Origin of the sequence: Paenarthrobacter sp. Z7-10, assembly GCF_026932795.1 — a bacterium.
Taxonomy (GTDB): Bacteria; Actinomycetota; Actinomycetes; order Actinomycetales; family Micrococcaceae; genus Arthrobacter_M.
The window spans coordinates 1-57,671 of the sequence record NZ_JADPVH010000009.1 but is presented as its reverse complement, the minus strand read 5'-3'; the positions used below and the strand labels follow the sequence as shown (position 1 = coordinate 57,671).

51 protein-coding genes, 1 tRNA gene and 1 pseudogene (1 of these 53 running past the window's edge) are annotated in these 57,671 nt (G+C 64.7%); 40 read left to right on the top strand and 13 right to left on the bottom strand.

Annotation, left to right across the window (positions count from 1 at the left end; genetic code table 11):
• The 10 genes and pseudogenes from IV498_RS04495 to IV498_RS04450 all read left to right on the top strand — a co-directional run.
• A protein-coding gene (locus tag IV498_RS04495; RefSeq protein ID WP_269045366.1) for a mannitol dehydrogenase family protein crosses the window boundary here: on the top strand, positions 1 to 1,514 show its 3' portion. It extends 100 nt beyond the left edge of the window; the window shows 1,514 of its 1,614 coding nt (coding positions 101-1,614); its start codon lies beyond the left edge, outside the window; the stop codon is at positions 1,512 to 1,514.
• Positions 1,515 to 1,993: 479 nt separating this feature from the next.
• Positions 1,994 to 2,413: an MFS transporter gene (locus tag IV498_RS04490; RefSeq protein ID WP_269045365.1), complete on the top strand. Its 420-nt coding sequence runs from the start codon at positions 1,994 to 1,996 to the stop codon at positions 2,411 to 2,413.
• On the top strand, positions 2,310 to 3,482 hold the full coding sequence (locus IV498_RS04485) for a glycoside-pentoside-hexuronide (GPH):cation symporter (protein WP_269045364.1): 1,173 nt from the start codon (positions 2,310 to 2,312) through the stop codon (positions 3,480 to 3,482). Before IV498_RS04490 ends, IV498_RS04485 begins: the two co-directional genes overlap by 104 nt.
• A 51-nt stretch (positions 3,483 to 3,533) precedes the next feature.
• Positions 3,534 to 4,763 (top strand): D-mannonate dehydratase ManD, encoded by a 1,230-nt coding sequence (gene manD, locus IV498_RS04480; protein WP_269045363.1) that lies wholly within the window; start codon positions 3,534 to 3,536, stop codon positions 4,761 to 4,763.
• 11 nt (positions 4,764 to 4,774) lie between these two features.
• Positions 4,775 to 7,090, top strand: coding sequence for a gluconokinase, GntK/IdnK-type (locus IV498_RS04475; protein WP_269045387.1), 2,316 nt, complete (start codon positions 4,775 to 4,777; stop codon positions 7,088 to 7,090).
• Between the two features lie 297 nt (positions 7,091 to 7,387).
• A pseudogene (locus IV498_RS04470) lies at positions 7,388 to 8,707 on the top strand (hemolysin family protein); the annotation flags it as partial.
• A 287-nt stretch (positions 8,708 to 8,994) separates the two neighbouring features.
• On the top strand, positions 8,995 to 10,065 hold the full coding sequence (locus tag IV498_RS04465) for a hemolysin family protein (protein ID WP_269045362.1): 1,071 nt from the start codon (positions 8,995 to 8,997) through the stop codon (positions 10,063 to 10,065).
• 101 nt (positions 10,066 to 10,166) lie between these two features.
• On the top strand, positions 10,167 to 11,132 hold the full coding sequence (locus IV498_RS04460) for a metal ABC transporter solute-binding protein, Zn/Mn family (protein ID WP_269045361.1): 966 nt from the start codon (positions 10,167 to 10,169) through the stop codon (positions 11,130 to 11,132).
• Between the two features lie 36 nt (positions 11,133 to 11,168).
• Entirely contained in the window at positions 11,169 to 11,972 is an 804-nt protein-coding gene (locus IV498_RS04455; protein WP_269045360.1) for a metal ABC transporter ATP-binding protein, read from the top strand.
• A complete protein-coding gene (locus IV498_RS04450; protein ID WP_269045359.1) occupies positions 11,969 to 12,997 on the top strand; it encodes a metal ABC transporter permease in 1,029 nt (342 codons plus the stop codon). Before IV498_RS04455 ends, IV498_RS04450 begins: the two co-directional genes overlap by 4 nt.
• Here the strand turns inward: IV498_RS04450 and IV498_RS04445 are convergent.
• A complete protein-coding gene (locus IV498_RS04445) occupies positions 12,955 to 13,404 on the bottom strand; it encodes a Fur family transcriptional regulator (protein WP_269045358.1) in 450 nt (149 codons plus the stop codon). The genes IV498_RS04450 and IV498_RS04445 overlap by 43 nt on opposite strands.
• A gap of 155 nt (positions 13,405 to 13,559) precedes the next feature.
• On the opposite strand from IV498_RS04445, the gene IV498_RS04440 reads away from it, so the two are divergent.
• On the top strand, positions 13,560 to 14,216 hold the full coding sequence (locus IV498_RS04440) for an MBL fold metallo-hydrolase (RefSeq protein WP_269045357.1): 657 nt from the start codon (positions 13,560 to 13,562) through the stop codon (positions 14,214 to 14,216).
• A 55-nt stretch (positions 14,217 to 14,271) separates the two neighbouring features.
• On the opposite strand, the gene IV498_RS04435 is transcribed toward IV498_RS04440, so the two are convergent.
• Positions 14,272 to 15,357, bottom strand: coding sequence for a PLP-dependent cysteine synthase family protein (locus tag IV498_RS04435; RefSeq protein ID WP_269045356.1), 1,086 nt, complete (start codon positions 15,355 to 15,357; stop codon positions 14,272 to 14,274).
• A gap of 47 nt (positions 15,358 to 15,404) precedes the next feature.
• Between IV498_RS04435 and IV498_RS04430 the strand changes: the two genes are divergently transcribed.
• The 3 genes from IV498_RS04430 to IV498_RS04420 all read left to right on the top strand — a co-directional run bounded on the left by IV498_RS04430 (position 15,405) and on the right by IV498_RS04420 (position 17,931).
• The gene (locus tag IV498_RS04430; protein ID WP_269045355.1) at positions 15,405 to 16,403 is read left to right on the top strand and encodes a magnesium transporter CorA family protein; all 999 of its coding nucleotides are present in this window, start codon (positions 15,405 to 15,407) and stop codon (positions 16,401 to 16,403) included.
• Positions 16,404 to 16,485: 82 nt separating this feature from the next.
• Positions 16,486 to 17,445, top strand: coding sequence for a sulfurtransferase (locus tag IV498_RS04425; RefSeq protein WP_269045354.1), 960 nt, complete (start codon positions 16,486 to 16,488; stop codon positions 17,443 to 17,445).
• 57 nt (positions 17,446 to 17,502) lie between these two features.
• Positions 17,503 to 17,931: an HIT family protein gene (locus tag IV498_RS04420; protein WP_269045353.1), complete on the top strand. Its 429-nt coding sequence runs from the start codon at positions 17,503 to 17,505 to the stop codon at positions 17,929 to 17,931.
• 10 nt (positions 17,932 to 17,941) lie between these two features.
• On the opposite strand, the gene IV498_RS04415 is transcribed toward IV498_RS04420, so the two are convergent.
• Together IV498_RS04415 and hrpA are read right to left on the bottom strand one after the other, a co-directional pair.
• A complete protein-coding gene (locus tag IV498_RS04415; protein WP_269045352.1) occupies positions 17,942 to 18,568 on the bottom strand; it encodes a GNAT family N-acetyltransferase in 627 nt (208 codons plus the stop codon).
• Positions 18,565 to 22,647 (bottom strand): ATP-dependent RNA helicase HrpA, encoded by a 4,083-nt coding sequence (hrpA, locus tag IV498_RS04410; protein WP_269045351.1) that lies wholly within the window; start codon positions 22,645 to 22,647, stop codon positions 18,565 to 18,567. The genes IV498_RS04415 and hrpA overlap by 4 nt, the downstream gene beginning before the upstream one ends.
• A 176-nt stretch (positions 22,648 to 22,823) precedes the next feature.
• On the opposite strand from hrpA, the gene IV498_RS04405 reads away from it, so the two are divergent.
• Complete coding sequence (locus IV498_RS04405; RefSeq protein ID WP_269045349.1) at positions 22,824 to 23,096, top strand: hypothetical protein; 273 nt, start codon at positions 22,824 to 22,826, stop codon at positions 23,094 to 23,096.
• Between the two features lie 219 nt (positions 23,097 to 23,315).
• Here the strand turns inward: IV498_RS04405 and IV498_RS04400 are convergent.
• Positions 23,316 to 23,391, bottom strand: a tRNA-Arg gene (locus IV498_RS04400).
• Positions 23,392 to 23,483: 92 nt separating this feature from the next.
• Positions 23,484 to 24,968 carry a ferredoxin--NADP reductase gene (locus IV498_RS04395; RefSeq protein WP_269045348.1) on the bottom strand — a complete coding sequence of 495 codons (1,485 nt, stop codon included), beginning with the start codon at positions 24,966 to 24,968 and terminating at the stop codon, positions 23,484 to 23,486.
• Between the two features lie 154 nt (positions 24,969 to 25,122).
• Between IV498_RS04395 and IV498_RS04390 the strand changes: the two genes are divergently transcribed.
• The 10 genes from IV498_RS04390 to IV498_RS04345 all read left to right on the top strand — a co-directional run bounded on the left by IV498_RS04390 (position 25,123) and on the right by IV498_RS04345 (position 38,735).
• Positions 25,123 to 26,412: a CynX/NimT family MFS transporter gene (locus IV498_RS04390; RefSeq protein WP_269045347.1), complete on the top strand. Its 1,290-nt coding sequence runs from the start codon at positions 25,123 to 25,125 to the stop codon at positions 26,410 to 26,412.
• A gap of 57 nt (positions 26,413 to 26,469) precedes the next feature.
• Complete coding sequence (gene argS, locus IV498_RS04385) at positions 26,470 to 28,128, top strand: arginine--tRNA ligase (RefSeq protein ID WP_269045346.1); 1,659 nt, start codon at positions 26,470 to 26,472, stop codon at positions 28,126 to 28,128.
• 2 nt (positions 28,129 to 28,130) lie between these two features.
• Entirely contained in the window at positions 28,131 to 29,579 is a 1,449-nt protein-coding gene (gene lysA, locus IV498_RS04380) for a diaminopimelate decarboxylase (protein WP_269045345.1), read from the top strand.
• Between the two features lie 37 nt (positions 29,580 to 29,616).
• Positions 29,617 to 31,038: a homoserine dehydrogenase gene (locus IV498_RS04375; protein WP_269045386.1), complete on the top strand. Its 1,422-nt coding sequence runs from the start codon at positions 29,617 to 29,619 to the stop codon at positions 31,036 to 31,038.
• The gene (gene thrC / locus IV498_RS04370) at positions 31,038 to 32,150 is read left to right on the top strand and encodes a threonine synthase (protein WP_269045343.1); all 1,113 of its coding nucleotides are present in this window, start codon (positions 31,038 to 31,040) and stop codon (positions 32,148 to 32,150) included. The genes IV498_RS04375 and thrC overlap by 1 nt, the downstream gene beginning before the upstream one ends.
• Positions 32,143 to 33,120: a homoserine kinase gene (gene thrB, locus IV498_RS04365; protein WP_269045342.1), complete on the top strand. Its 978-nt coding sequence runs from the start codon at positions 32,143 to 32,145 to the stop codon at positions 33,118 to 33,120. Before thrC ends, thrB begins: the two co-directional genes overlap by 8 nt.
• A 361-nt stretch (positions 33,121 to 33,481) precedes the next feature.
• The gene (gene rho / locus IV498_RS04360) at positions 33,482 to 35,713 is read left to right on the top strand and encodes a transcription termination factor Rho (protein WP_269045385.1); all 2,232 of its coding nucleotides are present in this window, start codon (positions 33,482 to 33,484) and stop codon (positions 35,711 to 35,713) included.
• A gap of 84 nt (positions 35,714 to 35,797) precedes the next feature.
• A complete protein-coding gene (prfA, locus tag IV498_RS04355) occupies positions 35,798 to 36,871 on the top strand; it encodes a peptide chain release factor 1 (RefSeq protein WP_269045340.1) in 1,074 nt (357 codons plus the stop codon).
• Between the two features lie 42 nt (positions 36,872 to 36,913).
• A complete protein-coding gene (prmC, locus tag IV498_RS04350; protein WP_269045339.1) occupies positions 36,914 to 37,792 on the top strand; it encodes a peptide chain release factor N(5)-glutamine methyltransferase in 879 nt (292 codons plus the stop codon).
• A 4-nt stretch (positions 37,793 to 37,796) separates the two neighbouring features.
• A complete protein-coding gene (locus tag IV498_RS04345) occupies positions 37,797 to 38,735 on the top strand; it encodes an L-threonylcarbamoyladenylate synthase (protein WP_269045338.1) in 939 nt (312 codons plus the stop codon).
• On the opposite strand, the gene IV498_RS04340 is transcribed toward IV498_RS04345, so the two are convergent.
• From IV498_RS04340 to IV498_RS04330, 3 genes are read right to left on the bottom strand one after another with little or no spacing between them, the layout of a single operon-like run.
• Positions 38,629 to 39,561, bottom strand: a complete 933-nt coding sequence (locus IV498_RS04340) for an NAD-dependent epimerase/dehydratase family protein (RefSeq protein ID WP_269045337.1) — start codon at positions 39,559 to 39,561, stop codon at positions 38,629 to 38,631. The two genes, IV498_RS04345 and IV498_RS04340, sit on opposite strands and share 107 nt — an antisense overlap.
• Before the next feature lie 35 nt (positions 39,562 to 39,596).
• Positions 39,597 to 40,562: a glycosyltransferase gene (locus tag IV498_RS04335; RefSeq protein WP_269045336.1), complete on the bottom strand. Its 966-nt coding sequence runs from the start codon at positions 40,560 to 40,562 to the stop codon at positions 39,597 to 39,599.
• 1 nt (position 40,563) lies between these two features.
• Positions 40,564 to 41,463, bottom strand: coding sequence for a glycosyltransferase (locus IV498_RS04330; RefSeq protein WP_269045335.1), 900 nt, complete (start codon positions 41,461 to 41,463; stop codon positions 40,564 to 40,566).
• A gap of 198 nt (positions 41,464 to 41,661) precedes the next feature.
• Here IV498_RS04330 and IV498_RS04325 point away from each other — a divergent pair, with 198 nt between their 5' ends.
• The 13 genes from IV498_RS04325 to IV498_RS04265 all read left to right on the top strand — a co-directional run bounded on the left by IV498_RS04325 (position 41,662) and on the right by IV498_RS04265 (position 53,115).
• Positions 41,662 to 43,524 carry a polysaccharide biosynthesis protein gene (locus tag IV498_RS04325; RefSeq protein ID WP_269045334.1) on the top strand — a complete coding sequence of 621 codons (1,863 nt, stop codon included), beginning with the start codon at positions 41,662 to 41,664 and terminating at the stop codon, positions 43,522 to 43,524.
• The gene (locus tag IV498_RS04320) at positions 43,524 to 44,798 is read left to right on the top strand and encodes an MraY family glycosyltransferase (protein WP_269045332.1); all 1,275 of its coding nucleotides are present in this window, start codon (positions 43,524 to 43,526) and stop codon (positions 44,796 to 44,798) included. Before IV498_RS04325 ends, IV498_RS04320 begins: the two co-directional genes overlap by 1 nt.
• Positions 44,765 to 45,166 carry a hypothetical protein gene (locus IV498_RS04315; protein ID WP_330059156.1) on the top strand — a complete coding sequence of 134 codons (402 nt, stop codon included), beginning with the start codon at positions 44,765 to 44,767 and terminating at the stop codon, positions 45,164 to 45,166. The genes IV498_RS04320 and IV498_RS04315 overlap by 34 nt, the downstream gene beginning before the upstream one ends.
• Positions 45,156 to 45,500, top strand: a complete 345-nt coding sequence (locus IV498_RS04310) for an AtpZ/AtpI family protein (RefSeq protein ID WP_269045331.1) — start codon at positions 45,156 to 45,158, stop codon at positions 45,498 to 45,500. Before IV498_RS04315 ends, IV498_RS04310 begins: the two co-directional genes overlap by 11 nt.
• 97 nt (positions 45,501 to 45,597) lie before the next feature.
• Complete coding sequence (atpB, locus tag IV498_RS04305) at positions 45,598 to 46,392, top strand: F0F1 ATP synthase subunit A (RefSeq protein WP_269045330.1); 795 nt, start codon at positions 45,598 to 45,600, stop codon at positions 46,390 to 46,392.
• Between the two features lie 71 nt (positions 46,393 to 46,463).
• The gene (gene atpE, locus IV498_RS04300; protein WP_269045329.1) at positions 46,464 to 46,682 is read left to right on the top strand and encodes an ATP synthase F0 subunit C; all 219 of its coding nucleotides are present in this window, start codon (positions 46,464 to 46,466) and stop codon (positions 46,680 to 46,682) included.
• 43 nt (positions 46,683 to 46,725) lie between these two features.
• Complete coding sequence (locus IV498_RS04295; protein ID WP_269045328.1) at positions 46,726 to 47,289, top strand: F0F1 ATP synthase subunit B; 564 nt, start codon at positions 46,726 to 46,728, stop codon at positions 47,287 to 47,289.
• The gene (locus IV498_RS04290; RefSeq protein WP_269045327.1) at positions 47,289 to 48,128 is read left to right on the top strand and encodes a F0F1 ATP synthase subunit delta; all 840 of its coding nucleotides are present in this window, start codon (positions 47,289 to 47,291) and stop codon (positions 48,126 to 48,128) included. The genes IV498_RS04295 and IV498_RS04290 overlap by 1 nt, the downstream gene beginning before the upstream one ends.
• Before the next feature lie 111 nt (positions 48,129 to 48,239).
• Positions 48,240 to 49,877: a F0F1 ATP synthase subunit alpha gene (gene atpA / locus IV498_RS04285; RefSeq protein ID WP_269045326.1), complete on the top strand. Its 1,638-nt coding sequence runs from the start codon at positions 48,240 to 48,242 to the stop codon at positions 49,875 to 49,877.
• Between the two features lie 74 nt (positions 49,878 to 49,951).
• Positions 49,952 to 50,842 (top strand): F0F1 ATP synthase subunit gamma, encoded by an 891-nt coding sequence (locus IV498_RS04280; protein ID WP_269045325.1) that lies wholly within the window; start codon positions 49,952 to 49,954, stop codon positions 50,840 to 50,842.
• A 72-nt stretch (positions 50,843 to 50,914) separates the two neighbouring features.
• Complete coding sequence (gene atpD, locus IV498_RS04275) at positions 50,915 to 52,369, top strand: F0F1 ATP synthase subunit beta (protein ID WP_269045324.1); 1,455 nt, start codon at positions 50,915 to 50,917, stop codon at positions 52,367 to 52,369.
• A gap of 1 nt (position 52,370) precedes the next feature.
• Positions 52,371 to 52,673: a F0F1 ATP synthase subunit epsilon gene (locus IV498_RS04270; protein ID WP_269045323.1), complete on the top strand. Its 303-nt coding sequence runs from the start codon at positions 52,371 to 52,373 to the stop codon at positions 52,671 to 52,673.
• Positions 52,674 to 52,683: 10 nt separating this feature from the next.
• Positions 52,684 to 53,115, top strand: a complete 432-nt coding sequence (locus IV498_RS04265; RefSeq protein WP_269045322.1) for a DUF2550 domain-containing protein — start codon at positions 52,684 to 52,686, stop codon at positions 53,113 to 53,115.
• A 5-nt stretch (positions 53,116 to 53,120) separates the two neighbouring features.
• Here the strand turns inward: IV498_RS04265 and IV498_RS04260 are convergent, their stop codons facing one another.
• From IV498_RS04260 to nucS, 3 genes are all read right to left on the bottom strand, one after another.
• Complete coding sequence (locus IV498_RS04260) at positions 53,121 to 53,324, bottom strand: cold-shock protein (protein ID WP_269045321.1); 204 nt, start codon at positions 53,322 to 53,324, stop codon at positions 53,121 to 53,123.
• 194 nt (positions 53,325 to 53,518) lie between these two features.
• The gene (locus IV498_RS04255) at positions 53,519 to 54,757 is read right to left on the bottom strand and encodes an N-acetylglucosamine-6-phosphate deacetylase (RefSeq protein WP_269045320.1); all 1,239 of its coding nucleotides are present in this window, start codon (positions 54,755 to 54,757) and stop codon (positions 53,519 to 53,521) included.
• A 64-nt stretch (positions 54,758 to 54,821) separates the two neighbouring features.
• Positions 54,822 to 55,517: an endonuclease NucS gene (gene nucS / locus IV498_RS04250; RefSeq protein WP_269045319.1), complete on the bottom strand. Its 696-nt coding sequence runs from the start codon at positions 55,515 to 55,517 to the stop codon at positions 54,822 to 54,824.
• A 130-nt stretch (positions 55,518 to 55,647) separates the two neighbouring features.
• Between nucS and IV498_RS04245 the strand changes: the two genes are divergently transcribed.
• Together IV498_RS04245 and IV498_RS04240 are read left to right on the top strand one after the other, a co-directional pair.
• Entirely contained in the window at positions 55,648 to 55,974 is a 327-nt protein-coding gene (locus IV498_RS04245) for an ATP/GTP-binding protein (protein ID WP_269045318.1), read from the top strand.
• 46 nt (positions 55,975 to 56,020) lie between these two features.
• The gene (locus tag IV498_RS04240; RefSeq protein ID WP_269045317.1) at positions 56,021 to 56,815 is read left to right on the top strand and encodes an alpha/beta hydrolase; all 795 of its coding nucleotides are present in this window, start codon (positions 56,021 to 56,023) and stop codon (positions 56,813 to 56,815) included.
• A 55-nt stretch (positions 56,816 to 56,870) separates the two neighbouring features.
• Here IV498_RS04240 and IV498_RS04235 read toward each other — a convergent pair.
• On the bottom strand, positions 56,871 to 57,671 hold an 801-nt coding region (locus tag IV498_RS04235), incomplete at its 5' end, for an AI-2E family transporter (RefSeq protein WP_269045316.1).

The following is a 57,671-nucleotide window of genomic DNA, read 5'->3' as shown; positions in this document are numbered from 1 at the left end:
AGGCCTGGTACACCCAGCGCGCGGACCCTTCCGGGCAATGGGGTATTGCCGCCTTTACCGGAAGGCGTCCTGACGCCGCCGTGGCGCTGGCTGACCAAGACGGGCTTTACACCCTCATCGAAAGGGCTGACGACGGCGACACCTTCGAAGTCATCGCCAGCATTGTTCAGGCCCACGACGGCGCCGACGTCACCCGGCTGGCGGAGCTGGTCGCCGCACCCAGCACGGCGCTGGTGACTCTCACCATCACGGAAGCCGCCTACAATCTCGATGCACAGGGCTCGCTGGACATGGCAAATCCCGCAGTGAGGACGGATATTGAGCGTCTCGGCGTCGCATTTGCCTCTGTGGCAGAAGCCGGCCACGGTCAAAGGGTCGACGGAAGCGCGGACGGCGGTGCGGAATTCGGGCCGGGAGCCGGGCCTGAAAACGGACCGGAAAACGGTGCGGAATTCGGGCCGGGAAACAGACCCGGAGACGGAGCGGAAGGCGGGTTGGGACGCGGACCGGGAGACGGAGCGGAAGGCGGGTTGGGACGCGGACCGGGAGACGGAGCGGAAGGCGGGCCGACGACGGCGGCCGGCCGGCTGGTGTTCGCGCTGGCCGCCCGGCGGCGCTCCGAAGCAGGTCCTATTGCGGTTGTCTCCTGCGATAACCTGGCCAATAACCGTACCGCGGTCGAGGCAGCCATTCATGGTCTGGCCTTAGCGGTGGACCCGGCGCTGGCCCGTTGGATCCAGGAAAACGTGTCATTTGTGGGCACCTCCGTGGATCGGATCACCCCGCGAACAACGGCCGAAGAGATCCGCCTGGTTGCGGCGGAGACCGGCTTTCAGGACAGCTCGCCTGTGGTGACGGAGCCGTTTTCCAATTGGGTGCTGAGCGGAGAGTTCCCGGCCGGCCGGCCGGACTGGGGTGCCGCCGGAGCGGTCTTTGTGGACGATATTGAACCTTTCGAAAACCGCAAACTCTGGCTCCTCAATGGGGCGCACTCGCTCCTGGCGTACGCCGGTAGCCTGCGCGGCCACGAGACAGTGGCGCAGGCGCTGGCAGACGTTGAATGCCGGGCGTGGGTGACCGAGTTCTGGGACGAGGCAGAGGCGAATCTGCCCGACGCCGGCTTGGATATCCCGGCGTACCGCGAAGCATTGCTGAGGCGGTTCAGCAATGGCAGAATCGCGCACTATCTGGCGCAGATTGGCATGGACGGATCCAGCAAGCTGCGGATGCGTGCCATCCCGGTCCTGAAGGCGGAGCTGGCAGCGGGCAGATCGGGGACCGGGGCCGCCAGAATGATCGGTTCCTGGCTGGCCTATCTTCGGGCAAGGCACGCCACGGGTGGCCAGATTCAGGACGCTGCCGCAGGGCAGCTTGTCCAGGCCCTGAATCTGCCGGCCGGGCGGGACGCCCGTGCCCTGCTTGGGCTGCTGGATCCCGAACTGGCCGCTGACCAAAGAGTGCTGGACCTCGTGGAGTCGATGGCGGTTGGCATCAGTGCCGCGACGGCACAGTAAGACGGCACAGTAAGACGGCACAGTAAGACGGCACAGTAAGACGGCACAGTAAGACGGCACAGTAAGACGGCACAGTAAGACGGCACAGTAAGACGGCACAGTAAGACGGCACAGTAAGACGGCACAGTAAGACGGCACAGTATACAGATAGTTGGAGCGGATTTCGACCGTGACGGTCGACGCGGATTCCCTTTCGTTGACTGGGTGGAACGGTCCTGCTCGTTGACTGATTGGAACGGTTCTGCGCATTGATGGACATGAGGGGTGGGACAGATCACCGTTCTGCCCATCCATCGACCGCTTCACTGGGCAGATTGAGCAAGAAAGCGATTACATGCGTTTGGCAATCGGTTGCCAATTGTTTCCTTATCTGTTCTACTTAAGTACGTCAGCTCACATGCAGTGTCCGGAAGCAGCCACCGCACACGATGAACCAGCAGAACCTGCTCGATGATGAGCAACGGGTAAAGGAGCCCACCATGAGGACACTAAACGATTCCCGGCAGGCCATGAATGAGACGCTCAAGCCGCTGTCCAAGGTCAGTATCGTCGGCTATGGAGCGGGGGACGCAGCCAACAACTTGGCCTTCACCACGGCGACCATGTTCCTGCTGCTGTACTACACGGACGTGGCCGGGATCAGCGCCGCAGCAGCGGGCACGTTGCTGCTGGTGGTGCGGATCTTCGACGCGTTCTCCGACCTCTTCGCCGGCCGCATGGTGGACAAAACCTACAGCCGGAAATTCGGTAAATTCCGTCCCTTCAATAATGTTCGGCTCGGTTCCTCTGCTGCTGTTGAGCGCGGCCAGCTTTTCCATTCCGCAGATAGGCCAGACGGGTATGCTGCTCTGGGCCTACGTCAGCTACACGTTGCTGGGGCTGGCGTACAGCATGGTTAATATTCCCTACGGTTCGCTGGCCGGAGCCATGACACAGGTCTCCTCCGAGCGGGCCAAGCTGGCCGGTGCGCGCACCATCGGCGCCGTGACCGTCGGATCCCTTCTGGGGATCTTCATTGCACCACGGATGGTGCACGGGGTTGACCTTCAACCGCTGTTCACCACCATGACGCTCATCTTCGTGGTGATCGGCGCCGCGCTGTACCTGTTCACCGCGCTCTCCACCAGGGAACGGGTGGTCCGCGAGGTGCCCAAGGTCAGTTTCAAACAGAGCCTGGCCACGCTCAAGGGCAACAAGCCGCTACTGATGCTCTGTGTGAGCTCCTTCTTGTTCCTGACCGGGCAACTCGCCGTTGGCACAGTCCAGATTTACTACTTCCGCGACGTGCTGCACGCGCTGCCGTTGTACGCGGCGCTGTCCATCGTCAACATCGTCCTGACCTTTGGCATGGGTAGTGTGCTGTCGTTGATTGTCCGCAAGCTGGGCAAAAAGAAGACCTACGTCTACTCGGGTCTGGTCATGGTGGCGGGCGGTCTGATCGTCTTTTTCGCCCCGGCCAACGTGGTGCCGTTGGCCTTCGTCGGTGTGGTCATCACGCAGTTTGGCATCCTGATGATCAACATGCTTGTCTGGGCGCTGGAGGCGGATACCGTTGAATACGGCGAGTGGAAGACTCATGTGCGCACTGAAGGCATCACCTACGCGCTCTTCTCCTTCACGCGGAAGACCGGGCAGGCGGTGGGCGGCGCCCTGGCTGCCTATGCCTTGGCTTGGGGCGGCTACGCGGCGGGCGCCGGGGTCCAGACTGCCGAAGCCACATTGGGGATCCGCGCCGGTGCAGGCCTGCTGCCTGCCGCTTTCGGACTGCTGGCCATCGCTGTGATGCTCGCCTACCCGTTGACGGATGCTCGTCACAAGGACATCGTCGCCGAGATCACCGCCCGCCGCGCTGCGAAGTCCGCGTCAGCGCCCGTTGACGGTGATTACGCTGCCGACGATCACGGTGCCGGCGATCCATCCCGGCAGGATCTGCCTACCGCTGTGCCCAGTCCCAAAGATATGCTCTAAGCGCTTCGTGCGCCGCCCGCGCCACCGTTGGAAGGACCCGAAAGGAACACCATGAAGATCATTGCCGCCGATGTGATTGTCACCAGCCCCTCCCGGAACTTTGTCACGCTCAAGATCACCACGGATGAGGGCGTGACTGGGCTGGGGGATGCCACCCTGAACGGCCGTGAGCTCGCCGTTGCGGCGTACCTCACCGAGCACGTGGTGCCGCTGCTCATTGAGCGGGACCCACACCGCATCGAGGACACCTGGCAGTTCCTGTACCGCAGCGCGTACTGGCGCCGTGGACCCGTGACAATGGCGGCCATTGCAGCCGTGGATATGGCGTTGTGGGACATCAAGGGCAAAGTTGCGGGAATGCCCGTCTACCAGCTTCTCGGCGGCGCCTCCCGGACGGCTTTGCAAACCTACGGGCATGCATCGGGCCGGGATATCCCGGAGCTCTTTGACTCCATCCGCCAGCATCTGGAGGAGGGGTACAAGTCCATTCGGGTGCAGACATCCGTTCCGGGCATCAAGGCGCTGTATGGCGTCGCTGCGCAGGCCCAAGCCACCGGTGAGCGCTACGATTATGAACCGGCCGGCCGCGGGCCGCAGCCCGCGGAGGAGGACTGGGATACCCGCGCCTACCTGCGGCATGTGCCCACCGTCTTCGAGGCGGTCCGCAATGAATTCGGCCCAGAAATTCCGCTGCTGCACGACGGTCACCACCGGATGACGCCCATCCAGGCGGCCAAGCTCGGTAAATCGCTGGAACCGTATGACTTGTTCTGGCTGGAAGACTGCACTCCCGCGGAGAACCAGGATGCGTTCCGGTTGGTCCGCCAGCACACCACCACCCCGCTGGCCGTGGGGGAGGTCTTTAATACCGTCTTTGACTTCCAGACGCTGATCCGGGAACAGCTGATCGACTACGTGCGCGCTGCTTCCACCCACTTCGGCGGCATCTCGCCGCTGAAAAAGGTGATGGACTACGCCGCGCAGTATCAGATTAAGTCCGGCTTCCATGGCCCTACCGATGTTTCGCCGGTGGGTTTGGCCGCGCAGACCCATCTGGGTCTTGCCATCCATAACTTTGGCATCCAGGAGTACATGGAGCACAGTGAAGCCACAAACACAGTCTTTGAGCAGTCAATGACCTTCGCCGACGGCTTCCTGCACCCGGGGGACAAGCCGGGCCTGGGCATCGAGCTCAACGAGGAGGCTGCCGCCTCCTTCCCCTACCAGCAGGCCTACCTGCCCTACAATCGCCTGGCAGACGGCACGGTGCATGACTGGTGAAGGTCGTAGTGATGGGTGTTTCCGGCTGCGGAAAAACCACCATTGGCGCGCTGGTGGCTCGAGAGCTGGGCGTCCCATTCATCGACGGGGACGCGCTGCATCCGGTGGAAAATGTGGCCAAGATGGCAGCCGGCATCCCTCTGAATGACGAGGACCGCTGGCCCTGGCTTGCGCAGGTCGGGGCCGAGCTGGCGGCGGCTGACGGGGGTCGAGTAACCGATGGTGCGAGCGCTGTCGGCGGTGCCTCAGCTGCCGGCCTGGTGATCGCCTGTTCTGCGCTCAAACGCAGCTACCGGAATGCCATCCGGGCCCAGGCTCCCGATACTGCCTTCCTGCATCTGAACGGGACGAGGGCTGTCCTGGAAGCCCGGCTGGAGGGCCGGAGCGGGCACTTCATGCCGCCGGCCCTTTTGGATTCCCAGCTGGCCACGTTGGAACCGCTCGGCTCCGACGAGGCTGGCGTCGTCGTCGACATCTCGTTACCCGTGGATCAGGTGGTGGCCGCGGCCGTCGCCGGTCTGGCGGCGCTCCCGCTCCTTGCGGCCGCGCCCGCTTCAGCCACGCCCGCCCGTGGGCGGCAGGCGCCGTTCAGCGTGGACCTGACGGCGGCCCCGTTCAACCTGGACGAGGACGCCGTCGCCTGGGTGCACTCCACGATTGCCTCAATGAGCCTGGCGGAGAAAATTGGCCAGTTGTTCATCAACCACAACAACGACTTCTCCCCGGAGTACCTCGACGCCGTGCTGGAGAAGTACCACGTAGGCGGCATGCGCTACCGGCCCGGTCCCGCCAGCGCGGTCCAGGAGCACATCCGCTACGCCCAGTCCAGGACTAAGGTGCCGCTGCTGGTGGCCTCCAACCCGGAGATGGGCGGCTTCGGCAGCTGCGATGACGGCACCTTCGTGTGCACACATCTTCAGGCCGGCTCCCATCCGGACAAGAGCATCGCCCGTGACATGGGCAGGGTAGCTGGCGTGGAATGCACCGCGATCGGCTGCAACTGGGCGTTCGCACCGATTGTGGACATCCATTACAACTGGCGCAACACCGTCATCTCCACCCGGTCCTTCGGCAATAATCCGGAGCTAGTGATCGAGCGGGCCAAGGAGTACTTCGACGGGATCAGCGAGTCGGGAATGGCTTGCGCCATAAAGCACTTCCCAGGCGACGGGGTGGATGAGCGTGACCAGCATGTGGTCACCTCCTACAACACTTTGGGCTACGACGACTGGAACCGGACCTACGGGCAGGTGTACCGGGAGATGATCGGACACGGCGTCCAGTCGATCATGATCGGCCACATCGGTGCGCCGGAACTGTCCCGGCGGTTCCGCCCGGGTCTGGAAGATCAGCAGGTCATGCCGGCCACGCTCGCCCCGGAACTGCTGCAGGATCTGCTGCGCGGGGAGCTGGGCTTCAATGGGCTGATCCTCACTGATGCGTCGCAGATGGTGGGCCTGACCCAGGCCATGAAGCGACAGGACCTGGTGCCGGCGACCATTGCCGCCGGCTGCGACATGTTTTTGTTCTTCCGTAACCCGGAGGAGGACTTCGGCTACATGCTGGACGGTTACACAAGTGGTGTCATTACGGAGGAGCGACTCCACGACGCGCTGCAGCGTATCCTGGCGCTGAAGGCTTCCCTGGGGCTGCACAAAATCCCGCGCGCGGACATCGTCGCACCGGTCGAGGCGCTTGCCCTGGTGGGCAGCGAACAGCACCGTGCCGTCGCCGCTGCGATCGCGGACAAGACCGTGACCCTGATTAAGGACACAGCCGGGATCCTGCCCATTACTCCGCTGACCCATCCGCGCATCCGCCTGTACGGGATTTCGGGCGGCGCGGATTTCACCCGGTCGAATCCGCTGGCGTACTTGGACGTGGTTCGCAAGGAGTTGGAGAACGCCGGTTTCGAGGTCCATGTGTTCAGGACCGCCGCACAACGCGAGGCCGACGGCGAAAAAGACGTGAATTTCCTGTCCGTCATCTCCGAGGAAGCGACCGGAGACTATGCGCAGAAGTACGACGCGGCCTTCGTTTTTGCCAACGTCAAAGGCTTTGCCCAGGAGGCGGCCATCCGGATCAAGTGGTCCAGCCCGATGGCGGCGGAAATTCCCTGGTACGTGACCGAGGTACCCACGGTCTTCGTCTCGCTCAATCAGCCAAACCACCTGATTGACGTGCCGATGGTGAAAACGGCGATCCACGCCCATGCGGCGACACCGGAAGCCATCCGCGCTGCGATCGGGAAGATCCAAGGCACGTCGGAGTTCCACGGAACCTACAACGAGAATGTCTTCTGTGGTTCCTTCGACACCCGGCTCTAGCGCGGGCCCGGCGGGCCCGCCGTCGACCGGCTCCAGCGCGGGCCCTGCGGACGCCCGGCGTCCACCGGCGGGAACGCTGGTCCTGTAGAATAGAGCTCCTATGGACAGTAACTCTAGGGGCCGGCGCCCGGGTTCGAGCCGCAGTACCTCGAACCCCCGCAACGCCGGCAGACCCCGCACTCGTGCCCACCGTCCCTCTACTGCCACGTCGGCCGCTGCCACGGCCGACCGCCCTCCGCCTGAACGCGCGAAGATTTCCAGCGACCCAACGGGTGTTCCGCGGGCGGTGTTCCGCTGATGGAGTGGATTTTGCTGGCCGTGGGCCTGCTGCTGATCCTGGGGACAGGCTTCTTCGTCGCCGTCGAATTTTCCCTCGTTGCCCTTGACCAATCCACCGTCCAGCGGGCCATCAGCAACGGTGACACCCGTGCGGAACCGCTGCTGCGCTGCCTGAAGTCACTTTCCACTCAGCTTTCCAGCTGTCAGCTGGGCATCACGCTGACCACGCTGCTCACCGGTTTTGTGATGGAGCCGGCGCTGGGTGGACTGCTCGCTGCGCCGTTGCGGGCCGCAGGTCTGCCGGCGACGGCGGTTGAACCTGTCTCGCTGACCGCCGCCATGGTGCTGGCAACGCTTGCCTCGATGCTGATGGGTGAACTGGTCCCCAAAAACATGGCCATTTCACTGTCGCTGGAGATCGGCAAGGCGGTGGCTCGGCCGCAACTGGTCTTCACGGCCATTTTCAAGCCCGCCATTGTGGTGCTCAACGGCTTCTCCAACCGGGTACTGAACGTGTTCGGCTTGGAGGCCAAGGAGGAGATATCCGGAGCGCGCACGCCGGCCGAGCTGGCCTCGCTGGTGCGGCGCTCCGCCGCAATGGGAACTTTGGACAAGGGGACCGCGAATTTTGTGGCAAAAACGCTGAGTTTTTCAGCCCGGACAGCCGCGGACGTCATGACGCCCCGAATCCGGGTGGAAACCATAGAGTCCGAGCAATCCGTAGCCGATATTGTCGAAGCGGCCCGGCGGACGGGTTTTTCCCGCTTCCCGGTGATCGGCGAATCCCCTGATGACATCCGCGGCGTGGTGCACGTCAAAAAGGCGATTGCCGTTCCGGCCGCCAAGCGGGCCCAGCTGCAGGCGGGCGCGATCATGACCGATGTGCTGCGGGTGCCGGAAACCATTCACCTGGACTCCCTGCTGTCCGAACTGCGCGAGGGCAACCTCCAGCTGGCTGTGGTGCTGGACGAATATGGTGGAACGGCCGGTGTGACAACACTTGAGGATCTGGTCGAGGAGATTGTCGGGGAAGTCTCGGACGAGCACGACCGCACCAAGCCCGGCGTGCTGCAGAGTGCCTCCGGGGACTGGTATTTCCCCGGCCTGATGCGCCCCGACGAGGTGACGGAACAGATTCCCGGGCTGCGCGTGCCGGACGAATCCAGCTATGAGACGCTGGGCGGCTTCATCATGGCCGAACTGGGGCGCATCCCCGCGGTGGGGGACAGGGTGGCGATCGACGGCGGAGCGCTTGAAGTTGAGCGGCTGGAGGGGCGCAGGGTCGATCGGATCCGGTTCCGTCCCACCTCGGCGGCCGTCGACGGCGGCACCTCCGGCGAGGGTGGTTTCGGCGCGGGTGCCGATGTCCGTTCCGGCGAGGGTGGTTTCGGCGTAGGTGCCGATGCCCGTTCCGGCGAGGGTGGTTTCGGCGTAGGTGCCGATGCCCGTTCCGGCGAGGGTGGCTTCGGCGCGGGTGCCGACGCCCGTTCCGGCGAGGGTGGTTTCGGCGTAGGTGCCGATGCCCGTTCCGGCGAGGGTGGCTTCGGCGCGGGTGCCGACGCCCGTTCCGCCAAGGGTGGCTTCGGCGCGGGTGCCGACGCCCGTTCCAGCAAGGGTGGTGCGGTATGAGCGAGTGGGGCGGACTGGGTGCTCTGGTGCTGCTGCTGGCCGGTAATGCGTTCTTTGTGGCGGCGGAATTTTCGATCATGTCCGCCCGGCGAAGCCAGATTGAGCCGCGTGCGGAGGCTGGTTCCGCGAGGGCGAAGACCACGCTGGCAGCAATGGAAAACGTCTCGTTGATGCTTGCCTGTGCGCAGCTGGGCATCACGGTGTGTTCGCTGCTGATCCTGAACGTGGCCGAGCCGGCCATTCACCACCTATTGGGTGGTCCGCTTGCCGCGGTTGGCCTGCCGGATGAGATTGCGGCGCCCGTGACGTTCGTGGTGGCACTGCTGGCCGTCACCTTCCTGCACGTCACTTTCGGGGAAATGATCCCGAAGAACATCTCGGTTTCCATGGCGGACCGGGCCGCCCTGCTGCTGGCTCCGCCGCTGGTGTTCATCGGCAGGCTGGTCCGGCCGGTGATCCATTCACTGAACTGGCTGGCAAACGGCACGCTGCGGCTGTTGCGCGTCGAGCCTAAGGACGAGGTGTCCTCCAGCTTCACGCTGGAAGAGGTGCAGTCCATCGTGGAGGAATCCACCCGGCACGGATTGGTCTTTGATGAAACCGGTTTGATCAGCGGGGCGCTGGAATTCTCCGCGCATACGGCCGAACACATTATGGTCCCGCTGTCGGAATTGGTCACGCTGCGCACCACTGCGACTCCCGTGGAGTTTGAACAGGCCGTCCGGCGAACCGGATTCTCGCGCTTCGTGCTGGCCGATGGGGCGGGCACGCTCACCGGCTACCTGCATGTCAAGGACGTGATTTCCATTCCGCTGGACAGCTACGAAGCACCCATTGCCGAGAGCCGGGTCCGTACCCTCGCTAATCTGGCCCTCGCAGACGACGTGGAGGAAGCGCTGGCCACGATGCAGCGCACCGGCTCGCACTTGGCACGCGTCATTTCCCCGGATGGCCGCACCCAGGGCGTGCTCTTCCTCGAGGACGTCATAGAGCAATTGGTGGGCGAGATCCGGGATGCCACTCAAGCCAAGGGCGTCCGCCGGCTGGGCGAGACGGAAACTGCCTGATCGTGGGCTTGCTTGGTCCTTGCTGCGAATGATTCCTATTTGAGATATGCTGGGAAGCGATCGTTATCCTGATCCACTTCCCCACAGAGCTGGAGTCCTCAATGCGGCATCGCCGCTATTCTCCGCCGCTGCCGGTCCCTCCGGCGCTGGCCATGGCCCTGGCCATGCTGTCGGTGCTCATGCTCTCCGGCTGCGGCACCGACGCGGCACCGGGAGCGGCCGCCGGCACGCCGGCGCCGGCACGCATCAGCGTGGTTGCCTCCACCAATGTCTACGGCGACATCGCGGCGCGGATTGGCGGGGACAAGGTAACGGTGCGCTCCATCATCGACCTGCCCAGCCAGGACCCGCACTCATACCAGGCCACGGCCCAGGATAAGCTCGCCGTTTCCAAGGCTCAACTGGGGATCGAAAACGGCGGCGGCTATGATGACTTTTTCGACCAGCTCGCTGCCGGCGGCACGCTGCCTGCGGAGCGGATCCTGAATGTGGCCCGTCTTTCAGGCCTTGAAACCGACGCGACCAGGGACAGCTTCAACGAACACGTCTGGTACTTTATGCCAACTGTGGCCCGGCTGGCGGACGCAATCGCCAGCCGGCTGGGAGAGCTGGACCCGAGTTCTGCTCCTTCCTTCCGGGTTAACGCGGACGCCTTTAAGGCCTCGACCCAGCGGATCTCGGCCAAACTCGCGGCGCTGAAGGCCGCGCACGGCACAGAACCGGTGGCGATCACGGAACCGGTGCCGCTGTATCTGCTGCAGGCGGCGGGACTGGTCAATCAGACCCCGCCGGCCTACAGCCATGCCGTGGAGCAGGGCACGGACGTTCCTGCCTCGGTGCTCAAGGAGACCACCGACCTGCTCCGCAATAAAAAGGTGAAATTCCTTGCTTATAACGATCAGACCGAGGGCCCGCAGACCCGGGCCCTTCGGGACGCTGCCACAGCCGCGGGCATCCCGGTAGTCAGTTTCAGCGAGACCCTGCCGCAGGACTTGGACTACCTGGCCTGGATGAACGCCAATGCCGATCACATCGGTCAGGCGCTGACCACCTCTCCGGCACCGTAGCGGCGGCGGAACAACATGAATGGAACAGGACGGGATATGCCACCCACCGTGGTGCGTCTTGAGCAGGCCAGCCTGGGCTTTGGCGACCGGATGCTGTGGAGCGAACTTGACCTGGAGATTAAGGCGGGGGAGTTTTTTGCCGTGCTCGGACCAAATGGCAGCGGTAAGACCAGCCTGCTCAAGGTGCTGTTGGGTTTGCAGCCGCTGACCGGCGGCATGGTCACGGTCGGCGGTGAGCCGGCCCGGCGCGGGAGCGGCCATATTGGCTACGTGCCGCAGCAGAAGTCCTTTGCTCCGGACACGCCGCTGCGCGCCCGGGACTTGGTGGGCTTGGGTCTGGATGGACACCGCTGGGGCATCCGGATCCATGGCAGAGCGCACCGCCGGCGGGTGGATCAGCTGCTGGCCCAGGTCGAAGCCGGCGACTACGCCGACGTGCCCGTGGGCCTGCTGTCCGGCGGTGAGCAGCAGCGCCTTCGCGTTGCGCAGGCGCTGGCAGCCCAGCCCGAAGTGCTGCTGTGCGACGAGGCGCTGCTCTCCCTGGACCTCAACCACCAGAAGGCGGTCAGCCGGCTGGTCAGCGATCAGTGCCGGAATAACCGCACCGCCGTTGTCTTCGTTACCCACGAAATCAACCCGATCATCGACCACGTGGACCGGGTGCTGTATCTGGCCGGCGGAAAGTTCCGGATTGGCGCTCCGGAAGAAGTGATGACCACCGAGGTGCTCTCGGAACTGTACGGCACCGACGTCGAGGTCCTGCATGCGCATGGCCGGATCGTCGTCGTCGGACTGCCCGATGCCACCACCCACGCGCACGCCGATGGAGGACCGGGATGAGCGTGCAGGACTTTCTCGACGCGGCGCTGAATTTCCAGAATTACGGGGAACTGCTGCCGCTGTTCCGGGACTCCATCGTCGCCGGAGCCGTGCTGGGCCTGGTGGGCGGGCTGATCGGCACGTTCGTGATGATGCGCGACCTCGCCTTTGCCGTGCACGGCATCGCCGAGCTGTCCTTCGCCGGGGCCGCTTTTGCGCTGCTGATCGGCGCCGACGTGATCCTGGGTTCCGTCGTTGGGTCCATTTTGGCCGCACTGCTGCTTGGCGTGATGGGCGTGCGGGCGCGGGACCGGAATTCCATTATCGGTGTGATCATGCCCTTCGGACTGGGACTGGGAATCCTGTTCCTGTCCTTGTACCAGGGCCGTGCGGCGAACAAATTCGGTCTGCTGACCGGGCAGATTGTTTCGGTGGACTCCAACCAGCTCTCACTTCTGGTGGGCGCCGCCGTCGTCGTGGTGGCCGCACTGCTGGCTATCTGGCGTCCGCTCACGTTCGCCAGCGCCGATCCTGACATCGCGCAGGCCCGCGGCGTGCCGGTGCGCACCTTGTCGATGGTGTTTATGTTCCTGCTCGGAATTTCGGTGGCGTTGTCCATTCAGATCGTGGGTGCGCTGCTGGTCCTGGCGCTGGTCATAACACCGGCCGCCGCCGCCCTGCGGGTCTCATCGGCGCCTAAAGTCGTGGTGCTGTTGAGCATCACTTTCGCCGTCACCGCAACCGTCGGAGGCATTCTGCTTGCCCTGGGCGGCCGGATTCCGATCAGCCCGTACGTGACCACGCTGTCATTCCTCATTTACCTCGTATGCCGTCTGTTGGGCCGGTATCGGCGTAAACGTGGCTCCAATGGCAGGAGGTCCGGGAGCAACGCCGGCGGATCCAGTTCCGCCGCTGGCCTCGGTGCCGGTTCCGGCGCTGGAGCGATCGAGGACGTGGATGCCGGCGCCCGAGCCAAAGCCGGCGAGCTGGATAGGATGTCGGATCAGGTGCGGCCGGCCGCGGAACATTCCGGGCACAGGCCGTAAATTTCCACCGTGTGCTGCACCTGCGTGAAACCATGGGCCTGCGCGGTCGAGGCGGCCCAGCTCTCCACCGCCGGAGCCTGTATTTCCACCGCCTTGCCACAGCTGCGGCAGAGCAGATGGTGATGATGGGAGGCTACCGAGCAGCGCCGGTAGACGGCCTCGCCCTCGGCGTTGCGGAGCACGTCCACCAGTCCGTCGTCGGCCATTGATTGGAGGATCCGGTAGGAAGTGGCCAACGAGACGGACACGCCGTCATTGTGCAGCAGCCGGTAAAGCTCCTGAGTGCTGACAAAATCATCAATCTTCTCCAGCGCGGCACCCACGGCCAGGCGTTGCTTCGTCACCCGCTGTTCCCTGGCCGGCCCGCCGTCCACGGGCACCGTCCTGGACCGTCCTGGCTGGGACATCGATGTTGCCCGCTTTCTGATTGCCTGCCATCCTCAACCTCCAAGGTTATCAGCCCAGATGGCGGTGCCGCGGCCTGACGCGGCTCCCTGAGGTGCCTTCGTCGGGACCCGCGGGGGACTTCCGACACCGCTGACAACGGAAGTAGGCTGAACAGATGAAGCTGACCAAGTTCACGCATGCCTGCATCCGGCTGGAAAAAGTAGGCCGAGTCCTGGTCCTGGATCCTGGTGTCTTCTCTGAGACAGGGGAGGCGCTGCGCGGTGCGGACGCCATCCTGGTGACGCACGAACACGCGGACCACTTCGACGCCGACGCTATTTCGGCGTCGTTGTCCGCGGATCCCGCCCTGCTCGTGTATGCGCCGGCCGGAGTGGCCGCTTCGCTGCGCGGCAAAGCGCCGGATGCCGCGGACCGGGTGCTGGATGCGGAGCCGGACACCTCGTTCGACGTGGCCGGCTTCGGGATCCGCAGTTTCGGTGGACAACACGCGCTGATCCATCCGCACATCCCGGTGGTGGCCAACATCGGCTTCTTGGTGGAGGAAAACGTTTATCATCCGGGTGATTCCTTCATTGTCCCGGATGGCATTGCGGTGCAGACCCTGCTGGTTCCAATCCATGCGCCGTGGTCCAAAACGGCCGAGGTCATCGACTTCGTTACCTCCGTGCGGGCACCGGTGGCTTTCCAGATCCACGACGGACTTCTTAACGAGAACGGACTTGGATTCGCCGAATCCCATGTCCAGCGGATCGGTGCGCGCTACGGCACCGAGTTCCGCCATCTGGCCGCCGGCGAAAGCGTGGAGGTCTGAGCGGACGCGTTCGAACCCGCCACGCTCGCGTCGGGGGATCCCTGGCCGGGCGCCGTCAGCCGTCCCAACGTCCGGAGGCGAAGAAGCGTTCCAAGGTTGCCGCATGGGCGCCGGGCTGCAGCCCTTTCTCCGCCAGCCACTGCGGATTGTTGTAGCTGCCCTCGTACCTTTCACCGCCGTCGCACATCAGCGAAACAATGCTGCCGCGTTCGCCGTCGGCCATCATCCGCGCCATCAACTGCCACACCCCCCACAGATTTGTGCCGGTGGATGGACCGGCGCGCAAACCCGTGAGTCGGTGCAGGTGGATCATGGCGGCGACGGAGGCGGCGTCCGGGACCTGGATCATGTCATCGATGACCGACGGGACGAAGCTCGGTTCCATCCGGGAGCGTCCGATGCCCTCGATCCGGGAGGGCTGGCCGGTGCAGTAGCTCGGATCACCGGTTTTCCAGCCCGGGTAGAAGGCGGAATTTTCCGGGTCGACGACAGCCAGCTGGGTAGGGTGACGGTAGTAGCGCAGGTAGCGGCCGATGGTTGCGCTGGTGCCGCCGGTTCCCGCGCCGACGACGATCCAGCGCGGCACCGGGTGCTCCTCCATCGCCAGCTGATCGAAGATGGACTCGGCGATGTTGTTGTTGCCGCGCCAATCCGTGGCCCGTTCGGCGTAAGTGAACTGGTCCATGTAATGGCCGCCGGTGGTGGCAGCAAGATCGGCGGCAACGTCGTAGACCTCTGGCGCGGAGTCCACAAAGTGGCACGTTCCTCCGTATTCTTCGATGAGTGCTATCTTTTCCGCGCTGGTGCTGGCTGTCATGACGGCAACGAAGGGCAGGCCGATCAGGCGGGCAAAATAGGCTTCCGAAACTGCGGTGCTGCCGGAGCTGGCCTCCACGATGGTGGTGCCCTCCGAGATCCAGCCGTTGACCAGGCCGAACAGGAACAGGGACCGGGCCAGCCGATGTTTGAGACTGCCGGAGCGGTGCGTCGACTCATCCTTGAGGTACAACTGGACGCCCCAGTCCTCCGGCAGTGGCACGGCATAGAGGTGCGTGTCCGCGGAACGGTTATTTTCGGCTTCGATCCGGCGCAGGGCCCAATCCGCCCAGCTGCGCTGCGGCGTACATGCGGGAGTCTCCATGCAGCCAGCGTATCCGAGCCGGGGCCGCCCGCGGTTAGAGTGGGTGGATGCTCAGGATCAGGGTTTACCGCGGCGGCCGCCGCACCGGGGAAGAAGCCACGGTGAACCAGCTCGGTCAGTTGGCGAAGGACCCGGAGGCAACCGTCTGGATCGACGTTTCCGCCCCGGATGAGGCCGTCATTGGCCGGTTGCGCGAGCAGCTGGGTTTCCACCGGCTGGCGGTGGAGGATGTCCTGGGGGAGCGGCAGCGGCCCAAGCTCGAGGCCTATCGGGACCACTTTTTCCTGAACGCCTATGTCACCTCGGTGGATGAAGAGTCCGCCGATCCGGCCGGAATCCGGCTGCACACCACCGAGGTTTCCGCGTTCATCACCGCCAACGTCGTGGTCGTGGTTCCGGACGGACCGGGATTCGATGCCGAGGAGGTGCTGCGCCGGGCGGAGGAAGCGGAGGAACCCGCGCAGTGTGGTTCGGGCTTCTTGGTCTATGCCCTGCTTGATTCCCTGGTGGATGGTCAGCTGGCCGCGTCGGAGGCCCTGGATTCGCGGGCGGACGACCTGGGTTCGCTGCTCTTTGCGCACCGGCCCAAGGACGTTCAGCTGGAGAGTTTCCGCCTGCATAAGGAGCTGACCACCTTGCGGCGCGTGTTGGTTCCAATGCGCGAGGTGCTCAGCGCGGTGCTGCGCCATGAGACAGCCCGGCAGGATGGGTCTGAGCCGCTGAAGTCCGAGCTGGTGCCCTACTTCCAGGATGTCTATGACCATGTGCTCCGGGCCGTGGACTGGACCGAGTCCGCCCGCGACATGGTCAACAACGTCCTGCAGACATACTTGACCATTCAGGGCAACAATATGAATGTGATCATGAAGAAGGTCACCAGCTGGGCCGCGATCATTGCGGTTCCGACGGCGATCACCGGCTTTTACGGAATGAATGTTCCGTATCCGGGGGTCGGCACGCAGGCGGGAGTGGGACTGGCAGCGATCCTGATAGTACTGGTTTCGGTTGCTTTATATGTGATTTTCAAAAAGAGAAACTGGTTATGACAACCAGCGGTGAATTCGGACAACCTTCGACCCACCGTTTTTAAGTGCATCCATCCAAGGTGCACGAATCAAAGGAGATTTGATGAACACCCTGATGAGCGTGGACACCCTGGTGCACCGCATGGCCTCCGGAGCCCGGACCGTTCTTCTCGATGTCCGCTGGGTGCTGGGAGATCCCCACGGCCGCGCGCATTACACCGCCGGGCATATTCCCGGCGCGGTTTTTGTGGACCTGGCGACGGAACTGGCTGGCACGGGTCCCGCCACGGACGGGAGGCATCCGCTGCCGCAGCCCCAGGCTTTCGCGGAATCGGCACGGTGCTGGGGGATCAACGACGGCGACACGGTCGTAGCGTATGACGACAATGGCAATACCGCCGCAGCACGGTTGTGGTGGCTGCTGAGGTACGCAGGCTTTAATCAGGTTTCAATGCTCGACGGCGGACTGGCGGCATGGCGTCAGGCCAACCAAGCCATCGAACGCGGAATCGAGCAGCCCTGCCTGGGTAATGTGCAGCTTTCCAGTGGCCACCTGCCCACCGCGGGGATCGACGAGGTGGCGCACTGGTCGGCGACGGGCAAGCTGCTGGACGCTCGGGCACCCGAGCGCTACCGCGGCGAGACCGAGCCCATGGACCCCAAGGCCGGTCATATCCCGGGGGCCTTGAGCGCGCCAACAGGGGGCAACCTCGGTGCCGACCAGCGCTTCCTGCCGGCCGACGAGCTGGCGGCCCGCTTCGCGGCCCTCGGTATCAGTGCAGCCACCCCGGTTGCCGTGTACTGCGGCTCCGGCGTCACCGCGGCGCACGAAATTGCCGCACTCGAAATTGCCGGCATCGACGCCACACTCTTTCCTGGCTCATGGTCCGCTTGGTCCAACCATGCACAACTTCCGGTGGCGACAGGGCCCGAGGCCAGCGGCACGAAGCCGGAAGCCAGCGCCACGGGGCCGGTGGCCGGCAGGGGGCCAGGAACCGGCAGCATGAGCCTGAGGCCGTCGGAACCCAGCGTCGGCGTGCACCCCCCGGCCGTCAAGGTCTGAAACTGCATGGGCACCGGGTGCCTCGATCATCCATACCGCCAACTTTCAGGAGCAAATATGACAACCATCTTCACCCGCATCATCAATGGCGAGATTCCAGGGCGCTTCGTCTGGAAGGATGCCGATGTGGTGGCATTCCTGACCGCCGGTCCGCTGACGGACGGGCACACGCTCGTGGTGCCGCGCCAGGAATTGGACCGTTGGACGGAGGCGGATCCCGGCTTGCTGGTCAAACTTACTTCGGTGGCACAGATCATTGGCAAGGCCCAGGTGGAGGCGTTCAACGCTGCCCGGGCCGGCCTCACGATTGCCGGGTTTGAGGTCGAACACCTGCATATCCATGTCTTTCCCGCTAACTCGATGGCGGACTTCGACTTCGGCACGGTGGACAACCATCCGGAGCCGGCCAAGATGGACACGAACGCGGAAAAACTCCGCACTGCCCTGCGGGCGGCAGGCCACGGGGAGTTCGTACCGCAGGCGTGAGCACGCCTGGTCAGGAGCGGAAGCGGGTCCAGAGCCGAGGTCCGCTGTCCTGGACGGGCGAGTCAGGATCGGGCCCACCCAAGTCGGCGCTGGAGGAATCGGACCAGGAGGAATCGGCGCTGCAGGAATCGGCGCTGGCGACATCGACGCAATAAAAACCAGCCCGTCGGGCCACACGTTCGCTGGCAGCGTTGCCAACCAATGTCCACAGGGCGACGTACGGGGCGCCGGCGTCGAGCGCCCAGTCAGAGAGGGCGGCAGCGGCGGCGGTGGCCGCTCCCTGACCCCGCCCGTGCGGCAGCAGCGCGTAGAAGATCTCGGGTGCGTCGTCGGAGTTCTTGATGCCGGCGGTACCCAGCGGATGCCCGTCCAGCTCCACCACATAGCGGGCGGCGGTGCCCTCGGCGGCCCGCGCCTGCGTCCGCAGCACCCGCTCCCGCGCCTGGTCCGCGCTCAGATTCGGCGGGTAATAGGTCCAGGTCACGACGTCCGGGCAGCGGGAGAGAGACTGCTCCAGTCCTTCGTCGCCCGGTTTGATCCGGCGCAGCAGGAAGTATCCGGCCGCCAGCGTCGATGGCGGCAGCGGGATCTGCGCCGCCGCGCTGACTGCACTTCCGCCGGGGACGGATCCATTCATGCCGGCGTCAGCGCCTGGTTCAACGCCGCGCGGATGCGCTTTTCGGAGACGGAATACGCCGTTCCGAGCTCCACCGCGAACAGGCTGACGCGCAGTTCCTCGATCATCCAGCGCACCCGAGTCAGCAGAGCTGCGTGCGGCCCGCCGGCGCCCTGCCCGGCGGCCGCGGACTGACCGCCGGGCAGCAGAGCCGCGGCGGCGTCGTCGTACTCATCCTCCAACCGCTGCACGGCGGCCATGTTCAGCCCATCGCGCGCAACATTGCTCGGCAGCTTCTCCAGCCGGCGTTCAATCGCAGTCAGGTAGCGGGGCAGTTGGCTCAGCTGCGCGTACCCGGTCCGCGCCACGAAGCCGGGATAGACCAGCCGCTCCAGCTGGCTGCGGACGTCATTGAGCGCCGAAATCAGGGCCAGGCTGGTGCTGCCCTTCAGCTGCTTGTCGATCCGGCGGGCACTGGCCAGAATGCGTTCGACGACGGCGGTCACCACGAACACGGTGTCGATCAGTTCGGCACGGACCGTCTCATAGAGTGCGTTGAAGTCCGGCTCTGACCACGGCAGTTCCGCCGGGGTCAGTTTGTCGATGGCGGCCAAAGTGCAGTCGGCAATCAGCGAGCTCACACTCCCGTGCGGGTTCTGCGTGAAAGTCAGCTTTTCGTTGTTGCTCAGGTGCTCCAGAACGTACCGGTCCGGAGACGGTACCCGCACGGCCAGCAGCCGGATGATGCCGGTCCGCATGGCGGCGAGCTGCTCCGCCTCGGTTTGAAAGACCCGAAGTCCGGCGGCGGATCCCTCATCCACCAAGGCTGGATAGCCGGTGACGGTATGGCCCCGCACCAGACGGCGGATGTCCCGGGGGAGGGTGCCGATGCTCCAGCCAGTCAATCCGGATTGTTCCCGGAAACCTTGGCCGGGTGCAGCAGGATCCGAAGCCTGGCCGGCTTGCCCGTTATCGCCATTGAAACCGGCCCGGCCGGATTGCCCGTTCGCGCCATTGAAACCGGCCCGGCCGCTCGAGGCCCCGCCGCGGGTCGCGCCAGCACCCGCGGCCCGTTCCCGCTGATCCGCTCCGGCCGTTCCGGGCGCGGTCCGGGTGCTTTTGGGAGTGGCGCCGAGTGACTCGGCAATGGCCCGGCGTGTGGCCGGTGCCAGTTCCTCCGCGAGCCGGGCCAGATCCTTGCTTTCGTCCAGGATCCGGCCGTGGAGGTCCACGATCTGGAATGTCATCCGCAGGTGAACCGGTACGGCATCCCAATTCCACGATCCCGGCGGCACGATGTGTCCCTTGAGCCGGCGCAGGGCCAGCTCAAGGGAGGGCTCCAAGGCGTCCGTGGCGGGATTGAAGTCTGCCGCCAGGGCAGCGGCGGCGCTGCGGCCAACATCGGGAGCGGGGATGAAATTTTTGCGGATCGCCTTGGGCAGCGATTTGATCAGTGCCGTGATCAGCTCGGCCCGCAAGCCCGGGATCTGCCAGCGGAACGGCGCCTCACGCAGCTGGTTGAGGAACAGCACGGGGACCTGGACCGTGACGCCGTCGGACGGATTTGGAACCGAACCGGGGGCTGTGGGGTGGAATTCATAGGACAACGGCAGTTCGAAGTCCCCCTGCCGCCAGATCCTGGGAAACGCCGTTTCGTCCAGCGCCGCCGCATCCTCGGCCATCACCACGTCCGGATCAAAGTCCAGCAACGCCGGATTATCGGCCCGGGCGCCCTTCCACCACTTGTCGAAGTGCCGCTCGGAAACCACCTCGGCACCGATGCGGCCGTCATAGAATTCGAACAGCGATTCGTCGTCGACCCGCAGGTCACGGCGCCGCATCCGTGTTTCCAGTTCCTCCACTTCGGCCAAAAGCGCCTGGTTCCGGTGGAAGAACTTATGATGCGTGCGCCAGTCGCCCTCCACGAGGGCATGGCGGATAAAGAGTTCGCGGCTGAGTTCCGGGTCGATCCGGCCATAGTTGATGCGGCGCTGCGGAACGATCGGCACCCCATAGAGGGTCACCTTTTCGTAGGCCATCACCGAGCCCATTTTCTTGGACCAGTGCGGCTCACTGTAGCTGCGCTTCACCAGGTCCGGGGCCACCTGCTCGGCCCAAAGCGGATCGAATTTGGCCGCCACCCGGGCCCAAAGCCGGGAGGTTTCCACCAGCTCGGCGGCCATCACCCAGTCCGGGGACTTCTTGAACAGGGCCGAGCCGGGGAAGACCGCAAACCGGCTCCCGCGGGCGCCGGCATATTCGCGTTTACGCTGATCGTAGAGGCCAATGTGGCTCAGCAATCCGGTCAAAAGGCTCATATGGACGTTGACGGAATTGCCCACCGGATCCACTTCGCCGGTGGCCAGGGTGATGCCCAGCGGCTTGGCCAGCTGGCGCAGCTGCGCAAACAGATCCTGCCACTCCCGGATCCGCAGGTAGTTGATGAATTCTGCCTTGCACAGCCGCCGAAAGGCAGTGGAGGAGAGCTCGCTTTGCTTCTCCTGCAGGTACCGCCACAGGTTCAGGAAGCCGGTGAAGTCCGAATTCTCGTCCGCAAACCGTTTGTGCTTTTCGGCCGCGAGCTGCTGCTTTCCGCTTTCCGCCTGCGGGCGTTCGCGCGGATCCTGAATGGTCAGGGCGGCCGCCAGGATCATCACCTCGCGGGCGCAGCCGCGCTTGCCGGCCTCGACGATCATCCGTCCCAGCCGCGGATCCACCGGCAGCTGGGCGAGTTGGCGTCCGACGGCGGTAATCGCACCTTGGGCATCGACCGCACTGAGCTCGCGCAGCAGCGTGACGCCGTCGGCGATGGCCTTGGAGTCCGGAGGTTCCACGAACGGGAAGTCCGCGACGTCCTTGGGACCGTTGGCCACCCCCATGGCGGTCATCTGCAGGATCACGGCCGCCAGGTTGGTGCGCAGGATTTCCGGGTCGGTGAATTCGCGCCGGGAACTGAAATCCTCCTCCGAGTACAGCCGGATGCAGATGCCGTCTGAGACCCGGCCGCATCGGCCTGACCGCTGATTGGCCGAAGCCTGCGAGACCCGTTCGATGGGCAGCCGCTGGACCTTGGTGCGGTGCGAGTAGCGTGAAATCCGGGCGGTGCCGGGATCGATGACGTACTTGATTCCCGGAACCGTCAGCGATGTTTCCGCGACGTTCGTTGCCAGCACGATCCGCCGTTTGGCCTTCGAGCCCCGGCTGGGGGTGAACACCGCATGCTGTTCGGCCAGTGAGAGCCGGGCAAACAACGGCAGGATTTCAGTCTCGCGCAGTTGCGAATTTGCCGGGGCGGACTGCGCCCTGCCGCGCAGGGCCTCGGCCGCATCACGGATTTCACGTTCCCCGGAGAAGAAAATCAGTATGTCCCCGGGCGCTTCGCGGGCGAGCTCATCGACGGCGTCGCAGACGGCGTCCAATGGGTCCCGGTCCTCTTCGGTTCCGTCCCGCTCCAAGCCGGGATCGCCGTCGTCCTCCTCACCGGAGGCCGGACCGCTCAGGGGCCGGTAGCGGATCTCCACCGGATACGTGCGGCCGGAGACCTCCATTATGGGCGCGGGGCCCTGCGCCGAGGCGAAATGGTCCGCGAAACGCGCCGGATCGATGGTGGCGGAGGTGATCACGATCTTCAAATCCGGGCGCTGCGGCAGGATCCGCTTGAGGTAGCCGAGGATGAAATCGATGTTCAGGCTGCGCTCGTGGGCCTCGTCGATGATGATCACCGAGTACCGCCGCAGCAGCCTGTCGCGCTGGATTTCGGCGAGCAGAATGCCGTCCGTCATCAGCTTGATTTTCGTCTGCGGTCCCATATGGCCGGTGAAGCGCACCTGGAAGCCCACCTCGGCGCCCAGTTCGACATCGAGCTCACTGGCGATGCGTTCCGCCACCGTCCGGGCGGCCAGCCGGCGCGGCTGCGTATGCGCGATCAGGCCCTTGTCCGCCAGACCCAGTTCCAGGCACATCTTGGGGATCTGGGTGGTCTTTCCGGAACCGGTTTCACCGGCGATGATCGTCACCTGGTTGGCCGCGATGGCCGCCATCAGGTCCTCGCGGCGCTCGGAAACAGGCAGCTCGGGTGGGTAATGGATTGTCAAAGTCATTGTGGACCCAGTTTATGTCCCAACTGAGTAACAGATAACGCACTCATTCGCGGTTATGAATGCTTTATCTGTTACTTACTTGGCTGGGTTCGATGCTGGTTGGCTGGTTGGCTGGATTGGCTGACGGTTGGCTGGGATTGGTTGACGGCACAATGGCGCAGTGCTTGGATGAGCGGATGGGTCAAACACGGAACACCCGATACAGAGAATCCGCCGGCACCGGTCCGATCGTCCGGAGCTTGGTCGGGGGTGCCGCGTTCCTGGTGGGGATCGTGGTGCTGGTCATTGGCATCGGCTCAATAATTTACAGTGCCTTTAACAGCGGATTCCGCGACTGGCAGACGCCCGTAATGCTGGCACTGGTTGGGGCCGCAATGATGGTGGTCACCGTGGTTCTGCTTTCCGATCCAGCCCCGGGGTCCGGTTCGGGCCGAACCGGACGAATCTGAAGAACCCGGGCCGTGCTGGCGGGGTGAGTAGGCGGATTGGCATCGTTCGCTGCTGCCGGAGCAAGATTGCTCCCATCACAATGCCCGTTACAGCCGGACCCTTGCTCCGCCTCTTCTGGCTTGAAACCACACGGCGGTGCTGGGGCCCAAGGTGCGGTGGCCGAAAAAGGAAATCCCGCCATGTACGTTCCATGGCGGGATTTCGCGGTGCTTCCTTCGTGGTGCCCTCGATAGGATTCGAACCTACGGCCTGTTGCTCCGGAGGCAACCGCTCTATCCCCTGAGCTACGAGGGCCCGATGGCTGATAGCCACCGTTGGGAACTAAAAGAGCTTAGCAGGTGCGGGCCGTGCAAAGGAAAACCGGGGCTCGGTTCCCTCCAAGCGGTTCAGTATCCCCAGAAGGTGTCGGTGCGGATCCTGCGTCCGCCGGCGTCCCGGGCGGCAGCCTTGGCACCGGCCACGAAGACAGGTGACCCGGAAACGTAGATCCGGCGCCCGGCCAGATCCGGAACAGCGGCCTGCAGCACGGCGGCGGTGGGTTGGCCGGCACCGAGATATTCACCCGTGCCCGGATTTGTCGGCGCGAGCACCAGCAGTCGGGCACCCAGCTCCGTCAGCTCGCGCCGGTAGCCGAATTCCGCTGGTCCGGAGATGGCATAGATCAGCACCACGTCACTCGGCGTTGCGGCGCTCCGCAGGCTGCGCAGCTGGCTAATGAAGGGCGTAATGCCCACGCCGCCGGCCAGCAGCAGCAGCGGCTCTGGCGTGGAGGGGAGGATGAAGTCGCCGCCGATCCCGGTGGCCCGAACCCGGTCGCCGTGCCGCAGCTGGTTGAGGGATTTTTTGAAGCTGCTCGATGGTTCGGTGAGCCGCAGGCCAAAACTGACATTGCCGCCGTCGTTCGGGTCAGAGGTGAGGCTGAAGATGCGCCGGTGGCCGCGCGGATCCGACGTTCCCGCGGCAGGCATCGACAATTCCATGAATTGGCCGGCACGGAAGCGGACGGGCTTTTCCAGCGCAAAGCCGTACTCGCGGCTGGTGGGCGTGAGCCGGCGCGCACCCGTAAACGTGAGCAGCAGTCCGCGCCGCGGTCCGGCCAGGAACGCCAGCAGGTTGCCGATCAGCAGGGTGAGCTCCGGTGAGGAATACAGCGGGCCCACGCTGAACGGAAGCGCAAAAATCACGCCGACGGCGACGGCCAGGCTCAGCTGCTGCCAGCGCCGCGGTGGCAGCGTCAGCGGCTCGGTGAGCATGAACCCGACCAGGAACAAGCCGGGCCGGTTGAGCAGCGGAGCCGCGAGGGCCGGTGTCAGTGCCATGCCCGCGGCGCTGAGCTGGAGCGCTATGAGGGCGGTGCTGACGGCCAGGAAAAGCACGGCGAAAGTCACCTTCGATGTTCGGTACAGCACCAGCACAACGCCGACGACGACGGCGGGCAGCATGGCGGGCGCGGCCACCCACCAGGTGCTGATGTCCAGCCCGGTCAACCCTGCCACCAAAGCTCCGATGGCGGCTGGGTTGAAGATGTGCCGGCCACGGGCGGCGAGCAGGAACTTTGAGCCGGCGGCCACCGCGGCGGCCAGGGCGATGCCGGCCAGATCCGGGGCGGCCAGCGTGGGCCAAAACAGGAAGTACAGCAGCGCTCCGGTAATCAGTGCCGACTCCGGGTGCAGGCGGGTCCCGAAGGCACGAGCGAAAATCGCGCTGGCTCCCCAGCTCACCCCGACGGCCACCGCCAGAGTCAGGAGCATGGCCAGGATCCCGAAGGTCAGCCAGCCCAGCAGGTCCAGCAGCAGCGAATAGGTCACCAGGGCCGCAAGGACCAGCAGCACCAACCGGTATGTGCTGATCCGGCCCAGTGCGGTATCCATTTTTGCCTTCAATTCGCGGGCCTTCCGTTTTGCTTGCCGCTCTGTAAGGCCGCGCCGCGCAGCTCTGCTCCGCGGCCGTCCGCCGCTGCGCCGGAGGAACAAGGCGCCCCCGCAACGGTATCTGTTGATTTTCCGAGCCCGCCGGACGTCAGCTGTGAGCAAGCCGACAGCGCCCGGAAAAGGCCCGGCGGCGATCACCGGTAACCTCAAGGGCGTGACAACTAAAGGATTCCGAGGACGACTGCTGGTGCTGGCGGGCATCCTGCTGGTGGCGCTGACGCTGCGCACGGCCGTAACGGTGGTGCCTCCGCTGGTGTCCACAATTGACCGCGACATCAGCTTCGACGCCTCCACCATTGGCCTGCTGGGCATGTTGCCAACGGCCGCCTTCGCCGTCTTCGGATTTCTGACACCGTACGTGATCCGGTGGGCCAGCCTGGAGCGGCTGACGGTGCTGGCGATGGGGGTGGCGGTGGCCGGGCAGGTACTGCGGGCGTTTGCACCGAACACGCCGCTGTTCCTGCTGTACTCCGTGCTTGCGCTGGCCGGGATGGGCGCGGGCAACGTGCTGCTCCCGCCGCTGGTGAAGCAGTACTTCCCCGACCGCGTGGGACTGCTGACAGCTCTGTATGTCACCGTCTTGAGCGTCGGCACTGCACTGCCGGCCCAACTGGCGGTGCCGGTGGCCGATGCCACCGGCTGGCGCTTTTCCATCGGACTGTGGGCCGGGGTCAACATCGTGGCCGCCCTGCCTTGGTTGACCACCGTGATGAACGTCCGGGCACCACGGCCCGCGGCCCACGCCGCTGCACAGCAGGTGTCCGGAGCTGTGCCGGCGGCGAAGATCAATCCCTGGCGCTCGCCGATGGCCGTTGGTCTGACCTTCATGTTCGGCTGCACTTCGCTGAACACGTATGCCATGTTCGCCTGGCTTCCGGGCATCCTGACGGAGGCGGGGCTGAGCCGGACCGATGCCGGGTCGATGCTGGCGCTTTTTGCCGGGATCGGCCTGCCGCTGAGCCTGCTGGTGCCTCTGTTTGCCGGGAAAATGTCCAATCCGTTTCCCATGGTCCTGGTCTTCCTTGGCTGCTTCATCGCCGGGTACCTTGGCCTGCTGCTGAGCCCTGCCACCGCCACTTGGCTTTGGGTATCGCTGGCCGGCATGGGGCCGGGGACCTTTCCGCTGGCCCTGCTGCTGATCAATCTGCGCACCCGGACCCGGGCGGGCGCCGGTGCCCTCTCCGGTTTCAGCCAAGGAACCGGCTACGCGATAGCCTGCGCCGGGCCGCTGCTCTTCGGCATCCTGCACGAACGCACCGGCAGCTGGCTTGTGCCGTTCCTTTTCCTCTTTACCACCCTGATTCTGCTGGTCAGCGGGGCGTTCTTCGTCTGCCGGCCACGATTCCTCGAAGACGAACAGGGACGCGCGGCGGCAGAGCCGTAAGACGCTAACAAACCGGCCTGATTGGGGCGCTCCGGCGGCCCACCTTATGCTTAGGGAGTGACTCCCGAAGAGCTTTCTGCCGCCATTGCCACCTGCCTCCAGGACGCCATCGCCTCCGGTGAGCTGAGTGTTCCCGCCGAGGCTGTTCCGCGTCAACTCCGGGTTGACCGGCCGAAAAGCCGCGACCATGGTGATTGGGCCACCAGCATTGCGCTGCAGCTGGCCAAGCCCGCCGGCCTGCCACCGCGCAAAATTGCTGAAGCACTCAGCAGCCGGCTTGCCGGCATTGCGGGCGTGGCCAAAGTTGACATCGCCGGACCGGGATTCCTCAACATCACCCTTGATGCCTCCGCCGCCGGCGGACTCGCCCAGGTAATTGTGCAGGCCGGGGTTGCATTCGGGACCAACGACTCGATGGCGGGCCGGAAGATCAACCTGGAATTCGTCTCCGCCAATCCCACCGGCCCCATTCACCTGGGTGGAACGCGGTGGGCGGCCGTCGGCGATTCACTGGCCCGGATTTTCCAATCCCAGGGCGGCGACGTGACCCGGGAATACTACTTCAACGACCACGGAAACCAGATTGACCGGTTTGCCCGTTCGCTGCTGGCCAGCGCCATGGGCCTGCCGGCTCCGGAGGACGGCTACGGCGGAGTCTACATCGAGGACATCAAGGACCGGGTGCTGGCCGTTGAGCCGGCCATTTTGGACCTTGCCGAAGCCGAAGCGCAGGAACGCTTCCGGGCCGTTGGGGTGGACCTGATGTTCGGTGACATCAAGGAATCCCTGCACAACTTCGGCGTCAGCTTCGATGTCTTTTTCCACGAGGATTCCCTGCACCAGGACGGCGCGGTGGAGGCGCTGCTGGAACAGCTCAAGAAATCCGACAACCTGTACTTCCACGACGGCGCCTGGTGGCTTAAGTCCACCGACTACGGCGACGACAAGGACCGGGTGGTGATCAAATCCGACGGCAACGCCGCCTACATTGCCGGCGACATCGGATATTTCGCTAATAAGCGCGCCCGCGGTTTTGACCTGAACATCATCATGCTCGGCGCTGACCACCACGGTTACGTGGCGCGGCTGAAGGCGGCTGCCGCGGCGTTGGGCGATGACCCGGACACCATCGAGGTCATGATCGGGCAGATGGTGAACCTGCTCAAGGACGGTGCGCCGCTGCGGATGTCCAAACGGGCCGGCAACGTTGTGACGCTGGAGGACCTGGTGGACATTGTCGGCACCGATGCCGCCCGCTACTCGCTTGCGCGCTTTTCCTCCGATTCCAACATCGACATCGATCTGGATGTACTGACCAAGCGGTCCAATGAAAATCCGGTCTTCTACGTCCAATACGCGCATGCACGCACCGCCGCGGTGGCGCGCAACGCCGCGGCCGCCGGTGTGGACCGCAGCGGCTTTGACGCCGGCGCGCTGAACCATCCCACCGAGTCCGAGCTGCTGGCGGTGCTGGGCCAGTATCCCGGCGTGCTGGCGCAGTCGGCGCAATTCCGTGAACCGCACCGGGTGGCCCGGCACCTGGAGGTTATTGCCGGCGCCTATCACCGTTGGTATGACGCCTGCCGGGTCGCTCCGGTCGGAGACGAGGAGATTACCGACCTGAACCGCACCCGCTTGTGGCTCAATGACGCCGTCGGCCAGGTCCTCGCCAATGGCCTGGGTCTGCTGGGCGTCTCGGCGCCGGATCGGATGTAGCAGTGACGGAGCAGGCAGGTGTCCGGGAGACCGGCGGATCCGAGCTGGCGCCCGACTGGCTGGCGTACCCCACCAACGCCAACGAGCTCACGCCAAAGCTGTGGGCGCACGACGTCGAACGCGGCGAAGGCGGTCAGCTCACCGTCGCTGGGGTGTCCGTCAGCGAGTTGAAGGCACGGTTCGGCAGTCCCTTGTATGTGGTCTCCGAGGCGGACTTCAGGACCCGCGCGAGGGATTTCAAGGACGCCTTCGATGCCGCCTTCGCCGATATCTGCGGTGGCGTTGACGTCGATTACGCGGGCAAATCGTTTCTGTGCACCGAGATCGCCCGCTGGGTGGACAGTGAGGGCCTGCGGCTGGACACCTGCTCCGGCGGCGAGCTGGCCGTGGCCGCCCGCGCGGGGCTGGACGGGGACAGGCTGGGGCTGCACGGTAACAACAAGTCGGACGCGGAAATCAACCGGGCACTGGAGATGAAGCTGGGCCGGATTGTGGTGGACAGCCTGGCCGAACTGGACCGGGTGGCGGCCATCGCCGCCGGCCGGGGCGAGCGTGCCCGGGTGCTGCTGCGCCTCACCCCGGGTGTGCACGCGCATACGCACGAATTCATCGCCACCGCGCACGAGGACCAGAAGTTTGGCCTGTCGATGAGCGCGGACGACGGCGTCAGCGCGGCCGAGCAGGCCGTCGCCACCGCGGCGGGCTACGCCAGCATCGACCTGCTGGGATTGCACTGTCACATCGGCTCGCAGATCTTCGAACCCGAGGGCTTTGAACTTGCCGCCGAGCGGCTGTTGACCTTTTTGGATGCCATGCAGCGCAAATATGCTCTGCTGCTGCCGGAGCTGGATTTGGGCGGCGGCTACGGCATCGCCTATACCGCGGCGGACACGCCGCGTCCGGCGGCCGACATCGCCAACGCGATGGCCGCCGTCGTCCGGGCCACCTGCCAGCGGCTGGACCTCGCCGCGCCGCGGATCTCGATCGAACCCGGCCGGGCGATCGTGGGCAGCACCACCTTCACACTGTACGAAGTCGGCACTCTGAAGACGGTCAACGTCGAGCTTGAGGGCGGGCAGGTTACGCGCCCGCGCCGCTATGTGTCGGTGGATGGCGGCATGAGCGACAACGCGCGGCCGGTGCTCTACGACGCGGATTATTCGGCCGTGCTGGCAGGCCGGGCCTCCGCCGCGGCGCCGGCGCTCTCCCGCGTGGTCGGCAAACATTGCGAGAGCGGGGACATTGTTGTTAGAGATGTATATCTGCCCGGCGACGTGGTGGCAGGGGATCTGCTTGCGGTTCCCGGGACCGGAGCGTACTGCTGGGCACTGGCCAGCAACTACAACTATGTGCCGCGGCCGCCGGTCGTCGCCGTTCGGGACGGGGCAGCCCGCCTGATGGTGCGGGGCGAAACCGAAGATGACTTGCTGGCACGCGATTTAGGGGCTTGAAACCTTGACGGAGCAGAATATTTCCCTGGTTACCAGGGTGCAGGAAACCGGCCACCCTCGGGCACCGAAAGGAAAAACCCTCAAGGTTGCCCTGCTCGGCTGCGGGAACGTGGGCTCGCAGGTTGCCCGCATCCTGCTGCAGGACGCCCCGGCGCTGGCGGCCCGGACCGGTGCCACACTGGCATTGACGGGAATCGCGGTGCGCGACCTGGAAGCGCCGCGGGATGCGCAGCTGCCCCGGGAGCTGTTCACCACCGACGCCGCCGCACTAGTCCGGGAGGCGGATATCGTCATTGAGCTGATGGGCGGCATCGAACCGGCGCGGACGCTGATCCTCACAGCCATTGAGCATGGTGCATGCGTTGTCACCGGCAACAAGGCTCTGTTGGCGGCGGACGGTCCGACCCTGTACGAAAAGGCGGACGCCGCCGGCGTCCAGCTGTCCTATGAGGCGGCGGTGGCGGGCGCGATACCGATTCTGCGTCCCATCCGCGACAGTTTGGCCGGCGACCGGATCAGCCGGGTGCTGGGCATAGTCAACGGCACCACAAACTTCATCCTGGACCAGATGGACTCCACCGGAGCACAGTTCCAGGACGCCCTGGCCGAGGCTCAGCGGCTCGGTTATGCAGAAGCGGATCCGAGCGCCGACGTTGGTGGCGCCGACGCCGCGGCCAAGGCAGCCATCCTCGCGTCGCTGTCCTTCCATACCCGCTTTGCCCTGGAAAACGTGCACTACGAGGGCATCACCTCGGTCTCCGCCGCAGATGTGGCCGCGGCCAAGGAGGCGGGCTACGTGATCAAGCTGCTGGCCATTGCCGAGAAACTGCCGATTCCCGGCGCTTCGGCACCCGCAACCGAGACAGAACCGGCAGTCTCAGGCGCTTTGGCCGGCTCCGGTTCACCGGAGGGGGTCAGTGTCCGGGTCCATCCCACGCTGCTGCCGCGCGAACATCCGCTGGCCGCCGTCCACGGAGCCTTCAACGCCGTGTTCATTGAGGCGGAGTCGGCCGGTGAGCTGATGTTCTACGGCCAGGGAGCCGGCGGTACAGCGACGGCCTCTGCCGTCCTGGGCGATGTTGTTTCAGCTGCCCGGCGGTTGGTCCTCGGCGGTCCCGGCCGGACTGAAACCACCACCGGTCACGTACCCGCCTTGGGCATAGAAGCCGTCACCACCAGCTATTACATCGGCCTGGAGGTGGCGGACCAACCGGGCGTGCTGGCGCGGATAGCACAGCTCTTTGCCGAACATCAGGTGTCCATTGAAACCATCCGGCAGACCATCCACCGCCCAGCGGTGCCGGGCAGCGCCGACCGTGATGCGCAGCCCGGATTCGCCGAGCTGCGGATCGTGACGCACCGTGCCTCCGAGGCCTCGCTGGCCGCCACAGTCCGTGCCGTCAAAGAGCTGGACGTTATTCACCGTGTTAGTTCTGTCCTGAGAGTTGAGGGAATCTAGTGGCTCATCAATGGCGCGGCGTAATCCGCGAATATGCCGACCGTTTGCCGGTGACCGAGACCACCAGGATCATCACGTTGGGGGAGGGTGGCACACCCCTGGTGCCCGCGCAGGCGCTGTCCGCCCTGACCGGTTCCTCGGTATATCTGAAGGTCGAGGGGATGAACCCCACCGGCAGTTTCAAGGACCGTGGCATGACCATGGCCATGACGGCGGCGGTGGCAGCGGGTGCCAAGGCCGTTGTTTGTGCATCCACCGGCAACACGTCCGCCTCCGCGGCCGCCTACGCCACCGCCGCTGGCCTGACCTGTGCGGTCCTGGTACCGGAGGGCAAGATCTCGATGGGCAAGCTCAGCCAGGCAGTGGCCCACGGCGCTACGCTGCTGCAGGTGGACGGCAACTTCGACAACTGCCTGGATGTGGCGCGCAAGCTGGCCGAGTCCTATCCGGTGTTCCTCGTGAACTCGGTAAACCCGGCGCGGATCGAGGGCCAAAAGACCGGCGCCTTTGAGGTGGTGGACAGCCTGGGGGACGCCCCGGATATCCATGTCCTCCCGGTCGGGAACGCGGGCAACATCAGCGCCTATTGGAAGGGGTATAAGGAGTACGCGGCACCGTACGAGTCGGCAACTGCCGGCACGGTACCCGCGGTGGCCAGCCGCACCCCAATGATGTGGGGCTTCCAGGCGGCCGGCGCTGCCCCCTTCGTGGCCGGCCATCCAATCACCGAGCCGGACACCATCGCCACTGCCATCCGGATCGGCAATCCGGCGTCCTGGGATTTGGCGATCGCGGCCCGGGACCAATCCGGCGGCCTGATTGAGGCCGTCACCGATGAGGAGATCCTGGCGGCACACCGCTGGCTGTCCGCACGGGAGGGCGTCTTTGTGGAACCGGCCTCCGCGGCGGGCGTTGCCGGACTGCTGAAGAAGCATGCGGCCGGAGCGGTGCCTGTCGGAGCCAACATTGTCATTACGGTCACCGGTCACGGATTGAAGGATCCCGATTGGGCGCTCAAAAATGTCGACGGCAGCGCGGTGGAGCCACGGCGGGTCTCCTACGATGTCGTGACGGTGGCCGGCGCATTGGGGCTCGACGCGGACCATGGCTGAAGGCCTCCTCCAGCCGGGGCAGTGCGTCACAGTCCGGGTTCCCGGCACCAGCGCCAATCTTGGCCCCGGTTATGACTCACTGGGGCTGGCCGTGGCGTTGTATGACACCTTGACGGTGGAAACGCAGGCGGACACATCCGACCCGGACGACCTGCAATTTGAGCTCGACGGCGAGGGTGCGGCCGGGTTGCCGCGCGATGCCACACATCTGGCAGTAAGGGCGATGGACGCGGCGCTGGCCCGGCTGGGGTACCGCCGTGGTGGACTGAAAATCATCGCCAGCAATGTGCTCCCGCATGGCAGGGGTCTTGGTTCTTCCGCGGCGGCAATCGTGGCCGCGGTGTCGGCCGCCAATGCACTGGTTCCCGAAGCCGCCCGGCGGGATGCGCAGTGGGTTTTCCAGCTGGCCTCGGAGCTGGAAGGACACCCGGACAATGTGGCCCCGGCGGTGTTCGGCGGCGCCGCCATTTCCTGGCAGGAGGCGGGCGTCTACCGCTCGGCCCGGCTGACGCCGTCGTCGACCGTGATTCCCGTGGTCGCCGTGCCCGCCGTCGAGCTGCCCACCAAAGCCGCACGCGCCATGCTTCCGGCCTCCGTGCCACACGCCAGCGCGGCAGCTAATGCCGCCCGGGCTGCCCTGCTGGTGCACGCGCTGACGCAGGACCCGGCGCTGCTGCTGGCCGGAACCCAGGACTATCTGCATCAGCACTACCGTTCCGCAGCCATGCCGGACAGCAGCGCGTTGATGGACGCGCTCAGGGCCCGGGGTCTGGCGGCCTTCGTCTCCGGGGCGGGGCCCACGATTATGACGCTGGCCAACGGCGACGAAGAGGCGAGCCGTGCTGAGTGGATCATGGCAGGGAAGGACGCGCAGGGGGAGCCGGGGAAAATATCCCGTGTCCGCTGGCGTGTTCTGCGGCTGGATGTGGACGTTGAGGGTGCTAAAGTGGAGTTGCATCGGCGGTATTGACCGCGTGGCTGCACTTCGGATGTATTCCCAAAGGATCCAGTAGCGGGTTCAAGCAGTTGGGTGCGTCCGGGCAGCAATTTCATGCAGCGCATACCGAGTACTTCACCGATGCCACCTTTTCAAATCTATCGCGGGAACCCACGCAGTTCATTTTGCGCCCCCATAGTCGACTCCGGATGTCTCATCAAAAGGGTCGAAAGGTGACCACTAACCGGCTCCGCCACCTCTGGGTTGGCGGAGGACGGAAACCAGACCACACGCCCCGGCGCCTGTAGAGGCGTTCCAGCGATGGCCAGGAACCATTCACCGCGATCTCAGGTAGATCGCCATCGAGGGGGAAGGATCCTTCGTGACAGACACCATCACCCAAACTTCGGGTTTGGACGATGCCGTTAATCCAGCAGCACCAGCTCCGGCAAAGAGCGGCGGCCTGGCCGGATTGAAGCTTGCCCAGCTTCAGGCCCTGGCGGGCCAGCTGGGCATCACCGGTGGCTCCCGGATGCGCAAGGGCGACCTTGTATCCGCCATCTCCGACCATCAGCGTGGCTCCTCCGTGGCGGACCGTCCGGCCAACGCCGCGAAGAGCGAATCCGCTCCCGACACAGCGGTCAGGGGCGGTCGAGGCGGCCGTGCCCGTCGGCAGGCCGACGCCGCCGCCGGCCAGGCACCGGAATCGGTGCAGCCGGAGACCGCCGCTGTGCCAGCCAGCCAGGCGGTGGCCGCATCTCAGCAGCCAGCAGACGAGCCGGCAGCCGAGCGCCCCGCCCGTGGGCGAGGCCGCAGCCGCAGGGCCGGAAGCGATGGCGTTCTGGCCGCCGAGAATGCCCAGTCGGGACAAAACGTCCAGGCGGGACAGAATGCCCAGGCGGGACAGAACACCCAGCCCGGACAGAATGGCCAGGGCGCCGAAGCTGCCGCTCCGGACGCCGGGGCGGCGCAGGATGGCGCCCAGGCTGAGGATGGCAACCGCCGTCAGTCGCGCACCCGCAACCGCCGCAGCGGCGAGGCGCGAAATGATGCCCGCACGGAAGCTCAGGCTGCCGCCGACACGGCGCCTAAGGCCGATGCCGCAACTGCCGCAGAGACCGGCGACGGAAACGATCAGCGGAATCAACGCAATCAGCGCGGGGACCGCAATCAGCGCAGCGACAGCCGCAATGACGGCGGTCGGAATGACAGCCGCAATGATGGCGGTCGGAACGATGGCCGCAACGATGGCGGTCGGAACGAAAGCCGCAACGACAGCCGCAACGATGGCGGTCGGAACGACGACAGCGACGGTCCCCGCAACCGGCGCAACCGCCGCGACCGCAACGACCGCTCCGGCGGCCAGGAATCGCGCAACGACCGCTTCCGCGACCGCAACGAGCGTCGCCGCGGACGCAATCAGGGACCGGACTTCGACGACGTTGAGGTAACGGACGACGATGTGCTGCTGCCCGTGGCAGGAATCCTTGACCTGCTGGACAGCTACGCCTTTGTCCGCACCTCCGGTTACCTGCCGGGCTCAAACGACGTGTATGTCTCGCTGGCCCAGGTCAAGAAGTACAACCTGCGAAAGGGTGACGCGGTGGTTGGCGCCATCCGTGCACCCAGCGAAGGTGAGGACCGCAGCCAGGCCCAAAGTGCCCGGCAGAAGTTCAATGCTCTGGTTCGCGTGACGAGTGTCAACGGCAAGACGCCCGAGGAGCTCAAGGACCGGGTTGAATTCTCGAAGCTGGTTCCGTTGTACCCCTCCGAGCGGTTGCGCCTGGAAACCGACCCGAAGAAGATTGGTCCCCGCGTCATTGACCTGGTGGCGCCCATCGGTAAGGGCCAGCGCGGTCTGATCGTTTCTCCGCCCAAGGCCGGAAAGACCCTGATCCTGCAGGCCATCGCCAACGCGATCACCATCAACAATCCCGAGGTCCACCTGATGATGGTCCTCGTCGACGAACGTCCCGAGGAAGTGACGGACATGCAGCGCACGGTCAAGGGTGAGGTCATTGCCTCCACCTTCGACCGTCCGTCGGATGACCACACCCAGGTGGCGGAGCTCTCCATTGAGCGGGCCAAGCGCCTGGTGGAAATGGGTATGGACGTTGTGGTGTTGCTGGACTCGATGACCCGACTGGGCCGGGCCTACAACAACTCGGCGCCGTCGTCGGGCCGTATTCTTTCCGGAGGTGTGGATGCAGCGGCGCTGTACCCGCCGAAGCGGTTCTTCGGGGCGGCGCGCAACATCGAAAACGGTGGCTCGCTGACCATTTTGGCCACGGCCCTGGTGGAGACCGGGTCCAAGGCTGATGAGGTTATTTTCGAGGAGTTCAAGGGCACCGGCAACATGGAGCTGCGGTTGTCCCGCCAGCTGGCGGACAAGCGCATCTTCCCGGCCGTCGATGTGAACGCCTCCGGTACACGCCGCGAAGAGAACCTGCTCTCCTCCGAGGAGGTCAAGATCATGTGGCGGCTGCGCCGGGTCCTTTCCGGCCTGGAAACGCAGCAGTCGCTGGAACTTCTGACCTCCAAGATTCGGGAGACGCAGTCAAATGCCGAATTCCTGATGCAGGTGCAGAAGACGACATTGGGCGTCAAGAGCGACAACGACAAATAGCGAAGGATCCGCCCCGCCCTCTTTAGGAGGGCGGGGCTTTTCCGTCCCCACTATTAGACTTGACTGAGTCGAAAGAGGTTTTAGATGTTTGAGTCCATCCAGGGACTGTTGGACGAGCACGCTGAGCTGCAGCTGCGGCTCAGCGATCCGGCAGTGCATGCGGACCAGTCGCTCGCCCGGAAGCTGGGGCGCCGCTATGCGGAGCTGAGCGGCATCGTGGAGGGTTACCACCAGGTCCAGACCCTCACGGATGATCTGGCTGCCGCGCAGGAAATGGCGGGGGAGGATCCGGAGTTTGCCGCCGAAGTGCCGGTGCTGGAGGGGCAGCTGCTGGCCGCGCAGGAAAAGCTGCGGCGGCTGCTGATTCCGCGGGATCCCGATGATGCCCGCGACGTCATTCTCGAGGTGAAGGCCGGCGAAGGTGGCGACGAATCCGCGTTGTTCGCCGCGGACCTGGTCCGGATGTACACCCGCTACGCGGAGCAGCGCGGCTGGAAGACGGAGATCATCTCGGCCACCGAGTCTGATTTGGGCGGCTACAAGGACATTTCCATTGCGGTCAAGGGCCGGTCCAATGACCCTGCCGAAGGCGTGTATGCCCGGCTGAAGTTCGAGGGTGGCGTGCACCGGGTGCAGCGCGTTCCGGTCACCGAATCGCAGGGACGGATCCACACTTCCGCTGCAGGTGTGCTGGTGCTGCCGGAGGTGGATGAGCCCGAGGAAGTCGCGATCAGCCAGAATGATCTGAAGATTGACGTCTACCGCTCCTCGGGTCCCGGTGGCCAGTCCGTCAATACGACCGACTCCGCGGTGCGCATCACCCATTTGCCCACCGGCATTGTGGTTGCAATGCAGAACGAGAAGTCGCAGCTGCAGAACAAGGAAGCCGGCATGCGCGTACTCCGTGCCCGGATCCTGGCGCATCAGCAGGCAATCATCGACGCGGAGAACTCCGCCACCCGCAAATCGCAGATCCGCACCATGGACCGCTCCGAGCGCATCCGGACCTACAACTATCCCGAGAACCGGATTGCTGATCATCGGACCGGTTATAAGGCCTACAATCTGGACACGGTGATGAATGGCGAGCTGGAGCCGGTGGTGCAGTCGGCGATCGAAATGGACGAGCAGGCCCGGCTCGACGCCATCGGCGACTAACATGGGCAATCGATTGGCGGGACGGGCCGGCGGGCAACGGCGGTGAGCCCTCGTACCTTGGCGCAGGCGGTAACCGATGCTACCAGAACCTTGGCCGAAGCAGGTGTCCCGTCGCCCCGGGTGGACGCCGAGCTGCTGGCCGACCACCTGCTGAAAGTGGGGCTTGGGCGACTGCGTGCCATGCTGCTCGGGACTGCTCCCGAGCCGGAGGGCTATTCCGACTTGATTGCCGAACGGGCCAGTCGCGTCCCGCTGCAGCACATCACCGGGACGTCGTTTTTCCGCCACCTCGAGCTGGCCGTGGGTCCCGGGGTTTTCCTGCCCCGGCCGGAAACGGAGTCCGTGGTGCAGCTGGTCATCGATAGGCTGCAGCGGGCGGATGCCCCCATGGCTCCGCTAGTGGTCGATCTGGGCACCGGTTCGGGTGCCATCGCGGGGTCCATTGCCACCGAAGTCCCGGGATCGCGGGTGTACGCGGTGGAATTGAGCCCGCTGGCGCATGCCTGGGCGGAGCGGAATCTCGCACCGCTCGGCGTCACCTTGGTACAGGGCGACCTGCGTACCGCCTTTCCGGAGCTGGAGGGCCGCTGCGACGTTGTGGTTTCCAACCCGCCGTACATTCCGTCCGGGGCTGTGCCCAACGAGCCCGAAGTTGCCGAGCACGATCCGCAGATGGCTCTGTTTGGCGGCGGGGCGGACGGAATGGAACTGCCGGCGGCGGCAGTTCTTTCGGCGGTCCGGTTGCTGCGCCAGGGGGGATATTTTGTCCTGGAGCATGCGGAAGTGCAGGGTGCCCGGATGGCGGCGCTGCTGCAGGAATCACCCTACTGGGGCGAGGTGACCTCGCATCGTGACTTGAACGGCAAAGAGCGGGCCACCAGTGCGGTGCGGCAAGCCCCTCCTGCGGAAATGAGAGAATAACTCTGTGAGCACCACTTCCTATGACTGCAGCAGCGACGATCAACGCGCCGAGGGTCTGGCCCATGCCCAGCGGGCCCTGGCCCACAAACAGGTGGTGGTGATGCCCACGGACACCGTCTATGGGATTGCCGCGGACGCGTTTTCACCGCAGGCGGTGGCAACCTTGCTGGCCGCTAAGGGCCGCGGGCGCTCAATGCCGCCGCCTGTGCTGATACCGCGGATCCAGACCATGGATGGGTTGGCCGCCGAGGTCAGCGAGGACGCCCGCAAGCTGGCGTCCGCCTTCTGGCCCGGGGGATTGACCCTGATTTTCCATGCTCAGCCAACGCTCACCTGGGACCTTGGCGACACGATGGGCACCGTGGCGTTGCGGATGCCGCAGGACCAACTGGCCCTGGATCTGCTGACGATCACCGGGCCGTTGGCCGTGTCATCGGCTAACCGCACCGGCCATCCAGCAGCGCGGACGGCCGCCGAAGCCCTCGCCCAGCTGGCCGAGTCGGTGGAGGTTTACCTGGAGAACGGATGGCGGCCGGCCGAGGATGCCGAGGCGTTGTCTTCGACCATTGTGGACACCACGGGGGAAGTGCCCAGGGTGGTCCGGACCGGCGCGGTGAGTTTGGAGCAGCTGCGGGCCGTGGTGCCGTCGGTGCTGGGACCGGATGAAGCGGTCGCGGAGGCCGACTACGACGGCAGCAGGGCGGCTGCGGCCGAAGCTGAACCAACGGTGCTGCAGGAACATCAGGTGGACGAACTCAGCGCGTTCGCCGCCGCCGATGGCGATTTCTCGGCGGCGTTCAGTGCCGGCGCGGGTACCGCTGCCGGTGACGACGCGGCTAACGTCCCGGCTGAGCCGGCCGCAGCACGGCCGCAACCTGAGACTGGGGAGCGATCATTACCGATTCAGCCCAGCCCGGATCCTGAGCCTGGCCGAACCACATAAGCTCGACGCGCCGCACGGTGCCGTGCAGGCGTTCTCCGAGCAGCCGGGACACCAGATAGCCGGTGCGCACCAGCAGCCGGCAGACCCCGGCCGGCAGCGTCCGAGGTTGCCGTCCGCCCGCTGCTGCGAGCACCGCCGTGACGCTCAGTCCTTCCCACGGCTGCAGCACCACGGCGGGGACACGGCCGGCATGCAGTCCCACTTCGGCGACGAACCAGGCCAGCGCGTGGATTGAACTGACGGGCGTCGGAGCCGTACCGGGGGCGGCAACCGAGGCTAAGGCTGAGGCCGCGAGCCGGCGCAGCGCCACCGTCGTCGGCCGTTCGGGACCCTGAACCGATGTCGCGCGCAGTACCACGAGTTCCAAACCACTCTCCGGCAGGGCTGCCAAGGCTTCCTCGGCCAGGGCTTTCGAGCGGGAGTAGGCAGAGAACGGCGTCCGCTCGGCCGATTCGTCCAGCACCGGCCGATGGCCCTGGACTGCGGCGCTGCTCAGGTGAATGACTCGGGACACGCCGGCATCCTTGGCCGCGATTGCCACCAGCACGGGGAGCAGCGCGTTGGCACCTGTGAGCTCCGGTGATCCGGTGTGCCCGGGAGCTGCGAGGCCTGCCGCATTGATCACCACCTCGGCGCCGGCGAAGTCCGCCGCCAGCAATTGCCGCAGCGGTGAGCAGGATGCTTCGCGCACGATGGCGGCCGGGTCCGCAGCGGAGCTGGCGATATGGGGAGCCCGCACGCCGCGGGCAGGAATTCCGCGTCCGGCCAGCTCGGCGGCCACGGCCGAGCCGACAAATCCGCTGGCACCCACCACGACCCACGCCACCGGCGCCCTGCTTTCTGAATCCCCGGTTGCAGCCATCACTTATTGGTCTCCCCTTCACCGGGCAGGGGCGGCATCGGCTGCCAGCCGGTGTCCCGCAAGAGCGCGCGGGAATCCCGCCAGCCGCTCCACAGTTTCGCTGTCCCGGCCCAGCGGTGTTCCACTGCCAGCAGGCGCAGCATCTCCTTGGACGCCGTGAGCAGCGTCCCGAGCGCGAAGCCAAAGCGGTTGTAGCGCCCGTGCAGCTGCAGATATTTGGCCACGTAGGCCCGGTTGCGCATCACATGGTAACGGCTTAGGTCCGAGGAATCATTGAGGTGCCGGACGCCGAGGTCAATCTGCTTTTGCGGCCGGACCTTGCGCAGCACGAACTCATTGACGTAAACCACGGGCCGCTGCAGTGAGACCAGCCAGCCATAAACCGTGTCATCCCAGTTCAGGAAAAATCGCGGATCCGGCAAGCCCACGCTCCGGGCCGCCGCGGCGCTGATCAGCATGCCTTCAAAACAGCCGACATTGGTGCGGAAGGCGTCCGAGGCGGAAAAGACGTTTCCGGGCACCGGCAGCGCAAGGGCCAGGAAGGTATTGAAGTTGTGCTGCCAGAAGAACGGCTTTGAGTTGCTGTCGTAGCGCCGCCCGATGATGCACTCATAGCGTTCCATCCAAGGCCGGAAGGCGCCCACCGCGCCCGGCAGGGCTTCGACGTCGTCGTCCATCAGCCACAGCCAGCGTGCGCCGGAGTCCAGCGCGCGCTCCACGCCCGCGCTGAAGCCGCCGGACCCACCGCGGTTTTCGGGCAGCCGGTGGTGCAGCAGTGGAATGGCGGAGGCCGCCGCGGCCGCCGCAATCACGGCGCCGGTGCCGTCCGTACTGGCGTTATCCACCACGACGACGGCGTCCGGCGCCGGGTCGAGGGCGGCCACCGAGGCCAGCAGGGACGCCAAATAGGTGGACCGGTTATAGGTGACGATGACGAGGAAAAACCCCTCGTGGCGGGGATCCACCTCAGAAGCCCTGGTCCCGGGGCGGGCCGAATTTTGTTCCGCGGACGCCGGCGGTGTAAGCAGCCGCCCAGCGCAGCAACCCCTTAGGGTCGCGCGTCCTGGCAAAGTACAGCGGATAGCCCACCGCGTCCGCCAGCAGTGAGCGCAGCCGCCGGTGTTTGCGCATCAGGTGGCCGCGGTTGCGGTAGTAATAGAACCGTTTGAAGTCCGTTTCCGGGACCAGGACGTGGAGTCTGTCGCCGAGCACATGCTGCACCTCGGCCCAGCCGGGGGGATGGCTCAGAGCCACGCTCGTCACAGTGCCGAAGGGTATTTTGGCCGCCCGCAGCCGCATCATGAAATCGGTTTCATCGCCTCGGATAAACAGCCGCAGATCAGGCAGTCCCACACGGAAAAAGACGTCGGAACGGACCAGGGCGCCGTTAAAGAACTGGGCCACATCCGGGATGAACCCGAGCGGTTCCACCTCATCACGCTCATGCGTCAGGTGGCCGTGCAGGCGGAACGGAAAGGAAAGTTTACGGGGCTGGCCGGGAGCCACGATCAATGGCACCACCACGTCCAGGGAACGTTCGTTGGCCGCCCGCAGGAGGGCGGCCAATGTATTCGGATCCTCCGGGTGGGCATCGTCGTCCATGATCCAGACCCACCGCGCACCGGAGGCGATCGCGCTCAGGATGGCCAGCGAAAACCCGCCGGCACCGCCGAGATTAGCCAGCGAACGGACGTAGTTCACGCCGCTTCCAGCCGCATGCGCCACGTCCCGGACCGGCGTTGTGCCCGAGTCCACCAGCGTGACGGACTGCAGTGGATGGCTTTGCGCGGCCAGGGCAGCCAACAGGATCCGGACATCGTCGGGACGGTCGAAAGTCACGGCCGCCACGGCCACGGTGTCCTGCAAGGGTTGTCCTCTCCGGCCGCGGCTGCATTCGCGAACGGCAGCACGGCTAACTCGGATGATGGGCGATTAAGATTAGTATCTTTGTAGGTTCCACTTTAGTACAGCCAGATTCAGCGGGCGTGTACCGCCCGGGACAGGCAGAAGGCGGGCCACCGCCGGTAAGGCAACTTTTTACTATGAGCAGCACGGAAAAAACAATTGAAGAATAAGAGCGAGACCGGTTCCGCTTCGGCGCCGCCGCCGCGCGAGGAGAAACCGGCACTGTGGCTCTGGTCTCAGTTTGCATTGGATTCGCTGGCCTGGATCGTGGCCATTGCGCTGGCGCTGCTGCTTCGCTACGAACTTGATGTCACGCTGATCAGCTACTGGGGCGCCACCGCGCTGACGGCCGTGGCGGTGGCAACGCAGCTGCTCGCCGGTTGGGGTTTCGCTCTCTATCGCGGCCGGTACAGCTTCGGCAGTTTCCACGAGGCCCGGCTGCTGGTGGCGGTCACCGTCATCGTCGCGGCCACCACGGTGATCTTCGACTTCATTGTCTATAAGGAAATCCACATTGCGCGCAGCATTGGCGCCATTGCCTTTCCCTTTGCCTGCCTGTTCATGGCGGCCGTGCGCTACATCAAGCGGCTCTACGTTGAGGGCAAGGCCCGTCCGGGTGAGGGCGCACAGCGGACGCTGGTCTATGGAGCTGGATTCCTTGGCAACTCGCTGGTTAACCGCATGCTGCAGGATCCCTCCTCGCCGTACTTCCCGGTAGGTCTGGTGGATGATGATCCGGCCAAAAAGCATTTGCGGCTGTCCTCGGTCTCCGTGCTGGGCCGCGGAACGGACCTGCCCGACGTCGTCCGCCGCACCCGGGCGAGTGTGCTGGTGCTGGCCTTTGGGCAGGTGGAGGCCGCCAAGGTGCGCGAGATCTCCGACGCGGTGGCCGGGCTGAGGGTGCGCGTTCTGGTGCTGCCGCCGCTGAAGGACATGCTCTCCGGCGAGGGTGCGGGTATCTCGGACTTTCGTGAAGTCGACGTGGAGGACCTGATCGGGCGCCGCCCGGTGGACATCGAGGTGGAGCAGATCGTTGGCTATGTCGCGGGAAAGCGCGTCCTGGTCACCGGCGCCGGCGGCTCGATCGGCTCCGAACTGTGCCGCCAGCTCTCCGGATTCAAGCCCGCGGAGCTGATCATGCTGGACCACGACGAAACCGGCCTGCAGCACACCCAGATTTCGATTTCCGGTCATGGTCTGCTCAACGGCCGCGACACGGTACTAGCCGACATTCGTGATGCCGCGGCGATAGCCGCGATTTTCCGCGACAGGCGCCCGGAAGTGGTTTTCCATGCCGCCGCGCTCAAGCATGCACCGCTGCTGCAGCAGTATCCGCAGGAAGCGTGGAAAACGAATGTGCTGGGCACACTGAACGTGCTTCGGGCCGCCCAGGCCGTTGCGGTGACGAGCTTCGTCAATGTCTCCACGGACAAGGCTGCCAGTCCCACCACCGCGCTGGGACACTCCAAAAGGAGCGCGGAAAAGCTCACCGCCTGGGCTGCGCAGCAGACGTCCAGTACTTACGTTTCGGTGCGCTTCGGCAACGTGATCGGCAGCCGCGGCTCCATGCTGCCGCTGTTCAGCGAACAGATCCGCAACGGTGGCCCGCTGACCGTCACCCATCAGGACGTGACCCGGTTCTTCATGACCATCCCGGAGGCCTGCCAGCTGGTGATCCAGGCTGGGGCAATCGGCAACGGCGGCGAGGTGCTGATCCTGGATATGGGCGAGCCGGTGAAGATTTTGGATGTGGCACGTCGGATGATCGCCATGTCCGGACGCGACATCAACATCGTCTTTACCGGACTGCGGCCGAGCGAAAAAATGCACGAACAGCTGGTTGGTGTCGGGGAAACCAACGCCAAGGCGCTGCATCCCAAAATTTCGCAGACCACAGCGCCGGCCCAGGACCCGGCCTCACTGGACTTGGACGTCTGGCTGCAGCGCTGCAGGCTGGAGTCCGGAGCGGAACCGTCGGAGCTGGATGATTCCGACGATGGTGCACTGGCGGCGGGTGCCTGATGGCCGCCCTGGTTGCCGGCGTGGCACTGGTGCTGAGCCTGGTCCTGCCGCTGGCATTCAAGCCCTGGCTGGTCCGGCTCGGAGTGCTGGACATCCCATCGGAACGCTCATCGCACACGGTGCCGACCATCCGCGGGCTCGGCATCACGGTTGCACTGGCGGCCGCGGCGGCGATGCTGACGGCGTTGTTCGCACCGCCGGCAGCCCCGGCGGATCGATGGACACTGATCGTGTGCGTGCTGGTCATGGCGGCCGCCGCAGCGGTGGGATGGATTGAGGATCTGCGCGGTCTGGGCATTCGGATCCGGGCCGCTGTCCAACTGGGCCTTGGCCTGCTGGCCACCGCGGCATTGGCGCTGCTCGCCGGTGGATATGCCTACTGGTGGATTCCGGCGGGAGCCGTGGCGGTGGCGGCCTACATCAATGTGGCCAACTTTATGGATGGCATCAATGGCATATCGGGCAGCCACGGCCTGGTGGTTGGGGGTTTTTATGCTTTGGCTGGTCACCTTACCGGGCACAGCTGGCTGGTCTATGCCGGGCTGGCGATCGCGGGCTCCTTCGCGGGTTTCCTGCCCTGGAACCTGGGCCGGGCCCCAGTTTTCCTTGGTGACGTGGGCAGCTATCTGCTCGGCGGCGGCATATCGGTCACGGCGGTGGCGGCGTTCCTCGCGGGGGTGCCGGTGGAGTACATTTTTGCCCCGGTGCTGATTTACCTGGCCGACACTTTTGTAACGCTGATCAGGCGGATCGTGGCGGGGGAGCGCTGGTATGCCTCACACCGCCAGCATGCCTATCAGCGGCTCACCATCGTCGGGCTGAGCCACCTGCAGGCCACCGCGGTGGTGAGCGCCGCGACGGTGGCCACCGGCATGCTCGGACTGCTCGCCGCGGACGGCAGGCCGGGGGTATCCGCCGCTGCCGCCGTGGGCTGTGCGGTGCTGGTGCTGCTCTATCTGCGCACGCCGACCATCTTCGCGCGTTTGATCAAGCGCCGGGGCCGCCGTCCGGTGGGCTCGGGACTAACTTCTATCTCGTGTAGAATTTTGGTACGGCGAACAACCGTTCCCCTGTTTCGCTGGCTTCCAGACCAAAGCCTCCCGGCAGAAAAGACTGAAGAGTGCACAACGATTCCAGCGCTGACCGCGGCTCCACGCCGCCGGCCGGGATCGCCGCATCCGGCCCCACCGCATCGCCGTGGCTGCGGATTTTGGCCTCCTGCGCCACAGCGGCCGCCATCGTGGTGGCAGTGGTGGCGCTCATTTCCGGTTTGACCGCAGGTGCTGCCGCCGCACTGAGCGCAGTCTTCGGCGCCGGCGTCGTCGTGCTGTTCTTCACGCTTTCACTGCTGGTGGGGCACTACGTCGGACGCCGGAACCCCTCCGGTGCCATTGGTGTCTTCCTGGTGACGTACCTGGTGAAGATCGTTGGTTTCGCTGCCGTGCTCTATTTCATCGGCACCCCGGGCTGGCTGAACGGGACCTGGTTTTTCATCTGCGCCGTTGCGACGGTACTGGTCTGGCAGGCGGTGGAGGTTTTTGTCTTCAGCCGCACCCGGCACCAATTGTTCAATGATCCCGTGCAGGACCGCGCGCCCTATGGTGGCGCCGGGACCAAGGGCGGAGAAGACCATGAGCGCTGAGGAACGCACCGGCGCCGGAGCCAGCCCGGAACCGGGGGACAGCGGCAAAACCTCCATAGCGGCCTCGGGCTCGGCCAGCCGCAACGGCACCGGTGGCTACAACGCTGGAATGGCTGTTTTCAGCTATATTATTGGCGGAATCCTTGTCTGGAGTTTGATAGGCTGGGGACTGGATATTTTGCTCCATGCCAGCTGGTTCGTATTGATCGGTGCCTTTGTAGGCCTGGCAGGCGGGTTCTATCTATCCTTCGCCCAACGACTTCACCGCCATCGCTCCGGCAATGCTGCGGGGCCGCGGGAGGCGCAGGACCGGTCGGATTCCGGGCAATCATGATGCCAATCTTTTTTCATATCGTTGGGGGCAACGGTGCGCTAGCTTCACCGGTTCCCCATTCCATGCCCAAAGACGGACACTGCAGAGAGGAAACGCGTTGATCGCGCTTACGCTCCCCGCCCAAGAGGGTGGAACCTTTACCCCACCGGGCGTTTCCAGCCACCTGCCAGCGATTTTCAGCATCGGAAGCTTCGACTTCACCAAGCAGATGTTGCTGGTCCTTCTTTCCGTGGTGCTGATCGCCTGGTTCTTTATTGCCGCCGGGCGCAAGGGCCAGCTGGTTCCCGGCCGGCTGCAGTTCGCCGGCGAAATGGGATATAACTTCGTCCGCAACTCCGTCGCCAAGGATGTGATTGGTGGCAAGGACTTCGTCAAATACGTTCCGCTGCTGTTCACGTTGTTTTTCTTTATTCTGGTCAACAACATTTACGGTGCGATTCCGATCCTGCAGCTGCCCAGCTTCTCGCATGTCGGCGGAACCTATCTGCTGGCAATCGTGGTCTACGTGATCTGGATCAGTGCTGGAGTCCGGCGCAACGGCGTGAAGTTCTTCAAGATGGCAGTGGTGCCCAGCGGTGTTCCGTGGCCCATCCTGCCGCTGGTCGTGCCGATCGAGATCATCTCCAACTTCGTGGTCCGCCCGATGACACACAGCCTCCGTCTTTTTGCCACCATGCTCTCCGGCCACCTGATTGTGCTCATCGCCGGATCCGGCATCGAATTCCTGCTGGCCCAGGAGGGCTTCCTGCTCAAGGGCACCTCGCTGCTGGTACTCATTGGCGCGGTGGCCATGTACATGCTCGAAGCGCTGATCATGGTGCTCCAGGCGTATGTCTTCACGCTGCTGACCGCGATTTACATCGAGGGCGCCATCCATGCGGACAGTCACTAAATATTAAGCATTCCCCCCGGGGGATATCACGACCCAAACAACCTGCCTCCGGGCATCTTGAAAGGAACATCATGAACGGCACAATCAACGGCTCAATCAACCTTATTGGTTATGGTCTTTCGGCAATCGGTGGAGCCATCGGGGTGGGCCTGGTTTTCGCCGCCTACATCAATGGTGTGGCCCGCCAGCCTGAAGCACAGCGCGTGCTGCAGCCCATCGCGTTCCTGGGCCTGGCCCTCACCGAAGCCCTGGCAATCCTCGGCCTCGTGTTTGCGTTCGTTCTCAAGTAAAGAACGACTGTTAACCGATTCGAGCAGATAGGACGGGTGAAATATGAATAATCTTCTGATTTCCGCCGCCGCAGACTCAGAAAACCCACTGCTGCCCAACGTGTGGGAAATAGTGATTGTCGGCATCGGATTTGTGATCCTGATGATCATTGCGGTCAAGTACGTGGTTCCGATGTTTGAAAAGACCTACGCCGCGCGGACCGAGGCCATCGAAGGTGGCATCGCCAAGGCTGAGAAGGCCCAGGCCGAGGCATCGGCCGCGCTCGAGGAGTACAAGCAGCAGCTCACCGATGCCCGCGCGGAAGCAAACCGCATTCGCGAGGAAGCACGGGGTGAAGGTGCGCAGATTTTGGCTGACCTGAAAGACAAGGCTGCGGCTGAGTCGGCGCGCATCACCGAGCAGGCGCATGTCGCCATTGCCGCCGAGCGTCAGGCCGCCGTCGTTTCGCTGCGTTCCGAAGTGGGAACGCTCGCCACGACGCTGGCCGGCCGCATCGTGGGTGAGGCACTGGAAGACGATGAGCGCTCAACCCGCGTCGTCGACCGCTTCCTGGCGGATCTGGAAAACCAGGGTCTGGAAAACCAGGACGCGGGTGCAGTTCAGTAATGGCTGGAATATCGGGCGAATCGCTGAAGGCGGCCCTGGCTGACCTGGAGAGCGTACTCCCCACCGCATCGCTGCCGTTGGCGGAGGAGCTTTTCGGCATCCTGGCGACGCTGGACAGCTCGGCTGGCCTGCGCCGTGCACTGACTGATCCTTCACGGAGCGCAGAGGCAAAGGCGGCCTTGGTGAGGTCGCTGGTCAACGGCAAAGTGTCGGCGCAGGCCGGGGACCTGGCTGCCGCGCTGGCTGCTTCGCGTTGGGCAAACGTCCGTGACCTTGGCGATGCACTCGAGACCATGGCCGCAACGGTGGCGATCGCGGTAGCCGAAAACCGGCCCGGATCCTCGTCGGGAGGCGCCGTTTCCGGCATCTCGGGCCTTGAGCAGTTGGAGAGCGACTTGTTCGCCTTCAGCCGGGCCGTTGATTCCAGCCACGAGGTGCAGCGCGCGCTGTCCGAGCCGCAGGCCTCTGATGCGGCGAAGTCCGCGCTGGCGATGAAATTGGTGCCGGCGGCCGGTGAGGAAGCGCGGGTGCTGATCCAGCAGGCCGTGAGCCACCCGCGCGGCATCAAGGCCACAAAACTCGTCGAGTGCTTCGCCACCTTGGCAGCCGAGCGCCAGCAGCGCTGGATCGCAGCGGTCAGCGTCAGCCGTCCGTTAACTCCGGCCCAACTGGACCGGCTGCAGTCCGGGCTCAACGCCTTGTACGGGCGTGAACTCAAGGTCAACACCATCGTGGACCCAACCTTGATTGGTGGGGTCCGCGTCCGGGTAGGGGATGAAGTAGTGGATGCTTCGGTAATTTCCCGCCTTGGCGACCTTCGCCGCCAGCTCGCTGGCTAGGCGCAAGGGCAACAAGAGTCGAAATTGGCCGTCGCTCAGCAGAGCCGAACCGGTCGAAAACCAGGTCATCTCATACACGATGATCACGAAATAGGAGAGCAGGGACTGCAGATGGCCGAATTGACCATCAACGCCGACGACGTCCGTAATGCGTTGAACGAGTTCGCGGCGTCCTACGAGCCTGGCAACGCCGAACGCGTTGAGGTTGGCCGCGTAGCCGCGGCCGGTGACGGCATCGCCCGTGTCGAGGGACTTCCCTCGGTCATGGCCAACGAGCTGCTGCGCTTTGAGGACGGCACACTGGGCCTGGCCCAGAACCTTGATGTCCGGGAAATCGGTGTCATCGTTCTTGGTGACTTCGCCGGCATCGAGGAAGGCCAGGAAGTTCACCGGACCGGTGAAGTTCTGTCCGTACCCGTCGGGGATGCCTTCCTTGGCCGCGTGGTCGACCCGCTGGGCGTGCCCATCGACGACCTGGGCGAGATCAAGGCCGAAGCCCGCCGTGCCCTGGAGCTGCAGGCTCCCGGGGTCACGCAGCGTAAGTCGGTGCACGAGCCGATGCAGACGGGCCTGAAGGCCATCGACGCGATGATCCCGATCGGCCGCGGCCAGCGTCAGCTGATCATCGGTGACCGGCAGACCGGCAAGTCCGCCATCGCCATTGACACCATCATCAACCAGAAGGCCAACTGGGCCTCCGGGGACGTGAAAAAGCAGGTCCGCTGCATCTACGTCGCGATCGGCCAGAAAGCGTCCACGATTGCCGCCATCCGGCAGACTCTGGAAGACAACGGCGCACTGGAGTACACCACGATCGTCGCTTCGCCTGCCTCTGACCCGGCCGGCTTCAAGTACCTTGCGCCCTACGCCGGTTCGGCCATTGGCCAGCACTGGATGTACGGCGGCAAGCACGTCCTGATCGTCTTTGATGATCTGTCCAAGCAGGCCGAGGCATACCGCGCCGTGTCACTGCTGCTGCGCCGGCCGCCGGGCCGCGAGGCTTACCCGGGCGACGTGTTCTACCTGCACTCCCGTCTGCTCGAACGCTGTGCCAAGCTCTCCGATGAACTCGGGGCCGGTTCCATGACGGGCCTTCCGTTGATCGAGACCAAGGCCAACGATGTCTCGGCCTACATCCCGACCAACGTGATCTCCATTACCGATGGCCAGATCTTCCTGCAGTCGGACCTCTTCAACGCCAACCAGCGTCCCGCCGTCGACGTGGGTGTTTCGGTCTCCCGCGTTGGAGGTGCCGCGCAGGTGAAGTCCATGAAGAAGGTTTCGGGGACGTTGAAGCTGGATCTGGCGCAGTACCGCGACATGCAGGCGTTTGCGATGTTCGCCTCGGATCTGGATGCGGCCTCGCGCCAGCAGCTGACCCGTGGTGCGCGCCTGATGGAGCTGCTCAAGCAGGGCCAGTACTCACCCTTCCCGGTGGAGGACCAGGTCGTGTCGATCTGGGCCGGCACCAAGGGCCACCTCGACGACGTTCCGGTGGAGGACATCAGCCGCTTCGAGTCGGAGTTCCTGGAGCACCTGCGGCACAGCTCGTCGGTACTGACCACGCTGGCGCAGACCAACGTGCTCGACGACGACACGGCCGAGGCGCTGAAGACCTCCATTCTGGCGTTCAAAAAGGGCTTCTTCGGTGAGGGTGACAACCACATGGTTGGCGCCGGACACGAAGAGTACGACCCGTTGGCCGACTCCGATGTTGACCAAGAGAAGATCGTCAAGCAGAAGCGCTAGTTCCGCTGGGGGACCTGTTCAAAGCCGAAAGGCTTTGGCGGGTCCCGCCGCCGGGATCCTAGGAAAGGAAGAGTATGGGAGCCCAGATCCGGGTCTACCGCCAGAAGATTGCCTCGACGACGTCGATGCGGAAGATCTTCAAGGCGATGGAACTGATCGCGACCTCGCGCATTGGTAAGGCCCGCGCGCGCGTGACGGCCTCGCTGCCGTATGCGAACGCCATCACCCGTGCCGTTTCCGCGGTGGCATCGCAGAGCGAAATTGACCACCCGCTCACGACCGAACCCGAGCAGATCCGCCGTGCCGCCGTCGTCATCGTGACTTCGGACCGCGGCCTGGCGGGATCCTACTCCGCGGGCGTGCTCAAGCAATCCGAGGCATTGTCCGAGCTGCTGCGCGGTGAGGGTAAAGAGGTCCGCTATTTCCTGGTCGGCCGCAAGGCGCAGGCTTACTTCGATTTCCGCGGCCGCAGTTTCGAGCGGGTCTGGACCGGCGGCACCGACGCTCCGGAATTCAGCACTGCCAAGGAGATCAGCGCCGCGGTGCTTGAAGCATTCGGCACCGACTTCGACAAGGGTGGCGTGGATGAAATCCATGTGCTCTCTACGCGGTTCCAGTCGATGGTGGTGCAGATTCCCACGGTGGTGCGGCTGCTGCCGCTGGTCGTGGAGGAGCAGGCCGCGCGCACTGAAGATCTGCTGCCGCTGTACGAATTCGAACCCGAGACGGAAAAGGTGCTCGATGCGCTGCTGCCGCGGTACATCGAATCCCGGATCTTCTCGGCCCTGCTGCAGGCCGCGGCCAGCGAGCTTGCGGCACGCCAGCGTGCCATGAAGTCCGCGGGGGATAACGCCACGGATCTGATCAAGAAGTACACCCGGTTGCGTAACACGGCGCGCCAGGCTGAGATCACCCAGGAACTTTCCGAAATTGTAGCCGGCGCGGACGCCCTGAACGCGTCCTGACCGGCCAACGGTTCGCCCGGTGCGGACCAGCTAGACTTAACCCCACGCCATCTACTGATTGAAGCGAGAGAGATGACTGCCACCACTGTTGAGCAGGTAGCCGCCAAGGCCGGTGCCAGCGGGCGAATCGCCCGCGTTATCGGCCCCGTTGTCGACGTCGAATTCCCTTCGGATGCCATTCCGGGAATTTACAACGCCCTCACCACCGAGGTGACGCTCCTGGGCGAAACCCGAACCATCACCTTTGAGACCGCCCTGCATCTGGGCGATAACCTTATCCGTGCCATTTCGCTGCAGGCCACCGACGGTCTGGTCCGCGGCACCACCGTCGTGGACACCGGATCTCCGATCACGGTGCCCGTTGGAGACGTTGTTAAAGGCCACATCTTCAATGTGCTGGGCAAGCCCCTGGACATCGCCGAGTCGGAGCTGAACATCACCGAGCGGTGGCCCATCCACCGCAAGGCCCCTGCGTTTGCCACCCTTGAGGGCTCCACCGAGATGCTGGAGACCGGCATCAAGGTGATCGATCTGCTGACCCCATACATCAAGGGTGGAAAGATCGGTCTGTTCGGCGGCGCCGGTGTGGGTAAGACGGTGCTAATCCAGGAAATGATCACCCGTGTGGCCCGCAACTTCGGTGGCACTTCGGTGTTTGCCGGCGTCGGTGAGCGCACCCGTGAGGGCAACGACCTCTGGGTCGAAATGGAAGAGGCCAACGTCCTCAAGGACACGGCCCTTGTCTTCGGCCAGATGGATGAGCCGCCGGGAACGCGCCTTCGGGTTGCGCTGTCCGCGCTGACCATGGCTGAGTACTTCCGCGATGTGCAGAACCAGGACGTGCTGCTGTTCATCGACAACATCTTCCGGTTCACGCAGGCCGGTTCTGAGGTTTCCACGCTGCTGGGCCGGATGCCTTCCGCCGTGGGCTACCAGCCCAACCTGGCGGACGAGATGGGTCTGCTGCAGGAGCGCATCACCTCCACCAAGGGCCACTCCATCACGTCCATGCAGGCCATCTACGTTCCCGCGGATGACTACACCGACCCGGCTCCGGCCACGACGTTCGCGCACTTGGACGCGACGACGGAATTGTCGCGTGAAATCGCCTCCCGCGGCCTGTACCCGGCCGTTGATCCGCTGACCTCAACGTCACGGATCATGGACCCGCAGTACATCGGCAAGGACCACTACAACACCGCGGTCCGGGTGAAGCAGATCCTGCAGAAGAACAAGGAACTGCAGGACATCATTGCCATCCTCGGTGTTGACGAACTCTCCGAAGAAGACAAGATTGTGGTGGCACGCGCCCGCCGCATCCAGCAGTTCCTGTCGCAGAACACCTACACGGCGAAGCAGTTTACCGGTGTTGAAGGCTCCACGGTTTCCATCAAGGAGACCATTGAGGGCTTCACCGCCATCTGCGACGGCGACGTGGACCACATCGCCGAGCAGGCCTTCTTCAACGTCGGCAGCATGGACGACGTCGAACGCCAGTGGTCCCAGATCCAAGAGTCGACCAAGTAATATGGCCGGCACTTCTGAGCTTCAGGTGGAAATCGTCGCGGCGGACCACTTTGTGTGGTCCGGCGCGGCGACCATGGTCAAGGCCCGAACCAGTGACGGCGAGATCGGAATCCTGCCCGGACATTCACCTGTGCTGGCGATTCTCGCCGAAGGGGAGCTGGGCATAGAGCCCGTGGACGGGGGCCGCTTTGGAGTAGCTGTTGATGGTGGCTTTTTCTCCGTCGACAGCAACCGGGTGGTCATCGTGGCCGATAACGCACAATTGACCGACGCTGCTGATTCGGCCAACGCAGGGATCCGATAACCTTCCTTTGATGAACGATCCTGGAACCCCGTTCATCGTTATCGCGGCCGTATTTCTGTTATCCGTTTTGACCCTGTGCCTTTTCGGGGTGCGCCGCTTTCAATTGCGGCGTGCCCTGGGGACAGTGGATGCCTCCCTCCGCTCACCGGGAAACCAGTGGCAGTTGGGAGTTTGCCGGTATCAGGATGCGGACCTGGAGTGGTTCCGCCTGCTTTCCCTGAGCCCCAGGCCACACTATCGGTACCGCCGCAGTGCGCTGATGCTGGTGGGGCGCCGTCAACCGACCGAATCGGAACGCACCAAGGTCGCACCCAATGTCATCATAGTGACCCTGAGCTATGACGGGCAGGAAATGTTGATGGCCATGAAATTTGACGCTTATGCCGGCTTGTCCTCCTGGCTGGAGGCCGGCCCAGTGATTGGTATTGGTACCTGGCGTTAGTTCAGTTAGAGCGCTGTGACACCGGTGGCCTGCGGGCCCTTGGCGCCCTGCCCGATCTCGAACTGGACGCGCTGATTCTCGTCCAGAGACTTAAAACCGCCGGACTGGATTTCGGAATAATGGACGAACACATCGGCGTCCGAATCATCGGGGGTGATGAAGCCGAAGCCCTTTTCCGCATTGAACCACTTGACGGTTCCCTGTGCCATTTATATCTCCTCATAATGGAACTCTTTCTGCGGGCGTCAAAACACCAAACGCAGACACTTGCAAGCATTACACGGAGAATTCGGCTGGTCAACGAATACGGCTTCAAGAAACGGAAAGCCGGATTCTTTTGCTTTCCGCCGCAGCACCGCGTGCATCAGATTCATCGTCCCGGTAAGAGCACACGATTACCGAATCAGGGCTGGCCCTGCAGCCACTGGCCGTGCCGGAGCACCGAGTGCAATTCCAGGTCCTGATTGAGCACCACCGCGTCAGCCCGCAGCCCCAGCCGCAGGCTGCCTATTTCGTCGTCCAGACCCAGCATTGCGGCTGGTACCCCTGTTGCGGAGAGGACGGCCTCGTGCAGCGGGACTCCCGCGGCGACGGTTCGGCGGACCACCTCGAGCAGCGTGGCCGTTCCACCGGCTATGGAACCGGAGCTGTCCAGGGTGGCCTTTCCTCCGGTCACAGTGACAGCGGAGGAACCCAGGAGGTAGGAGCCATCACTGAGCCCGGCGGCCGCCATGGAATCCGTCACGAGCAGCACGTTGGCCGCTCCTGCGAGGGCGAATACCGTCAACACAGTCTGGGCATCAAGATGGGTTCCATCGGCGATGAGTTCGACGGCGGCTTGGCCGGCCCTGGCAGCGCGCAGACAGGCCGCGACGGGACCGGGGGAGCGGTGATGCATCGGCGGCATACCGTTGAACAGATGGGTCACGGTAGGCCGGCCGCTGTTGCCATCGAAGCCGGTCGGGGCCAGCCCGTCCCGGGCCTGCGCCAGCGAAGCAGCGGCCGTTGCGTCGTCACAGGCGGTATGGCCCAGCGACGGGATGATGCCGTGGGAGGTCAGCAGGTCCACCAGCGCCCCCGCTCCGGAGAGCTCGGGGGCATAGGTGACGGTGCAGATCTGGCCCTGTCCGGCCTCGATCAGCGTGCTCATGAAGTCCAGGTCGGGCTCCCGCAGCCAGTGCGGATCCTGTGCCCCGCAGCGCGCCGCGGACAGGAACGGCCCCTCCAAATGAATTCCGGCCAGCAGTCCCTCCTCGGTCAGTGCCGAGTACAGCGCAATTCCCCTGAGCAGGTCGTCTTTGGCTGCAGTCACCATGCTGGCAAGTAGTGTCGTGGTGCCGCTGCGGTGCAGGTAATCGATGGCATCCCGGGCGGATTCCTCGTTCCCGGCGGGAAAATCTCCGCCGTGCGCACCGTGGTTGTGGACGTCCACCAACCCGGGCAGGATGGTCAGGTCCGCTCCAGAGACAGCATCCGGCTGGGCGAAACCTTCGGGATCAAAGTCACCGGCCGGTCCGGCATACACGATCCGGTCGCCTTCGAACGCGAGGACGCCGTCGTCAACAATGGCCCCATCTGTGACAAGCCGCCCGCGCAGGTACGTTCGGTCCGGGATGGGAAGGCCTGGAGCTTTCTCAGTCATGGACCGATTCTAGTTCCCCGCCGCCGGTTCATGGCCTTGTTCCGTGCGAACGGAACAAGGCGGTCTAGAACAATCGTGTCGAACTGTCGTCCGCGCCGCGCATGGCGTCATAGTCCAGGGTGAGGCATTCGATGCCGCGGTCCAGCGCCAGCACGCGCGCCTGCGGTTTGATTTGCTGCGCCGCGAAGACGCCGCGCACCGGAGCCAGCAGCGGATCCCGGTTCAGCAGCGCCAGATAGCGGGTCAGCTGCTCCACGCCGTCGATGACTCCGCGCCGCTTGAGCTCGATCGCCACGGTGGCGCCGTGCGGGTCCCGGGCCAGGATATCCACCGGCCCAATGGCGGTAAAGTATTCCCGCCGGATCAGGGTGTAGCCGTCCCCGAGGGTATGGATTTGCTCGGCCAGCAGGCGCTGCAGGTCCGCTTCCACACCGTCCTTGATCAGCCCAGGGTCAACGCCAAGGTCGTGATGGCTCTCGTGCAGCTGTTCGTGGATGTTGATGATCAGCCGGTCGTCCGTCTTGCTGGACTGCACGATCCACTGCTCCTGGACACCTTCTTCGAGTTCGGTCTCCGCCGGTGTGGTGGTGCGCACCGTGGCCGGCGGACTCATCCAGTTCAGCGGTTTGTAGGAACCGCCGTCGGAATGCACCAGGACGGACCCGTCCGCCTTGACCAGCAGCAGCCGGACGGCCAGCGGAAGGTGGGCCTTGAGGCGGCCCACGTAATCGACGGAGCACTTCGCTATGATTAAACGCACCCGGAAAACTCTACCCGGTTCGATCGCCCCGGATGTCCGCTCAGCGCTTCCCGACGGACCAGGCGAAGGTCCGTGCCGCGCTTGGCGGCAGCGGCAAACGCCAACGTGCCGGGTGCGGCAGAATGGGGGTATGCCCCGCTCGAACAGACCCCGACGCCCCGGCATGCCCCGCGGCGGTAAGGAGGTGGCCGCTCCTGAGCTGGACCTTGAGCGGGCCCGGTCCGGTTTCGCCCGGCACGAGTCCGCCCCCGACGGGGAATGGCTGGTGCGCCCCATTACGGCACGGAATGCGGCGAAGGTGTACACCTGTCCCGGCTGCCACCAGGCCGTCCAGCCGGGGCTGGCTCATCTGGTTATCTGGCGGCAGGATTCGCTCTTCGGTGCCGAGGCGGCCATTCGGGACCGCCGTCATTGGCACACCAATTGCTGGCAGACACGGCGCTACAAGTACCGCTGACGCCAAACGCCGGGACGGCGCCGCACCGGTCCGTAAACTAAAGAGCATGACTTTTGACCCAGCTTCCCTGGACTTTTCGGCCTCCGCTGCCCCGGAGCAGATCCGCGCAGCCACGGTGCTGCCAGCCCGGCGGAGGAATATCGAGCTGACGACGGCGGATGGGCTGCGTTTGGTTGGGGAGCTGGCGCTGCCGGCTACCGGCGAGCCCGCCGCGACACTCATTACGGTGCATCCACTGCCCACTCACGGCGGCTTCATGGATTCGCATGTGTTCCGGAAGGCCTCCTACCGGCTGCCTGCCTTGGCCAACATTGCCGTGCTGCGATTCAACACCCGGGGAACATCCTCCCCGCGGGGCACCAGTGAAGGCAGCTTTGACGAGGGCGTCGGGGAGCGTGCTGACCTCGAGGCGGCGGTGGCGTTCGCCGTTGCGCAGGGCCTTGAACGGCGCTGGCTGGTGGGCTGGTCGTTTGGCACCGAACTGGTGCTGAAATACGGAGCCGTTGCTCCGCTGGTGGACTGCATCGAGGGTGCGGTGCTGATGTCTCCGCCGCTGCACCGGGCCGGCGACGCCGATCTGGATGCCTGGGCTGCGGCGGACAAGCCATTGACGGTCCTGGTGCCGGAGTTCGACGATTATTTGCGTCCCGCCGAAGCTGCGGGGCGGTTCTCCAGGGTCCCGCAGGCTGACGTGATAGGCGTCCAGGGAGCCAAGCACCTGTGGGTGGGCGAAAAGTATGTCACCCGGGTGCTCAATGAGGTGACCGCCGCCGTCCTGGGCCCGTCCACCGGTTCGCTTCCGGCCGAATGGACGGGCCCCGTCGCCACCGCTTCCCCGTAATCCTCGCCACCGCGTCGCCCCACGTCCCGGCAGGCTGGTTCGTGGCGCAGCGGGGCTAGTGTTTGTCCTGGCGGGCGATAAAGAGCTCCCGGATCAGCAACATGATGGCAGCGGCCGTGGGAATGGCGATCAGGGCACCGAGCACGCCCAGCAGGGTCCCGCCGGCAATCACCGAGATCACCGCAACCGCCCCCGGGACCGCCACGGCCCGCTGCATGATGCGGGGCGAGACGAAGTAAGCCTCAAACTGCAGGTAGGCAAAGTACAGCACGGCGAACACCGCCGCGGTCTGCCAGCCGTGGGTGAGCGCCACCAAGGTCACGGTGATCGCGGCAATCAGGGAACCCACCAGCGGGATGAAGGCCAGCAGGGCGACGACGAACGCCAGCAGAACGGTGAACGGAATGCCCAGGATGGTCATGATGATGAAGGCGTAGATCGCGTTGATGACAGCCACGCAGACCTGCCCGATCACGTAGTTACCCACCGAACGGGTGATTTCCTCGCTCAGGCTTTCCACCCGCTTGCGGCCGGAACGGGGAGCCAGCCGGTAGCTCCACCGCTTCATCGCCGGCAGCGAAGCCAGGAAATACAGGCTGAGCACCAGCACAATCAGTGTGCCGAACAGGCTGTTGGCGATGGTGGAGCCGATGCCCACGACTCCGCCGAAGATTCCGCCGACGGCCTGCGAGTCCTGGAAGAACTTCGCCACCTGGACATTGATCTGGTCCCGAACATGGTACTGGGTATCGACGTTCTTAAAGAAGTCAGAGTTCAGGAAGTCGCTGATCCATCCGGGGGCGTTGGCAATCAGTTGAGTTGTCTGCCCTACGATCGTGGGGATCAGGGTGGCAAA

Excerpts from the sequence above, each read along its gene's own strand:
- thrB (WP_269045342.1), top strand. The coding sequence starts at position 32,143 with ATGGCTGAAGGCCTCCTCCAGCCGGGGCAGTGCGTCACAGTCCGGGTT.
- IV498_RS04420 (WP_269045353.1), top strand. The coding sequence starts at position 17,503 with ATGACAACCATCTTCACCCGCATCATCAATGGCGAGATTCCAGGGCGC.
- IV498_RS04435 (WP_269045356.1), bottom strand. The coding sequence starts at position 15,357 with ATGGAGACTCCCGCATGTACGCCGCAGCGCAGCTGGGCGGATTGGGCC.
- atpE (WP_269045329.1), top strand. The coding sequence starts at position 46,464 with ATGAACGGCACAATCAACGGCTCAATCAACCTTATTGGTTATGGTCTT.
- hrpA (WP_269045351.1), bottom strand. The coding sequence starts at position 22,647 with ATGACTTTGACAATCCATTACCCACCCGAGCTGCCTGTTTCCGAGCGC.
- prfA (WP_269045340.1), top strand. The coding sequence starts at position 35,798 with ATGTTTGAGTCCATCCAGGGACTGTTGGACGAGCACGCTGAGCTGCAG.
- IV498_RS04245 (WP_269045318.1), top strand. The coding sequence starts at position 55,648 with ATGCCCCGCTCGAACAGACCCCGACGCCCCGGCATGCCCCGCGGCGGT.
- IV498_RS04460 (WP_269045361.1), top strand. The coding sequence starts at position 10,167 with ATGCGGCATCGCCGCTATTCTCCGCCGCTGCCGGTCCCTCCGGCGCTG.
- atpD (WP_269045324.1), top strand. The coding sequence starts at position 50,915 with ATGACTGCCACCACTGTTGAGCAGGTAGCCGCCAAGGCCGGTGCCAGC.
- IV498_RS04265 (WP_269045322.1), top strand. The coding sequence starts at position 52,684 with ATGAACGATCCTGGAACCCCGTTCATCGTTATCGCGGCCGTATTTCTG.
- IV498_RS04260 (WP_269045321.1), bottom strand. The coding sequence starts at position 53,324 with ATGGCACAGGGAACCGTCAAGTGGTTCAATGCGGAAAAGGGCTTCGGC.
- IV498_RS04455 (WP_269045360.1), top strand. The coding sequence starts at position 11,169 with ATGCCACCCACCGTGGTGCGTCTTGAGCAGGCCAGCCTGGGCTTTGGC.
- IV498_RS04255 (WP_269045320.1), bottom strand. The coding sequence starts at position 54,757 with ATGACTGAGAAAGCTCCAGGCCTTCCCATCCCGGACCGAACGTACCTG.
- manD (WP_269045363.1), top strand. The coding sequence starts at position 3,534 with ATGAAGATCATTGCCGCCGATGTGATTGTCACCAGCCCCTCCCGGAAC.
- IV498_RS04415 (WP_269045352.1), bottom strand. The coding sequence starts at position 18,568 with ATGAATGGATCCGTCCCCGGCGGAAGTGCAGTCAGCGCGGCGGCGCAG.
- IV498_RS04475 (WP_269045387.1), top strand. The coding sequence starts at position 4,775 with ATGGGTGTTTCCGGCTGCGGAAAAACCACCATTGGCGCGCTGGTGGCT.
- IV498_RS04270 (WP_269045323.1), top strand. The coding sequence starts at position 52,371 with ATGGCCGGCACTTCTGAGCTTCAGGTGGAAATCGTCGCGGCGGACCAC.
- IV498_RS04320 (WP_269045332.1), top strand. The coding sequence starts at position 43,524 with ATGGCCGCCCTGGTTGCCGGCGTGGCACTGGTGCTGAGCCTGGTCCTG.
- atpA (WP_269045326.1), top strand. The coding sequence starts at position 48,240 with ATGGCCGAATTGACCATCAACGCCGACGACGTCCGTAATGCGTTGAAC.
- IV498_RS04310 (WP_269045331.1), top strand. The coding sequence starts at position 45,156 with ATGAGCGCTGAGGAACGCACCGGCGCCGGAGCCAGCCCGGAACCGGGG.
- IV498_RS04425 (WP_269045354.1), top strand. The coding sequence starts at position 16,486 with ATGAACACCCTGATGAGCGTGGACACCCTGGTGCACCGCATGGCCTCC.
- IV498_RS04280 (WP_269045325.1), top strand. The coding sequence starts at position 49,952 with ATGGGAGCCCAGATCCGGGTCTACCGCCAGAAGATTGCCTCGACGACG.
- IV498_RS04395 (WP_269045348.1), bottom strand. The coding sequence starts at position 24,968 with ATGGATACCGCACTGGGCCGGATCAGCACATACCGGTTGGTGCTGCTG.
- IV498_RS04450 (WP_269045359.1), top strand. The coding sequence starts at position 11,969 with ATGAGCGTGCAGGACTTTCTCGACGCGGCGCTGAATTTCCAGAATTAC.
- IV498_RS04430 (WP_269045355.1), top strand. The coding sequence starts at position 15,405 with ATGCTCAGGATCAGGGTTTACCGCGGCGGCCGCCGCACCGGGGAAGAA.
- IV498_RS04440 (WP_269045357.1), top strand. The coding sequence starts at position 13,560 with ATGAAGCTGACCAAGTTCACGCATGCCTGCATCCGGCTGGAAAAAGTA.
- IV498_RS04490 (WP_269045365.1), top strand. The coding sequence starts at position 1,994 with ATGAGGACACTAAACGATTCCCGGCAGGCCATGAATGAGACGCTCAAG.
- IV498_RS04465 (WP_269045362.1), top strand. The coding sequence starts at position 8,995 with ATGAGCGAGTGGGGCGGACTGGGTGCTCTGGTGCTGCTGCTGGCCGGT.
- IV498_RS04290 (WP_269045327.1), top strand. The coding sequence starts at position 47,289 with ATGGCTGGAATATCGGGCGAATCGCTGAAGGCGGCCCTGGCTGACCTG.
- IV498_RS04240 (WP_269045317.1), top strand. The coding sequence starts at position 56,021 with ATGACTTTTGACCCAGCTTCCCTGGACTTTTCGGCCTCCGCTGCCCCG.
- IV498_RS04295 (WP_269045328.1), top strand. The coding sequence starts at position 46,726 with ATGAATAATCTTCTGATTTCCGCCGCCGCAGACTCAGAAAACCCACTG.
- IV498_RS04405 (WP_269045349.1), top strand. The coding sequence starts at position 22,824 with ATGGGTCAAACACGGAACACCCGATACAGAGAATCCGCCGGCACCGGT.
- IV498_RS04445 (WP_269045358.1), bottom strand. The coding sequence starts at position 13,404 with ATGTCCCAGCCAGGACGGTCCAGGACGGTGCCCGTGGACGGCGGGCCG.